This window comes from Flavobacterium flavigenum (assembly GCF_027111255.2).
GTDB lineage: Bacteria > Bacteroidota > Bacteroidia > Flavobacteriales > Flavobacteriaceae > Flavobacterium > Flavobacterium flavigenum.
Map to the genome: position 1 here is coordinate 2133844 of NZ_CP114285.2, position 57671 is coordinate 2191514.

Consider the following 57671-nt stretch of genomic DNA (forward strand, 5'->3'; position numbering starts at 1 on the left):
TTTACCTGTTCCTCCAACACTTAAATTACCAACGGCTATAACCGGGATATCAAATGAAGTTGATTTTAAAATTGCTTTATCAAAAAGGAAATTACGAATTGAATTAATGAATCCGTATAAAATGGCAAACGGGAAAAGTATATATCGGAGTAATTTCATAAAATTATTTATGAGAATAATGACCTTTTGCTGAAACGACAAAAACTGTAACAGTATCATCTTCCAAATAGTATATCATTCTGTCTTTTTGATTTATACGCCTGGACCAAAATCCAGTAAGTTCATATTTTAAAGGTTCAGGATTTCCAATTCCCTCAAAAGGAGTCTGGGAAAGCTCTAAGAGAATTTTTTCAATATTTTTTATACTTTTTTTATCTCCTGATTTATAGTGCTGAATAATCTGCTTTTTTGCTAATTCTTTTATTTCAATCCTAAACTTCCCCATACATCCTTAGGATTAATTTCTGTGCTATTTTTATCTTTAGCAGATTTCAAAACCATATCTACAAACTCAGGATTATATGTACTTCTTTCCTCATTAACCTGCCCATAATCGTCTATTTCAACAACTTCAATACCTTCAACACCTTTAAAAAAAGCCTCGAACATAGCCATAAAAGCTTTGCCGGTTTTGGTTTGTTCATTAATTTTAATTGTAGTCATGATGATTGATTTAGAATTACAAAAGTACGAAAATTAAACTTCGTGATATTCTACGTTATATTAATTATCACTTTTAGTGCTAAAAAGTGGCACTAAATTACAACTTTGGCGTATTTTCGTTTAATTTTAATATCACGTAGTATCAAAAAAACAACAATGAAAATAAAAGAAATAATCACTGTACTAGAAGAAATGGCTCCTTTGGCTTACGCCGAGGATTTTGACAATGTTGGACTTTTAGTGGGCGATACAGAAACAGAAAGTTCCGGAGTTCTGGTTTGTCACGATGCTTTAGAAACTGTAATCGAAGAAGCTATTACCAAAAACTGCAATCTGGTGGTTTGTTTTCATCCGATATTATTCTCCGGAATCAAAAAAATCACAGGTAAAAATTATGTAGAACGTGCCATTTTAAAGGCTATAAAAAACGATATTGCTATTTATGCCGTTCATACCGCTTTAGACAATCATTCGCAAGGGGTAAACAAAATATTTTGTGATTCTTTGGGCTTAGCGAATCCAAAGGTTTTGATTCCGAAGCAGAATTTCATTCAAAAATTAGTTACTTACACCACTCCTGATAATTCAGATAAAGTTAGGAATGCATTGTTTGAAGCCGGTGCAGGGACAATTGGAAATTATGACAACTGCAGTTTCAATTCTGAAGGCTTTTTTACGTTTCAGGGAAACGAAGATAGCAATCCCGTAATTGGAGAAAAAGGAAAATTATATACCGGAACCGAAATAAAAATTGAAGTTATTTTCGAAAAACATTTACAATCCGGAATTTTAAAAGCCCTTTTTTCAAATCACATTTATGAAGAAGTAGCGTATGAAATTTATAATTTACAAAATTCACATCAAAATATAGGCTTAGGTATGATTGGCGAACTGGAATCTGAAATGGATGAAAAGGATTTCCTTCACTTCGTAAAAGATAAAATGACTGCCAATGGAATCCGACACTCAGCCTTCACAGGAAAAAAAATAAAGAAAGTTGCCGTTTTGGGAGGCTCAGGAAGCTTTGCCATAAAAAATGCAATCCAGGCCGGGGCAGATGCTTTTTTGACAGCCGATTTAAAATACCATCAATTTTATGAAGCAGAAAATAAATTACTTTTAGCCGATATTGGTCATTTTGAGAGTGAACGTTATACAAAAAATTATATTGTTGATTATCTTAGAAAAAAAATCCTTAATTTTGCCATCATTTTATCAGAAGAAAATACAAATCCAGTTAAGTACTTATAGAATATGACGAATACGAAAGAATTAAGTGTTGAGGACAAGTTAAGAGCAATATACGATTTACAGCTTATTGACTCGAGAATTGACGAAATCAGAAACGTAAGAGGGGAACTTCCATTAGAAGTTGAAGATTTAGAAGATGAAGTTGCGGGTCTGAGCACTCGTTCAGAGAAACTAAAAGGTGAACTTGAAGTGGTTGAAGAGCAAATCAAAGCAAAGAAAAATGCAATTGAAGAGCACAAAGAAGTTATTAAAAAGTACACTAAACAACAAGAATCAGTTCGTAATAACAGAGAATTTAATTCTTTGACAAAAGAAGTTGAATTTCAGGAATTAGAAATTCAATTGGCTGAGAAACAAATAAAAGAGATGAAAGCTTCTATCGAACATAAGAAAGAAGTTATTTCAAATCTAAAAGAAAAATTAGAAGCTAAAAGTTCACACTTAAAACATAAAAAATCTGAGTTAGATGCTATTATGGCTGAGACTCAAAAAGAAGAAATCTTCTTAACTGAGAAATCTGCTGAGTATGCTGCCCAAATCGAAGAGAGATTATTGGCTGCTTACAACAGAATCAGAAGCAGTGTCCGTAACGGATTAGCTGTAGTTTCTATTGAAAGAGGAGCTTCTGCAGGATCATTTTTCACAATTCCGCCACAAACTCAGGTAGAAATTGCTTCAAGAAAGAAAATCATAACTGATGAGCATTCAGGAAGAATCTTAGTTGACAGCGCACTTGCTGACGAAGAGAGAGAAAAAATGGAACAATTGTTCGCTAAAATCTAAATAAAATTGTCCCGATCAACATCGGGACTTTTTTTTACCATAAAATTTAATGGTCTTGGGACTTAAAAAAGGAATTCGTTTTATTACATTAAAATCGGTTGGACAATACATTAACTTCCTTAGTTACATCCGTCCGCAAAAAGCTGTCGAACTTTCATATGCACTTTTCAGTCAGCCACGAGATGGAAGATTACTAAAAGAAAAATTGCCTAAAATTCTGAAGAATACAGAAACTGAAACCTTTCAGCACGATAAACATCATTTCCAAACCTATATCTGGAAAGGAAACGAAACCAAAATCCTTTTGGTTCATGGATGGGAAAGCAATTCTTCACGCTGGAAAAAAACACTTCCGCACCTTCAAAAGTCAGGAAGCACCATTATCGCGCTTGATGCCCCGGCACACGGACAAAGCAGCGGTAAGGAATTTAATGTTCCGCTCTATGCTGAGTTCATCAATAAAACGGTAGAAAAATACCTGCCGGATATTATCATTGGGCACTCTATTGGTGGTGCTGCCTGCGTTTACCATCAGTATTTATTTCCGAATACCAGCATCAATAAAATGGTAATTCTTGGCGCTCCATCCGATTTAAAAACACTGATTGACAATTATGTATCGATGCTGAGTTTAAATAACAGAATGTTTTCTCTTTTAGAAAATCGTTTTTTAACACACTTCAATTTTAAACTCGAAGATTTCTCCGGACAAAAATTTGCTTCGGAGTTTAACATCCCAGGGTTAATCGCTCATGACAGAGCAGATAAAATTGTAGCGTTTGAAGAGGGACAAAAAATCGCCAGCAACTGGAAAAACAGTCAGTTTATTGAAACCAAAGGTTTAGGGCATGGGATGCACGATGATGAACTATACCAAAAAGTGATTGATTTTTTGTTTGAAGTGAAATAATAGGCTTTTTGCCGGTACCTTTCCCGCTTTACACTATATTCCCGATAAAAAAACTACGGTAAAAAAGCCTTGTTTTTAAAATCGGACGATATCGCTTCAATAGGACTAAGAGCAGCAATTTTAATTTTTGGGTATCATTTGTCTTTATCTAATTTTCAAAATCCGTATTTTTGTAACATGGAAGAAAATCTAAAACGTCTTAATAAATTTATTGGAGAAACCGGTTATTGCTCCCGTCGTGAAGCCGATAAACTCATCGAAGAAGGCCGCGTAACCATAAATGGTACAGTACCTGAAATGGGAACCAAGGTTTCACCGGATGACGAAGTGCGCATAGATGGAAAATTAATCGTTGAAAAACACGAAAAAATGATCTACCTGGCTTTCAATAAACCTGTTGGAATCGAATGTACAACCAATTTAGAAGTCCGAAACAATATTGTTGATTATATCAATTATCCAAAACGTATTTTTCCAATCGGGAGACTTGACAAAGCTAGTGAGGGATTGATTTTCATGACCAATGACGGCGACATCGTAAACAAGATTTTACGTGCCAGAAACAATCATGAAAAAGAATACACCGTAACAGTAAATAAGCCTATAACAGACCGATTCATACAACGTATGGGCAATGGTGTTCCGATTTTAGATACGGTTACCAAAAAATGCAAAGTAGAACAAATTAGTAAATACACTTTCAAAATCATTCTGACGCAAGGTTTAAACCGTCAGATTCGAAGAATGTCCGAATATTTAGGCTATGAAGTTACGGCATTAAAACGCATCCGGATTATCAATATTTCGCTGGATGTTCCAGTTGGCCGTTACAGGGATTTAACAGATGCTGAAATAAAAGAATTAAATCAGCTAATTGAACCATCAAGTAAAACTGAAGAAGCAAGTTTCCCTAAACCGGAAACTCCCAAAAGAAGAACAGAATTTATTTCAAAACACGATCCCCGCTTTAAAAAAAGAGGCGATTATTGATTCTTATAAGCCAAAATTCTTCAGAATCTGAAGGATTTTTACATAGATAATTTCTGCTAAACGAAATGATTACTTCAAAATACGGAAGTTTTTCACAAAGTCTTTATACTTATCGCTAAGGGTTACCTTGTGGTTTCCTTTTAAAATGATCAAATTATCATTTACATTTATTTGTTCAATTTTACTGAGATTCACTATATAATTGCGATGCGTCTGGCAAAATTTAGCCGCATCGAGTAACTGAATAATTTTTGTTAGGGATATTAAAATAACAAATTTCTCTGCATCAGTAATGATATTGCAATAACGATCTTCAACTTCTATGTACAAAATATCCTTGATTTGAACTTTCTTTAAAACCTTGTTTTTTTTGATAAAAAGAGAATCCCTGCTTACCACCGTATTTTGGTCTTCACTATGAAAAACATTGGTTTGCTCATAAAATTTTTCAACAGCCATTTCCAGTGCATACAAAATTTCAAGTTCATTAAAAGGTTTTAATAAGAAGCTAAAAGGTTTAGTCAGTTTAGCCCTCTCAAAAATCTGACGGTCTTTAGAACTGGTTAGAAAAACAAATGGTTTTTGTCCGTCGGGCACTATATTTATCGTTTCTGCAAAGGTAATTCCGTCTGGTTTACCATCTAAAAAAACATCAATTACCACAATGTCGATTGTATTTTGGTAAAAGAGTGTCAGTGCCTCCTGATGCGTTCTGGCAACACCAACAATATTATAATTATTTTCAGTAAGTACTTTTACAAGCGCGTCGCTTTCAGCAGGTGTATCTTCTACAATAAGTACATTTATATTATCCATGGTTTTTAAACTTTGGTAATGCTATGATAATTCTGGTTCCAACATTTTCTTCACTCTCTATATCGAGTTTCCCTTCGTTTTTGCGAATCAGGCTTTTGCATAACTGCATTCCTAATCCTGTTCCTATGATATCATCGTTTTGCTTTTTAGAAAGCAAAATGGTTTCTTTTAGTAATTCATTTCTTGTTGCTTCATTCATTCCTAACCCGGTGTCTTCTATGACCAGATAACAAAATTCTTCTGATGCAGGACGGCTGTAAATAGAAATCGTTCCGTTTTCTTTAGAAAATTTAATCGCATTGTCTAAAAAGTTCCGAATGATGATTTTGAGCGAATCCAGATCAGCGAATACATGGTCTGAAGCCGAAACATTGATTTTAAAATCGATATTCTTGTTTAGCATCAAGGGTTTGTAATTGTACTCTACATGCTCTACAATTCTGGCCAAATGCAAGGATTCTTGATAAAAATACCCTTGCTGAGTCTGCAACAAAGCCCAATTGAGCAGGTTGTCTAATAAATTATATGCCCCACTGGCAATTGAACTGTTTTTGTGCAGTAAAACATCGAGTTCTGAATAATTTTTACTTTCCAGATTTTCTAATAACTTACCATTACTTACTTTTAAGGCATTTACCGAAGAACGCAAATCATGACTTACAATAGAGAACAACTTGTCTTTGGTAGCATTCAATTCATCCAGCTCGTTTTTCTGGGCTAAGATGATTTTATTGTTCCTGATTTTTTGCCTGTAAAAATAAACCCCGGTACCCAACAGCACGAATAATAAAACCGAAGAAATGAGAAACCCATTTCTTTCGGCTATTTTAACTTTATTCTCTGCAGCGAGAACATTGACTTCTTTTTGTTTTTGCTTGACTGCAAATTTCTTTTCGAGATCAGCAATTTCCCAGACTTTATTTTGGTCGTTTAGGGAATCTTTCCAGGCTTCATATTCTTTTCTGTAAGTTATGGCTAAAGGAAAGTTTTTTCTGTTCTCCTCAACCACCGCCATATTTAATGTCGCTGTACGTCTAAGTTCAAATGATTTTACTTTTTTAGAAAGATCATAAGCCTTTTTAAAATAAGGTATTGCCTGATTGTCTTTATATTGGTTATAATACAAACTAGCAATATCCATGTACGAGCCAACTAGTAATAAAGTGTCTTTTTCAATCTCTTGTAATTTGGCGCCTTTAAAAAGATTAACTTCTGCTTTATCAAATTGATTAAGATGTAAATAACATAATCCTATATTGTGTATAACATTACTTGTGTTAAAGCCATAAGTATCTGATTTTTTAAGACTTTCTATTTCCTGAAAATATTGCAAAGCCTTTTTAAACTCCTTTTGCTTTAATGCTATATCTCCTAAAGTCAATCTAACATTATAATAAAATTTAAATCCAACTGAAATTAGTTTAAACTCCTTTTTTGCTTCATTAAAAAGTTTTTTTTTGTTAAAACTTACACCTCTAAAATAGTGGCAATAATCATTTAATTCTTTATTTTCAGAACGACTTAAATGTTTCATTGAATATATTAAAGTAGAATCCCAATTATTCTCTGAAAAAAATAATTGGGCCTTACTAAAATTGATTTCCTTATTAAATTCTTTAGCTTTATTATTAGCCTCAATAGTTAGTACATCTTTATTCTTTTTTAATTGAGAAAAAAGAATAAAGGGAAAATTCATAAGAAATATAAAAACAAAAGCTTTTATTTTAAGTATCATTTTGGATGTTATATCTAAAACAATTAATTATTTAACACTATCCTGAACATTCGTCTCAGTTCCTCTCGAAGTTACAGGATCTATATCCCAAAGAAAAGTTTGGATTGTTTTAATACTCTTAAATGCGTCATCTCCATAAGGATCTTTTTCAGCTTTAAAACTTATCTCATAAACATCAAAGTCTGTACTTATTGTATCGTCTATATCGTAAGTGATAAAAAATTGTAACTGACGATTTCCATCAAGATCTACATACCAATTTTGATAAATCATAAATTCTAATTTATCACCATTTAATTGCGTATTGGTTGACACCAAAAAAACTGCTCTAACCTGAAGTGTTTCAGGATCTGTAAAAGTTGCCTGAACTATGGGAGAAAAAGGAATTTGTGACTTGTTTTCAGGAAATGTTATAGGTTTTTGCGTTAGCTTACTCTTAGTTGCTTTTTTAATGCATTTACCCGGTGGGAAAATTTTTGAAGTTGGGGAAGAAAGGGTAGTTTTTTCCATAATAAATAATTTTAGGGGGTTAGGTTAATAATATTTAATTTTCACCGAAACATTGCTAAATAAGACTTTTTGTCTTACAAAATCAGTAAATTTCAGAAACCAAATATAACAAAGTATTTCTTAATAAGTTTTATTTACCTGTACATTCAACGTTATTATTTGCCTTTTATCAATAAAAAATTACTTGAAAAAATAATTTACAAAAAAAATCCTACCTTTTATTAGATAGGAGTTTTGTAGTTTTATTATTTTTTCAAAAAAGTATAATACAGTGGTTTAGATAAAAAAGATTTTTCCTGATAATAATCAATCTCGTATTCTCTTGATGCTTCTTTTACCTTACCATTTAAATTATTCTTTAAAAAATATTCTCTTCTAACTTCATCATTAAAATTCAAATCGCTTAAAAATACCGGCTCTATACCTCTGTTGACTGAGATATTGTAATTGGTAATCAGATTTCCCCAATTGACAAAACTGCACAACAACAATAGTCCGTAGCAATACCAAACCATTTGGTTAAAAAGGTATGCATTGGTTTTTTGTCTGGCAATCTTTAAAAACGCATACACCAAACCAATTGTCACTAAAATCAGAAACGCATATACTCCTAAACGCTTATATGTTAATCCGAAAAATGACACGTATTCTGAATTTTTGATTATGGCACTTACAATTAAAACGCCATTTAATAAAATCCATATTTTAGCTAATTTTTTAAGGATTGTGGCTTTTGCATCAAAATTAAAACCTCCCTTAAAATAAAATAAGATTACACCAACAGCCATAAGAATTGAGAAAATGACAGCATTTACCCTCTCATGTGTATCTGAGCTCAGATTTGTTTTTTCGACAGCTTCAAAAAACTGCTCATAATTATAAGTTGCAATAAAAATAAGCAGCAATACATTCAAAAGGACCAAAGTAATTTCGCCGCTTTTTCTTTCAAAATCAATATCAAGAAACGAAAAAGAACTTTGGTTTTGATTTCTGACCTCATCTTTAAAGTCATTATCTAAAAGCTGATTTTTTTCGTAACAAACTTCAGGAATCCAGTAATTCCAAAAATTGAATGAGATATAAAATCCTAGACCGCTAATCACGATAAGCTGCCAGAGGTCAATATCTAATTCATAATCAGTGAAGAGAGATGAAAAGTGGTTGCTTCCAAATGAATATACGATAAGAAACAGTCCCAAAAACACGGCAGGAATAATGAAATAGGCAATCAGTTTTTTTGCAAAACCGTTGTTTACCTTTCTTTTCGGAAGATATTGACTAAACATAAATATTCGTCCAAAAGAAGCTATTCCGTTTACGAATATCAACGGAAATACCTGCAACATTTTGAGTTTAGATTCCTGTGTTTTGAATTGCAAAAAAATAATCGATAAAACCAAAGCCCAAAATGAAGCAAAATCACCATACCAGGCAAAAGCATAACAAGAGAGGATCGTAGTTATTACCAAAACTAAATGTGATCTGTGAGTAAACCGATCCTGAAAGAAATAACAAATCAATGCTGTTAATCCTAAGCCAAAAAGTCCGAGGTTAACACCTAACTCCTGTTTGTAAAAAAGCAGCGTAAACAGTAAGCTGCTGACTAAAATAAAATGTAGTTTTTTCATATTTGTAGAATTTATTATTAGTGGTCAAATATGTTATCGCCATTATCAATTGTTTTTTATGCACATTTATAAAGCCATTTCATATTCTCTTAATTAAAAAGTACTTTGTTTTTCAAAGTTTTTAGGTAAAAAAATTTAGTTCTTAAGATTTCATTAATTTTTCAAGATAAGATAAGTGCTCTTTAAAGGCAGCACGCCCCAAAGGTGTAACCTGATAGGATGTTTTTGGCTTTTTCCCAACGAATTCTTTTTTGACTTCAATATATTCTGCTTTTTCTAATGCTGAGGAATGACTCGCTAAATTTCCGTCTGTGATATTCAGTATCGTTTTCATCTCGGTAAAGTCAACCCAATCATTCACCATCAGAACGGACATTATACCCAGTCTGACACGGCTTTCAAAATCTTTATTTAGTTTATCAATGATTCCCATTGGTTTATTTATATTTTTTGAACATTACTAATCCGTACAAGATATGTAAAATACCAAAACCAAACATCCAAAAAAGCAATCCGTAACCTATATAAAAAAGAGAAATGCATCCCAAAATCAGTTCTGAAAAACCTAAATATTTTATATCTGAAAACGTATATTTCTCGGCATTTATAACTGCAAGTCCGTAAAAAATTAAAGTTGATGGCGCCACAAGACCAAAATATCCGTGGTATAGTAAAGCCAGACAAAATATTCCACCGGCTAGAAGCGGAACCGAAAGATTAAACAGCATCTTTTTTGTCGCAGATGTCCAGATAGGTAAATTATATTTTCGGCTTTTTCTTATGGTAAAAAAGGCTCCGAATGTAAATGCGCAAATTAAAATTATAATTGCGATCCAAAATAGTTCTGAAACCAGATTGGTCGAATATAACCTGTGATCGTCATTTAAATAATCCATGCCGTTGGATTTGAATAACTGATACACGTACAACCCTCCTATCAAAGCTGATAAACCGGCAAAGACTCCTGAGAGTCCGCTTAAGGATATAAATCTTGAAGAACGTTCCATCATAGAACGAATGTGTGCTAAATCTTCCTGGTGCTTCTGATTCATAAGTAAAGTACTTTGTATTGCAAAGTTATTATTTATTTTGAATTGTCAAATAAAAAATTGATTTATTTTATCCTTTAAATTTTACATCTGAAAGATTTTGAAACACTTAAATAAAGAGAATTTCTTATTACCACGGAGCTGCGTGAGGGATAGAAGCCAGCTACCAAAGTAGCGCGGATAGCCCGACCCTATTTGCAAAAGGCGCACAATATGCGGTTTGTGAGGTAGCGCCTTTTGCAAATGGGGTCACGCCCAAAGAATAAAAAAACAAAACCCACTCGTTTGAATGGGTTTTAGTTAGGTACTGTATGAATTATTATTTTCTGCTTCTAATTTTTCTGGCCAAAAGTGTATTTTGAAGTAACATTGCAATAGTCATTGGTCCTACTCCACCAGGAACCGGAGTAATAAATGACGCTTTTTTACTTACTTCATCAAAATCAACATCTCCTTTAATCACATATCCTTTTGAATTTGAAGCATCGTCAACTCTGGTAATTCCAACGTCAATAATTACGACGCCGTCTTTTACCATGTCTCCTTTTAAAAATTCAGGAACTCCTAAAGCGGTGATGATGATATCTGCATTTTTAGTGAACTCAGCTAAGTTTTTGGTACGGCTGTGCGTTAAAGTTACTGTTGAATCCCCAGGATTTCCTTTGCGGCTCATCAAAATACTCATTGGACGGCCTACGATATGGCTTCTTCCAATAACAACAGTATGTTTTCCAGCAGTTTCAACTTTATAACGCTCCAATAACTGCATAATTCCGAAAGGAGTAGCGGGAATAAAGGTTTCCATTTCTAAAGCCATTCTTCCAAAGTTTGTTGGGTGAAAACCATCAACATCTTTATCCGGATCAATTGCTAAAAGAATCTTTTCCTCATCAATATGCTTTGGCAAAGGCAACTGAACAATATAGCCGTCCAGGTTTTCATCTTCATTTAATTCTTTAATTTTGGCTAATAAATCTGCTTCGGTAATATCTTCCGGCAAGGCAACTAAAGTAGAATCAAAACCAATTTGCTGGCAGGATTTTACTTTACTCCCTACGTAAGTCAAACTTGCTCCGTTATTTCCAACTAATACTGCTGCTAAATGAGGTACTTTTCCTCCTGCTGCTTTTATAGATTGAACTTCGGCTGCAATTTCGTTTTTAATGTCTTCAGATGTTTTTTTACCGTCTAGTATTTGCATTGTTTTCTTAAAGTTAAATGTTCTATGTTAGAAGTGAGACGTTTCTAAAATGAAAATCCCAATATATTATATCAAAAAAGTTTCAAATTTCAGCCTCAATAACTTGAAACCTGAAACTTGAAACTTTTTAATTTTATTATCTCGGCATTCCGCCCGGCATACCTTTCATACCACCCATCATTTTCATTAGGTTTTTTCCACCTGGTCCCTGCATCATTTTCATCATTTTGCTCATTTGGTCAAACTGCTTCATTAGCTGATTTACCTGCTCAACTTTGGTTCCCGAACCTTTTGCGATTCTGGCTTTTCTTTTCACATCGATGATAGCCGGCTTACTTCTTTCTCCCGGAGTCATCGAATGAATGATTGCTTCAATGTGTTTGAATGCATCATCTTCGATTTCTACATCTTTCATGGCTTTTGAAGCTCCTGGTATCATTCCGACAAGGTCTTTCATATTACCCATTTTCTTCACCTGCTGAATCTGAGTTAAGAAATCGTCAAAACCAAATTCGTTTTTAGCGATTTTCTTTTGAAGCTTTCTTGCTTCTTCTTCATCAAATTGTTCCTGAGCTCTTTCAACAAGCGACACAACGTCACCCATACCTAAGATACGCTCAGCCATACGATCCGGGTAGAAAATGTCAATTGCTTCCATTTTCTCTCCTGTACCCACAAATTTGATTGGTTTGTTCACAACCGATTTAATCGAAAGGGCCGCTCCACCACGAGTATCACCATCCAATTTCGTTAAGATAACTCCATCAAAGTTTAAGATATCGTTGAAAGCTTTTGCTGTGTTTACTGCATCTTGTCCTGTCATAGAATCGACAACGAACAAGGTTTCCTGAGGCTGAATTGCTTTGTGGACACGTGCAATTTCGTCCATCATTTCCTGATCGACTGCCAAACGACCTGCTGTATCCACGATAACAACATTGAATCCGTTTGCTTTTGCGTGTTTAATTGCATTTTGGGCAATTTCTACAGGATTTTTATTTTCAGGCTCTGAATAAACCTCAACACCTATCTGATCCCCCACAACATGAAGCTGATTGATCGCCGCTGGACGGTAGATATCACACGCTACTAAAAGTGGTTTCTTGTTTTTCTTTGTTTTTAAGAAATTAGCTAATTTCCCTGAGAAAGTGGTCTTACCTGAACCCTGCAAACCAGACATCAGGATCACTGTTGGATTTCCGGAAAGATTTACACCTGCAACATCGCCTCCCATTAATTCGGTAAGTTCGTCTTTTACTAACTTAACCAACAATTGTCCTGGCTGTAATGTAGTCAATACATCCTGACCAATTGCTTTTTCTTTTACCCTTGCAGTAAAATCTTTAGCAATTTTAAAGTTAACATCGGCATCAAGCAATGCACGACGAACTTCTTTTAAGGTATCGGCAACGTTTACTTCTGTAATTTTACCGTGTCCTTTTAGTATATGAAACGCTTTATCTAATTTATCGCTTAAATTATCAAACATAATTTTGTTTTTTTTGAAGTTGCAAATATAGAACAAAGTTAGAAAGTTTCAAAGATTCAGAGGTGCAAAGGTTTAAAGTTTTAATCTGTCATTTTTGCTTATCGTATTTCTGAAAATGAATTATAAATTCATAAAAAAGAGGTTAGAAAAAATTCTAACCTCTATCAAAAAAAAATAAAAAAAACCAAGTTATTAACTAATTGAAAAGTTAAATATATTTTACCTGAAAATAAATTTTCCGGATTTTACTTCATTATTGTCGGATAAGATCTTGTAGAAATAAATTCCTTTTGAATAATTGGATGGAATATTCCAATTTACGATCTGATTTGGTATAACACGTCCCTTAAAAACCGATTTTGTATTTGGTAAACTTTCCGAATAGACAATAATTTCTATATCTTTCTCTGTAGAAAAAGTAGTTGAGAAATTTATTGATTCTGATGTTGGATTTGGAGATACTGTTGTTAGTTCCTCTAAAATTAAATCACTTTGAATGTTTGCCACATTTGAGGCAATTTTATTCTCGTTTGGAGCAAAAGGAATTTTCAATATATTACTTGATACTGGTAAATTCTTTGATTTTACAACTCTGGTAACATACATACCGTAATAGGCACTCCCTACTACATTAGGATCATATACCCAAGAAGGAAGTTCTAAATCTTGTCCTTTCTCATCATGAAAATCATATATTCCCCCTATTTCATCACTTGTAAACTGCCAGGAATATTCATACGTCCCACTACCTCCTGTTGGCAAACTCCCTAAAATTGTAGATCCATTTAAACTAATTGTATTATTTTCTGTAACTGGAAAAGGTGGGATCCATAATTTGTTACTCGAAATAGCTCTATTTCCAGATTTTACAACTCTGATAACATAGAGACCTGAATAAACACCTCCTACAGCATTTGTATATACCCAAGAAGGAAGTTCTAAATTTTGTCCTTTCTCATCATGAAAATCATATATTCCCCCTATTTCATCACTTGTAAACTGCCAGGAATATTCATACGTCCCACTACCTTCTGTTGGTAAACTCCCTAAAATTGTAGATCCATTTAAACTAATTGTATTATTTTGTATAGGTGGAACAGGTGGCAATATTATAACTGTTATTTCATTACTTGCATCAGTAAGTGTCCCGAATAATGATGTAACAATTCTTCTATATGATATTGTCGAAACTGAAAGATTTGTAGGTTGAAAAGTAACACCTGTTGCTCCTGGTATATTAGTCCATGCACCCGCACTTCCAATCCTTTGCTGCCACCTATAGGTATATAATCCATCGCCACCGTTTGGAGCTGGTCCATTTATAGAGCCTACAGAATCCCCTACATAAACTGTTTGATTTCCTATAATATAGTTACTAGTTATTAATGGAACTGTTTTTACATTTACACTTGTTCCCAAAATGGGACTGTTATTTACCGGTGAAAATTGCGCATAAATAGATCCACTACCTGAAGGGAAATGTATAGGTTTTAACTCTATTGTACATTGTCTACTCACAGTTCCTGATATAGCATTTTGACCAAAGAAAATTGACACATGCTGTATATTTGTACTACTATTAAACTTACTATAAACAGATAATGTTCCGCCTTGTATTAATGCAAAGCCAGGATTATTGATTCCCAAATCAAAAGTTACAGAAACACTGCCACCCTCAGCAATTTTAATTGGTGTTCCAATTGGTATTGCACTACCATTTGTATATTTTAAATTGCTTATTGAAATCATTTGTGGGGTTTGAGAATAGCCAGAAATAGCAAATAGCCTCATTAGTAATACAAAAATTGATAATCGTAATTTTATTTTCATAATTATGATTGATTAAACAAGAAAATTATTCTTATCTGTTTCAAAAATTTATTTTAGACTTCTATTTATGAAACGAAAGCTTAAAATAAAATTCAGCATACAGCAAAAGTAACCTTCTTCATATTAAATTAATATTGATTAAAAAACACCTCGAATAAATAAATTATCCGAGGTCTAAATTATTTTTATTAGAATGTAGTTGTACTATTCGCCTGATATGCAAAATTAAAAGTATAAAACCCGGTATCCTCCGTTTTTGAAGGGTCTGGAGTTACGGGAGCTCCTTTATAGTAGCTCAAAATTTCGAATTTTGCATATTTACCATCATGAGTTTTTATAACAAAAACTTTTCCTGCAATTGGGGAAATAATATGAGAATTCATATCATAGTTATACCAGCCTTTTCCACTTCCTTTAGGAATTGCATAAACAGTAGCTGCATCCTGAACAAAAGCAGAAGCCTCTGGATATAAAATTAAACTGGCAAATGTTCCCGAAACTATACTGGCTGCACCAGATCCAGTTCTGTTTGGTTCTGCATCAGTCATTTTGACTCCTCCGTTTACAATAATAGTTGTAGTACTGAAAGCTACATCCCAATTATCTGTGGTAACGACTTTATTTTCTGAAAAACTGAACTTTGTATATCCTGCTTTTGAAGCATCAAGATCAGAAACTTTTTTAGTTTCAACTGCCGGAATCGTATCGTTATTATCATCATCACTACTGCAAGATGCTGCAAAAATAAATAATGCTAAAAATGAAAGTTTTAAGAATTGTGTTTTCATGGTAAAAGTGTTTAAATAAATATTGATTAAAAATTATATTGGATTCTTGCAAAAAGTTGTCTTCCGGCGATATTAGGAATCTGTCCCGGATTTGTGTAATCAAATAAATTATTAGCTCCTGCCTGAAGCATTATTGTATCGATTATATATTTTGAAACTGATAAATTGGTTACTAAATAACCGTTTACAAATGTGTCGTATTTGTCAAGAATCTGATTTCCATTACTATCAAACAACCCATATTTACTACGGTAGAAAACACGAAGATTGACATCTGTTTTAATTTTTGGAAAAGTATAAGCAAACTTCATATTTGCTGTATGTTTGGACCTGTTGAATAATCCGAAATAATCTGATTTATTAATTTGAACCGTTTGCAATTCTGAATTACGGATATATTGGTAGTCTTCAAAATTGTCAATAACGTCTTTATTTTTAGCAATTAAATATTGGTATCCTAATGACAAAGAGAATTCTTTTGTAAAACTGTACGTTGAATTGTACTCAATACCGTATGTGAAAATTGTATTGAAATTGGAATAGCTAAAAATATTCTGACTGTTTGTTTTTGTAGCTATAATCTGTGTATCAATCAAATTACTAATAGTATTGTAGAAAGCATTAATTTCCATTCTGAGTTTATTTCTTTTATAATAAGTTCCAAAATTGAAATTAATGGAGCTCTCTGCTTCTAGTGGTTTATCAAAATTAATTCCCGCCACTCTTGATAAAAGCTGACCTTCCTCCTCAAATTGATTCAAACGTGACTCTGCAACATTATAACCCAAAACCGTATACCCAACTGATGGATTGGTAAAGTCGAAAAACAGCTGACGGAAATCTGGTGCTTTATAACCATATCCTACCGAAGATTTTAAAGAAAATTTATTATTGATTTTATAATTAACGGCCAGTTTTGGGCTAAACTGCGAAGCATATTCACTATGATTATCGTATCTGAATCCGGCAAGGATATTCCACTTTTCTGTTGGATTCCAGTCATATTGTAAAAAAACATATTGAGAATTAAACTTTACACTCTGATCAAAATACGTTCTGTCTAAAGTTTCATAATTTACCCCTATCCCTCCTGTAATTTTATCATTTTTCAGAGAAAATGTTGTCCTGATTTCAGGGCGAAAAAGCCATTGATTGTAATATGAATCCTCATAACGAACATCATTCTGATCATTTAAAAAAGAGTCATTTTTATAATTTGTAACATATAATTCGTATTCAGAATAGAATTTATCATTCCATTTATGCTCCAATTTTACTTGCGAGTTCCATTCTTTTTCTGTCGCATCACCTTGGTAATTTTCAGAATCTATCACAGCCTTATTATCCATTTTCATGTCATAAAAACGGTTGCTGACAATTAATTTTAAATGCCCTGAAAAGTCATAGTATATTTTCGGCTGAAGGGTAAAATTGTAAAACGGTTCTACATTTTTCAGAAGCGTACTTTTATCTAAATCATAACCATCCGTAGCATAAAAATTGGCAAAAAGATTAGCAGAGAATTTCTTCTTTTTCCAAAGAAGGTTTGCATTAGCATCATTAGTATTAAATGTAGCGTACCTGTATGAAAGGCTTCCTGAAAACATATCTTTTTTAGGCTTTTTTGTAATTACATTAATTACACCTCCCATGGCTTCAGAACCATACAAGGCAGACGAAGCCCCTTTTACAATTTCAATCCTTTCTATATTTCCAACCGAAACCCTGGACAAATCCAAAACACCTGAACTTCTCCCTACAAGCGGAACCCCATCAATTAAAATCATGGTGTAAGCAGCGTCCAGTCCCTGTATTTGAATGCCTTCAAAACCACTTTCATCAGGAATTAGGATAATACCGGTTTGTTCATTTAAAATCTCATTCAATCTCGTAACACCAGTCTTTGTAATTGTTTCAGCCGTAATAATTGTCATTGGCAAAGGCAATGATGAAATTACCCTCTCTGTTCTGGTTGCTGTTGTTACTTTAACTTCCGATAATTCATTTGTTTCAATACTATCTTTTTGCATTTGCTGAGCAATTGTAATTTGACAAAAAACAAACAGTGTAGAAAGGGTAAATTTTAATTTCATTATTTTTATTCAGTCTTAATAACAAGTGCAAATATATAATTATTTTTATTTGTTCTAAATAAACTTTATATATTTGTAAAAATTTTTAAACTAAATAATTCAGTTATGATTACAAAAAGCCTCTACTTATTAGCCGTTACGGCTGTAACCTGCAGTCTTGGATTCAGTCAGGATAAAAAACAACAGGATATTAAATCGATAAAATCCATGTGTGGATGCTATGAAGTGAAATTTAATTTTGCAGAAACTTTTCAGTATGCAAAGGATTCAGCTTCTTATAAACCATCACAGACAAAGCATGAGTCTGCTTTAGAATGGGTGGAATTGGTTGAGGACACACCAAATAAAATTGTCATGCAGCATTTATTAATTGTAAGTGACAATATGATCATCAAGCACTGGAGACAAGACTGGCTGTATGAAAACACGGATTTATATCTGTTCGATAAAAACACATCCTGGAAATATAAAAAACTGGATAAAAAAGCTGTAAAAGGACAATGGACTCAAAAAGTATATCAGGTAGATGACAGTCCACGATATGAAGGAACTGCAACCTGGGTACATGTGGATGGACAGGATTATTGGGCAAACGTAACGGATGCTCCGCTGCCAAGAAGAGAACATACAAAACGTAATGATTATAACGTTTTAAAAAGAAGAAACATTCATGAAATTACTGCAACGGGTTGGAACCATGAACAGGACAATGACAAATTGATCCGTGATGACAGTGGAAAAGATGTTTTGCTGGCGCAGGAAAAAGGAATGGACATTTATACTAAAGTTCCGGATAGTAAATGTATTGCCGGACAAAAATGGTGGAAGGAAAATAATGTCCTTTGGAAAAATGTGCGTGACAAATGGCAAACTCTTTTTGACAGGCATCAGGATTTAAACTTAGAAGCCAAAGTAGAGAAAAAAACACTTTATTCCCTTTTATTTGATTTGAAACCAGATGCTGCAAAATCAGAGACTGATGCTATTATCCAAAAGTTTGTAAAATAAAAATGTTTTGTTAGTTGTAAAAGAGCCGATAGTTTTAGGACTATCGGCTCTTTTTATTTTGTAAACAGAAAATTACTGTACACACTCAGAGTATGTAATTACATGCTTTGTTAAATCAGTCCATTTTGGATCTGCTGCTGATTCTGTGATTAATTTTTCACAACTTTTCCATAATGGTAAAAACTCTTTTTTATAATCTTTTTTCTTTAATAGAAATGCTGGCTCATCTTTTTTTGCCACATAGAAAGATTTAATATCCCCACCAACAAATTTTACTCCGCCTACTCCTAATGAAGCTGTTTTTTTGGCATACGGATCACAATAAATTCTGAATTCCTTACTGAATGAAGGATTAAGAAGCTGCATCAATAATTTAGTGTTTTTCTTTTTAATCTTCACATCAGTAGTTTCAAAATAGGCATAACCATCATTTAAATAAGTCTGGTTTAGTTTTTCATTATTCCATTTTTTGAAGTCTGAAGCAAAATTTAATTTCTTCCCTAAATTATCAAGTCCACTTGGTGGCAAATACATGAATTTTATATCTTCAGGTTTTAATTTATGTTTTTTTCCTGCTCCATCCTGCAGTTTTATAAATTCTATTAATCCCTCGTCTCTGTCAATATCTTTAATTGTTCCATTAATTTCAGTTCCATCTGCCAAAGTGATATAGGCAGTTTCACTGTGAGAAAATCCATAAGACGGCGCCACCAATTCCTGCGCATTTATGGCGCAGCATGTTAGAAAAAACATTAATAAAATAGTTTGTTTTTTAATCATTTGATATTAGGTTTAAATTATTGCTTACTCTTACGATTTTCAGCGTCCTCGACATTCAGTTATTGAATTATTAAACAGTGAATTTATTTATTTTAATAAATTTATAAATGATTTCTTACCGCAAACATAGGCATAAAATCAACACTTGCAAACCTTAATTTATGTTTTTATAAACGATAATTGTTCACAACATTTTAAGATTACCAATATCATTATTAGAAAAACATTGCATAAAAAAAGAGCCGATAATATTAACTATCGGCTCTTTTTAATATAATTTAATCTACATTCTCTCCGGAACTTCAATTCCTAATAAAGTAAAAGCAGATCTGATGACCTCACCCACTTTTTGCGAAAGCTGTACTCTGAAAATCTTTTTAATCAGGTCAACTTCTCCTAAAATGTGTACTGATTGATAAAATGAATTGTATTCTTTTACTAAGTCATACGTATAATTCGCAATTAAAGCCGGGCTATGATTTTGTGCAGCATTTTGAATTATTTCCGGGAAAAGCTGGATTAGTTTTACCAGCTCTTTTTCTTTTTCGTGCAACTCTTCAATGGTCGTTACAGCAGAAAAATCAAAATCGGCTTTACGGATAATAGATTGAATTCTGGCATACGTATATTGAATAAACGGACCTGTATTACCCGCAAAATCCACAGATTCTTCCGGGTTGAACAAAATACGCTTTTTTGGATCTACTTTTAAAATGTAATATTTTAATGCGCCAAGTCCAATTGTTTTGTACAATTTGGCCTTTTCTTCAGCAGAATAACCGTCGAGTTTTCCTAAATCTTCAGAGATTTGTTTGGCTGTTGCCGTCATATCATGAATCAGGTCATCGGCATCTACCACGGTTCCTTCACGGCTTTTCATTTTTCCGGATGGTAAATCAACCATTCCGTATGACAAATGATATAAACTTGAAGCCCAGTCAAAACCTAACTTTTTCAGGATTAAGAACAATACTTTAAAATGATAATCCTGCTCATTTCCAACGGTATAAACCATTCCGCCAACATCCGGCATATCTTTTACACGCTGAATTGCAGTTCCGATATCTTGTGTCATATAAACAGCAGTTCCGTCAGAACGTAATACAATTTTACGATCCAAACCTTCATCTGTCAAATCAATCCAGACTGAACCATCAGGATCTTTTTCAAAAACACCTTTATCAAGTCCAACCTGAACCACATCTTTTCCTAATAAATACGTATTGCTTTCGTAGTAATATTTATCAAAATCGACTCCAAGATTGGTATAAGTTGTAGCAAAACCGTCATACACCCATTGGTTCATTTTTTTCCAAAGTGCAATTACTTTTTCGTCCCCGGCTTCCCATTTCTTTAGCATATACTGCGCTTCAACTATAATGGGTGCCTGTTTTTTTGCTTCTTCTTCCGTTTTACCGGTTTCCATTAATTGATTGATTTCACCTTTATAAGCTTTATCAAACTCAACATAATATTTTCCTACTAACTTATCCCCTTTTGAACCTGAAGTTTCCGGAGTTTCTCCGTTTCCGAATTTCTCCCAGGCCAGCATCGATTTGCAGATATGAATTCCACGGTCGTTGATAATTTGTGTTTTGTATACTTTTTTACCAGAAGCTTTCAAAATTTCAGCAACAGAATAACCTAATAAGTTATTACGTACATGCCCTAAGTGCAAAGGTTTATTGGTGTTTGGAGAAGAATACTCCACCATAATCGCTTTCTCATCAGGATTTGGAGCTACATAACCAAACTTGGTATTGTCCCGTATCTCATTGAAGAAATTCAGATAATAACGATCTGCAATCACGATATTAAGGAAACCAGAAACAACATTGAATCTTGCCACTTCGGTCACATTTTCAACAAGGTAATCTCCAATTTTATTTCCTAATTCGACAGGATTGCTTTTCGTCAATTTCAATAAAGGGAAAATCACCATCGTAATATCGCCCTCAAACTCTTTTCGCGTAGCCTGAAATTCGATTTTATCGACAGTAACATCAAATAATGCCTGAATGGCGTTTTGTATAGAAGGAGTAAGAATTTGTGATAATGACATGTAAACTTTTTTTAAGGTGAGCAAATATACTGCTTATTCATCAATTTGAGAAAACGAAAAACATATTAAATAGCAAAAAAGAGTTAGAAATTCTTAAAAAAACGAGAGTACAAATTGTTGAAATTATCAAAAAACCAAAACACTAATGTATTATAAAACAGGTACTATAAATAAATTTTAGCTTTTTTCTGTAAAATGTTGTAACAAATCATTAGTAAAATGGTCTTATTATCAAATTTCAAAACAATCATCAATCAAATCAAAATAATCAACTAACTAATTATGAAATTAAAACTCTTATTGTTCGCATTACTGGGAGTAATTGCAACAACTCATGCCCAGAATACGGGAACGGTATCCGGGAAAGTTATTGAAAAATCGAATAAGGCTCCTATTTCTTATGCTACGGTTTCGATTAAAGACAACGGAAAAGTCGTTTCCGGAGTAAATACAGATGACAATGGGGATTTTACGATGAAAAACCTTGCCCTAAAAAGTTACACAATCGAAATTCAGTATATTGGTTTTAGAAAATATATAGGATCTGTAATTTTAAGTGACAACAAAAAATCAGCTATGGTTAATGTATCTCTTGAAGAAGAAGCAACGCAGCTAAAAGGAGTAAATATTGTTGCTGAACGTTCTACAATTGAGCAGAAAATCGACCGTAAAGTAATCAATGTTGGGAAAGATTTAACCACAGCAGGGGCTTCGGCATCTGACATCATGAATAATATTCCGTCTGTGAATGTAGATCAGGACGGAAAGCTTTCGCTTCGCGGAAATGACAATGTACGTGTATTAATTGACGGACGTCCTTCTAATATTGATCCAGCGCAATTATTAAAACAAATTCCATCGACTTCTATCAAAAAAATTGAGTTGATTACCAACCCAAGTGCGAAATATAACCCTGAGGGAATGTCGGGAATCATCAATATTGTTTTGCACAAAAATGCCAATAACGGTTTTAACGGAAGTTATAGCGGTGGAATAACCTTTGGGGAAACTGCGAAATACAATCAGTCATTAGATTTGAATTATAAAACCGGTAAAGTAAATTTCTTTGGAAACGGCGGAACTAACTTCGGTACTTATTTTAATGATGGCTTCATCAAAAAAACAGATAAAAGCACTATCCAAAACTTAGACATTTCTAATAAAAATGATTCATACTTATATAAAATCGGAATGGATTATTTAATTGATGATCATAATACATTATCTTTTTATAGTACACAAAATAAAGCAACAGGACTTGGATTTGTAAATACTGATATTGATTACTTTAATTCACCGGAAGAAATTAGTAATGTATATCAAAAAGGAAGATATGAAGGCCCGAACAAAACCGGAACTTATAATCTGGCTTATAAACACATCTTTAAAAAAGAAGGCCACACATTAGATTTTGAAGGAAATTATAGTACTACAGAGGAAACTCAGAATGCTTCTTTTGATACAGAAACCATAAAAACAGATAATACATCCAACAGAAATGTTTATAATGATTTCATAAATGACAAACGTAAATTAAGTACTTTGAATGTGGATTATATAAATCCTTTAAATGAAAAAACGACATTAGAGGCTGGAGCTGAAGCCAGAATAACGAAAACAGAGAATAATTATGCAACTGAAAATCCGTTTGCTGAATTCCCTGTATCTAATTATATCTATGATACTGATATTTATTCAGCTTATGTAACTTTTGGTCAGAAATTTAAAAAATTCAGTTATCAACTGGGGGCGCGTTTTGAAAGTTATAATCTTAAATCCAATTTAAACTACGGTTATAAAATATTTAATGATGATTATATTACTTTATATCCTTCTGCTTATTTAACGTATAATCTGAACGAAAAAAACACTTTTCAGTTGAGTTACAGCCGTCGTGTTGATCGCCCAAGTTTAGAACAGACAAAACCGATTCGTGAGTTTTCAACTCCATTGGTTACCTCATTTGGAAATCAGGACTTGAGACCACAGTTTACCAATTCTGTAGAATTAAATTATACCAAGACTTTAGAAAAAGGAAGCTTTACTACAGGTGTGTTTTACAGAAGTATTAACGATCCGATTAGCAGAACTTTAAGACCAGATGAATTAAATCCAAATAAACAAATTATGAGTTTTACTAATTATGATCATAATACTTCGTATGGATTTGAAGTTTCTTTAAATTACAAAATTATAAAATGGTGGGATATTCAGCCTTCTATCGACTTTTCAAGCATTAATCAGCAAGGAGTTGTGTTTAAATATGATGAAACACAAACCACAAAAAGCACTGCAGAGGAGAGAACAGTTACAATGGCAGCATTCAACGCCCGTATGAATTCTAACTTCAAGGCCACAAAACGTTTAAGCTTTTTATTATTCGGATTTTACAGAGGACCGGTTGAAGATGTACAGCAGAAAAGAAAAGAAATGTATAAAATTGATATTGGTTCACGTTATACATTATTAGACAACAAAATGAATATAAGCTTACGTTTTAATGACGTTTTCAACACTATGAAATATGCTTTTGATACCCAATATCCTTATCCTCAATCAGGACAGTTTACATGGGAAAGTCAAACGGTTTACCTGGGTTTAACTTACAACTTTGGTGGTGCAAAAATCAAAAAATTACAACGTAAACAAAGAGATGACAATACCAGTAAAGATGCTGGCGGAATGTTTTAAAAGCTTTAACTTTTTTACTATTTTAATTAGCACTTGTAGAGAAAAAGGCCTGAAGTTTGCCAGCTTCAGGCCTTTTTTATTGAATTAACTTTTATAAAAAATTCCGGATTTCTTTTACTTCTTCGGGATTTGCTGTTTCTGTATCATCAGTAATAGCTGATGAATGATAAAAAGTAGGTTCTAATCTATCCTGTAATAATTTAACATTTGAAGATCGTAACCCGCCTCCAGGCATAATTTCAATCCTGTCACCGGCTAATTTTTGAATCTTTTCAAGATTAAAAATTCCCTCTTCAACGTTTATTTCGTGTCCGGAGGTTAAAATCGTTTTAAAACCACAATCTATAATATCTTCTAAAGACTGCTCAACATTTTTAACAACATCAAAAGCCCGATGAAAAGTACACGGAAGCGGTCTGGCCAAATTGACTAGTTCCAGATTTTTCTTTTTATTGATAGTACAATCTGTATTTAAAATCCCAAAAACAAAACCATCAACTCCTAGCTTTTTAAACTGTTTTATATCTTGTTTCATTTCGGCAATTTCCTCATCTGCATAAAAAAAATCTCCACCTCGGGGCCTTATGATCACATGCATTTTTATGGAAAGTTTTTCACGCACCCTGATCGTTAAAACATAATTTGGAGTTGTACCTCCAAGCTTCATATTCTCGCACAATTCGATTCGGTCAGCACCGTTATCCTGTGCAATCAAAGCTGATTCATAATTAAAGCAGGCTATTTCGAGTTGATTTTTTTTCATCATATAAAGGAATTCAATTGAACCAAATATAAAAAAACCTGCTTCAAAGCGAAACAGGTTTTATATAATTTACGCAAATTAACTTACCATTTGATAATGGCACTTGCCCAGGTAAATCCACTTCCAAAAGCTGCTAAAACAACAGTATCCCCGGATTTGATTTTTCCCTGCTCCCATGCTTCTGTTAAAGCAATCGGGATAGACGCTGCAGTTGTATTACCGTATTTCTGGATATTATTATGAACCTGATCGTCTGATAATTTGAACTTATTCTGAATGAATTGCGAGATTCTTAAATTTGCCTGATGCGGAATCAGCATATCAATATCCGACACTTGCAAACCATTTGATTCTAAGCCTTCATTTATAACTTCTGCAAAACGCACAACTGCATTTTTAAACACAAATTGTCCATTCATATACGGATAATAACTTTCATCATTAGGGTCATTATCTGTAATAATATCAGTTACCCAGCGTGCCCCCATTCCCGGAGCCTGCAAAGCAAGTTCTTCAGCATGCTGCCCTTCAGAATGTAAATGAGTTGATAAAATTCCTTTTGACAAATCTTCTTCACGGCTTAAAACTGCCGCTCCTGCCCCATCTCCAAAAATTACCGAAACCCCGCGTCCGCGTGTGGTCATGTCTAACCCGGTTGAATGTACTTCGGAACCAATTACCAGAATGTTTTTATACATTCCGGTCTTAATATATTGATCCGCAACAGAAATTGCATACACAAAACCTGAACATTGATTTCTAACGTCTAATGCCCCTACAGTCCGTAATCCCAAATCACGCTGTACTAAAACTCCGGGTCCTGGAAAATAGTAATCAGGGCTCAATGTTGCAAAAACTACAAAATCTATATCTTCTTTGGCTACGCCGGAACGTTCAATTGCTATCTTAGCAGCTTTGACCCCCATCGAAGTTGTAGTGTCTTCACCACGAATAATATGTCTTCTTTCCTGAATTCCGGTGCGTTCCTGAATCCACTCATCATTGGTATCCATAATCTTAGACAAATCATCGTTTGTCACCACATTTGAAGGAACATAATATCCTAAGCCCGCAATTTTTGAATGATACATACTCTCTTTTTTATTAGTTAAAAACTGGAATGCAAATTTAAGTATACTTTAAAACATTAGTATACAAATTACCATTTTTTTCGCAATTGACAATTTTCTGCATCTTAAAAAACATTTTATTTCAAATTAGTCCTTTTTCAAAAAACAGTTTATTAAAGTTAAACAAAACAAAACCCCTAAAAAGTACATTTTAGGGGCTTCGCTTAATTTATTTTACTATCCTTTTAGCCAGGCGTTTTTAAGTTTTTCTTTTGAAGCATCTGTAGCTTTAAACGTTTCACTTTCTTCGTAAGGTAATTTTACTGTACCTTTTATTGTTTTATCAGCACCGGCTCTTTTTATCTGAACAGTAATGGGATCATTTTCTTTCCAGTTTTCACTCTCACCAATTAAATCATATATATTGTCTAAAGTATATGGTTTAGCATTTATTGATAAAATTACATCTCCTGGTTTTAGATCCAGATTAGTAAAAAACGGATTTAACTCAACATCTGGACGAACACTTATTTGTTTCGTTTTTGGATCAACTCCTATGTATGGCACCTGCCCTTTTATGAAAACTGAACCCGCTTTTTTCTCAGATGACTTTGTAACGCCCACTTTAGCTAAATATTGATCATAAGGAATAGGAGTCGTTCCGGCAACATGGGTTTTCAGGAATTCCCCAACTTCAGGATAAGTCAATTTTGTGATTTTATCAAAAAGTTCATTGTCATTAAATGGTTTTTCAACTCCGTATTCTTCAGATAGTTTATGCATCAGGTCAAGAATACCTCGCTCACCATTACTTTTTTCCCTGATGATAATATCAATACACATTCCGATTAATGCCCCTTTTTGATATACATTTAAATATTGATCTTTGTAAGGCTGCTCCAGTACATTTTTACTCATCACTGTAAATGACATCGTATCGTTTAAGCTTTTTGCCTGTTCGATTTTATCCGCAATACGGGTATAAAATTCAGCTTCATCTATTAAGCCCTGATTAATCTGAAAAAGATTCGCGAAATATTCTGTTACACCTTCGTACATCCACAAATGTTCAGACATTTTTGGAGCATTATAATCAAAATACTGAATTTCTTTAGAGTGAATAGTCAATGGCGTTACAATATGAAAAAATTCGTGTGAAACTACATCTTTCATCGACTCAACTAACTTCTCTTTCGGCATCGATTCAGGTAAAACAACTGTAGTAACTGTTGGATGTTCTAAAGCACCAAAGCCATGCGCATCATCCTTTGCCATACTTGACAAATACAATAAAACGGTATATTTTTTAGTAGCATTTACTTTGCCTAAAAAGTTTTTTTGTGCCGTCATCATTGTTTTCATTTCCGGCGTAATACTTTCTGCAGTGAATTTTCCGGTTGGAGAATAAACCGCAATCAGAATATCCATCCCGTTAACATTGAATGTAGTATAATCAGGCTTAGAATACATAATTGGATTCTCTACCAAAACAGCGTAACGAGGTGTTGTAAAAACATCACTTGTTTTGCTTGCATCTTCATCTGTCATTGAAGTTGCTCCCCAAAGTGCTTCCGGATGTGTGATGGTAACTTTATACGGAACATCTAATTTATCCTGAAAATATCCAACAAACCCATGCGTATTTACCATAAAATTGATTCCGGCATTTATGTTTGTTCCGGCTGGAGAAAACACATCATCATTACCAAAACCCGTTCCTTTTTCTGTATCAAAAGTATCACCAACCAAATAGGTAATTGTTTTCAATTTTTTTGCATCCGAAATTGACCATGAATTATCATCGATCCTTTTTACATTTAGCGCATTCCCTTTTACATCAAAAGCTTTAAAATCATCTGAATATTTCCCGTAATTATCTGTAGAATAAGTCCCGGGAACAGTTTTAGGTATACTGTAAATCACTTCATCAGTTTTTATCTGAGGTGCGGTTACTGTAACCAAAACTTTATCATCTTTTACATCAGTAAGATTAATATTTACAGCAACGTTTTCCTTCGCTGCACTTGACGTCCCTGTTTTACAGCTCCATAAGGTAACTGCAAGCGCTAATGTGCAAATTATTTTTTTCATTTATTAAAAGTTTAATTTTTATATGAGTCTTACAAATTATAAAACTGTTACAGTAAAGATATAAATAAAAAAACTCCTGCAATTCAGGAGTTTTCATTTAGTCTAATTTATTTTTTATATAGTATTTCCCGTCCAGATCTTCATCAAAATCGTCTATTTTAACTGGTTTTGGCTTTGGTTTATTTGCAATTGCCTTCTTTTTCCACATCTCGAATTTCTCAAGAGGCATTTTCTTTTTCATTATTTCCAGAACTTCTTTTTCTGACAATCCAAATTCTTTTTTTATAATTTCGAATGGATTTCTCTCTTCTAATGCCAACGAAACAAGCTTTTCAGTTTGTTCCCAATTCAATTCTTTGCGGTTACTCTTTTTCATCACGTGAAAATTAATTCAAAATAGAGGTTAATGATTAATAGATTGATTTTCAAATTAAGTATCAATATTAATAAAAAAAATAATTAGTTGATCAGATTGGATATATTTTTTTTATTGATTTTAGATTTTTTTTAGAGTATGTGTATTTTGAGATATTTCTGTTCAATTTTTTTTTATTTTAAATCTCTTTGAATACATTTTTATTCCTGCTACTATAATTTACAGAATTCTATATTCTTCCAAAAAAGAAAGCAATGCAAATCTGATTTTATACAACTACTTAAGTATATTGATAAGCCCATAAAATCAACAAAAGCTGTAATGGCAAGCGTAACAATAAGATCCATTTTGGCAAACCAAAACCTGCTTTTTTGTTTTGATACATAAAAAGATTAGCAGGAAACACAGCAAGAAGCAACGCTATAATCCCCCATGCAGCAAAGTGACTCAAAAATGGAAGCGTAAGGAGAAAACCTAAAATTATTTCGGCAGCTCCACTTAAAATATTTAATAATTTGGGATTAGAAAAATAAGGAGGAATGATTTTTAGATACAGCTTCGGAGATCTGAAATGATTAATCCCCGCAGCAATATAAAGAAAAGCCATTAAATACAAATGCCAGGGTAAATCCATACTAATCTGATTTTAGCACTAATTTAATAATTTTCAGGGACTTTTTCTTAAGTATGATTTTTTACAAACAATTAAAGTCAATTATTTTTTCTGAAATTAATATTCATTATGATAATGGCCAGAATAATCAAAATAATTCCAATCCATTGTAAAAAAACCACTTTTTCATTCAATAAAACAAATGCCATCATTACAGAAACAGGAAGCTCAAGTGCCGAAACAATACTCCCTAAACCAATTCCGGTCAATGGAAATCCAGCATTCATAAGCATTGGCGGAATTATAGTTCCGAAAAGAGAAAGCACAATGCCCCATTTTAGAAAAATCGAAAAATTGAAGGGTGTGATTTGTGTAGCAAAAGCAAACGAAAAAACAATAACAGCGCCACCCAAAAGCATGTATAAACTTCTTTGCGCCGAAGAAATTTCAAGAGCAACACGGTTCGCAGTAAACATTGTTGTGGTAAATGATGCAGCCGCAAGAATACCCCAGCCAATACCTCGCCAGTCTAACTCAATAGTACTGTTAAGGATATTCGTTGCGAGTACAGTTCCGGTTAAAACAATAAAAACAGCAATTATTTTTTGAAGTGACGGAAGTTTCTTCTCTAAAATCATTTCGAGTAAAACACCCATCCAGACCGTTTGCATCAATAAAACAATACCAATAGAAACCGGAATATATTTTACAGCCAGATAATAAAACAAACTCGTCATTCCGAGTGAAGTTCCAGCCAGCATTAACTTAAAAATATTTTTCGATGTGGCTCTTACTACTTTTGTTTTATATTTTACCTTTTGAAAAACATTAATCAGCAAAATACCTATAAGACCTAATATAAATTGAGATGTAGTGACTTCTGCAGTTGTAAAACCTTCTTCATAAGCCATTTTTACAAAGGTAGCCAGCATACCATAACTTGTAGCGCCTAAAGCAACCAGAAAAACTCCTTTGAGAACATTTTTTTGTGACATTATTGTTTTATTTAAAAAATTTAGCCTGCAAAGATAGTACTTAGTTTTTAGCTCAATGTTAAAATTAAAAAGGCAGAATTTAACAGTAAGGATCAATTGGATTATTTCTGAAAAATTAAACCTTCAATCTCCTCCATTTAAAAAATTTCTTTATTTTGCACCCAAATCGAAAAAACAATGAAAAAATCAATTATTGCAATTATTGCAATTGGCTTATTAGCTGTCTCATGTGACAAAAAAGAATCAAAAGACGGCCTGCATCTTACAGGAAATATAAAAGGATTAAAAGAGGGGAAATTATACATCCAAAGATATAATGACACAGCTTTAGTAGCTATTGACAGTATTAAAATTGATGGAAATTCAGCCTTCGAAACCAATATAAAATTAGAATCACCAGAGATGCTTTATCTATTTCTGGATCGTGGTGTTACCAATTCATTAGACAATAATATTATATTTTTTGCAGAACCGGGCAATATAAATATCGATGCGAATCTGGATAATTTTATCAATGGTGCTAAAATTACCGGATCAAAAAACCATGAATTATATGAAGAGTATCAAAAAGTAAACTCTCGTTTTAAAGATGAAAGCCTTTCATTAATTGAAGCTAAATTCAAAGCCTTAAAAAGACAAGATCAAAAAGCGATTGACAGTATTGTAGAAAGAGGTGATTCGAACATTAAACGAAAATATTTATTTGCTACTAACTTTGCCATTAACCACAAAGATCACGAAATAGCACCTTATATTGCTTTAGCAGAAATTTACGATATCAATCTTAAGTTTTTGGATACTATTCAAAAATCTATGACACCTAAAGTTGCAAATTCCTTATATGGTAAAAAACTTACCAAGTATGTAAATGAAATTAAAAAAGAGGAAAAGAAATAATTTTACTCTAAAAACCCAAAAAGGCCTGGAAATATTTCAGGCCTTTTGTATTTTTAGAATATTCGGATATACAACATTTGATTATAAAAAATAAAATCCTGTAAGCATTAAACTTACAGGATTTATTTCACTTGTTGGTCTACTAGGACTCGAACCTAGAAAGACGGCACCAAAAACCGTAGTGTTACCATTACACCATAGACCAATAAAGTAGTGCGGTTAAGCGAGTGCAAATTTAAAGCTTTTTTTAGTTTGCGCAAACTTTTTGATAAAAAAAATCACTTTTTTTATCATTTTTTTTCTTTTAAACCCGCCAAATCGCTACAAATATTTCAAAAACAACGGGTTACCAGAATCAAATACTTTTATAGAATTTTTTGTTAATGGTCGTTTCTTTACACAAAAAAACATTTTCTTTGTAAAATAGAAAACATACAAAATTTTAACACCTGAATATGGCACAATTCAATTTCAATAAATGGAATACAATTATTGGTTGGTTTGCATTTGCAATCGCTTTAATTACCTACACACTAACTGTTGAACCTACTATGAGCTTCTGGGATTGCGGCGAATATATTGCAACAGCTGCCAAACTTGAAGTTGGCCATCCCCCGGGTGCACCTTTATTTCAAATGATTGGTGCCTTTTTTGCCATGTTTGCAATCGACAACCAACACGTTGCACTAATGGTAAATATGATGTCTGTTTTTTCAAGCGCTTTTACCATTTTATTCCTGTTTTGGTCATCCTCTATGATTTTAAAAAAAATTGTAGCACGTTTTGCTGAAATTGACCAAAATAATTCAATTGTAATTTTAGGAAGCTCTTTTGTTGGAGCTTTAGCTTATACATTTTCAGACAGTTTTTGGTTTAATGCTGTTGAAGCTGAAGTTTATGCGATGGCATCATTATTAATAGCTTTGCTTTTTTGGCTTGGATTACGCTGGGAGCAAGATATGGACAAACCAAAGGGAAACAAATGGCTGCTTATTATTTCTCTTGTTATTGGTCTTTCGTTTGGAGTTCACTTTATGGCTCTGTTAACTATCCCTGCTATTGGTTTTCTTTATTTCTTTAAACATTATGAGAAAGTAACCATAAAAAATTTCATTATAGGAAATATTGTAGTGATTGCTATTTTGTTGTTTATTTTTAAATTACTTCTTCCCTTAACCATGGCATTCTTTGGTAAAACCGAAGTATTCATGGTAAACAGCATGGGGTTACCTTTTAATTCAGGAACTATTTTCGTTGCCCTGCTTTTTATTGCTTTCTTTTATTTTGGATTAAAATATACTAAACAAAAAGGATTGGTTTTCTACAATACTATTATTTTGTGTATTTTATTTATCTTAATTGGTTTCTCTACATGGATGATGCTGCCAGTACGTGCCAACGCTAATACAGTGATCAACGAAAACAAACCATCTGATGCTACAGAAGTTTTAGCTTATTATAATCGTGAACAATATGGTGTAAACCCATTGTTTTATGGCCCTCAGTACACCGAAGTTTTTGCCGGATTAGATGAAAAAACACCGTATCTGGATAAAAAGCCAAACTATGAGAGAGATTATAAAACGGGTAAATATATCATTACCAACAATTATAAAAATGCAGAACAAAATAGTGATGATAATCAAAAAACAATTCTGCCTAGAATGTGGAGCACCGAAAATGGACACATTCAGAATTACATTAATTTCACGAATCCTCCTCTGTTCAAAATAAATCCAAATTACCCTTATGAAGATGATTTGGGAAAATACGGAATTGATCCGAGTCAGTTAAGCGAAGAAGAATACAATAAAGCCATTGCGCAATTGCGTAATGAAGTAGAAAAAACAGTGCATGAATTCAGACAGGCTTATGCTCAAAAGCAAATTGACAATGAAGGTTACGTAAAATTTTTAAGAAGTTACAGCGACTATTTAATCATCGAAAAACCATCAACCGTTGATAATTTTAGTTTTATGTTTGAATACCAGTTTGGATATATGTACTGGAGATATCTGATGTGGAATTTCGTGGGACGCCAAAGTGATGTACAGGGCAAATACGATAATCTGGACGGAAACTGGATCAGCGGAATTAAACCGTTAGACTCATTACATTTAGGATCTCAGGATAATTTACCTTCAGATGTTTTAAACAATAAGGGACGAAACGTTTACTATTTCTTACCTTTCATTTTAGGACTTATTGGTCTTATGTACCATGCAAACAAGGATTTAAAAAGCTTTTATGTTCTTTTGGTGCTATTTTTATTTACCGGAATTGCGCTTAAAATCTACCTAAACGAAAGACCATTTGAACCTCGTGAAAGAGATTATGCCTTAGTTGGTTCTTTTTATGTTTTTGCAATCTGGATAGGTTTCGGAGTTTATTCTTTATACGAAACTATTCAAAAATACCTCACACCTAAAATTGCAGGACCCTTTATAATAGCCGGAAGCTTATTAGCAGCACCAGTTTTAATGGCTTCTCAAAACTGGGACGACCATGACAGATCAAATAAATACACAGCTGTTGCTATGGCAAAAGCGTATCTGACATCATGCGATAAAGATGCTATTTTGTTTACCATTGGAGACAACGATACATTTCCCTTATGGTATGCTCAGGAAATCGAAGGCATTCGTACAGATGTAAAAATTGTAAACACCAGCCTTTTCATGACTGACTGGTATATTGACCAGATGAAAGCTAAAGCATACGAATCTGACCCGTTGCCAATATCATTCACGCATGACCAATATGTTGGGGATAAATTAGATTATGTAGCTCACATTCCAAAAGTAGAAACCCGTTGGGATATTAATGATTTTATTAGCTTCATTAAACATCCGAAATCAACTGTTGGTTTACAAAATGGTCAAACAATTCATTTTTATCCTACGAATAAAATTAGGCTCAACATTGATAAAAGCACCATTATCAAAAATAAAGTGGTCAACCCTAAGTACAATGATTCTATCGTACCATACATGGACATTGACATCAAAGGAAGCGCATTATATAAAAATCGCTTGATGATGTTGGATATCTTAGCCAATAATAACTGGAAAAGACCTATTTATTTTAGCGGAGGAGCTTTTGACGATGAAGACTATTTATGGCTAAAAGATTATCTTCAGTTAGACGGAATGGTTTACAGATTAGTCCCAATTAAAAACACACCTTCAAAAGACGGAGGCCCAATGGATATGGGACAAATTGATGCAGATAAAATGTATAATATTGTAACAAAATGGGACTGGGGCAATAGCAACGGCAACATTTATCATGATCCTGAAACCAGAAGAAACAGTATCACTTATCGCACAAACCTTTCCCGTTTAATGAATCAGCTTATCGCTGAAGGAAAAACAGATAAGGCAAAAAACATCATCAATTTGGCAATGACAAAAATGCCATTGGATAAATACGGATATTATTCTTTAGTTGAACCTTTTGCAGACGGCTATTATAAAGTTGGAGAAAAAGAAAAAGCCCAGGAATTGCTAAATAAATTAGTTCTGAAATACAAAGAGAACCTTAATTATTATGCCACTTTGAGCGGAGGCGACCAGTCTGATCTGGCTATTGATATCATAACAGATATTGAACGTTACAGAAGCCTTCTTCAGGTTATGAAAACAAATAAAGATTTAGCTTTTTATAACAACCACAAAAAGACTTTCAACACTTATGTAAATGTCTTCGAGCGTTTTGGAAGAGAAAAAGAATAATATACAAAAAATATACTAATTAAAAAAATGCGGTGCTATTAGCTAAATAGTACCGCATTTTTTAATTTTACATATCTCTAAATTGTGTCAAAATGAGCTTTTACTGGGTCAAAACAAATTCATTCATTAAAAGGGTATTTTCTAAATACTGTTGGGATATTCCAAATACAGAAAAGAAAATATACCTCACGTTTGATGATGGGCCAACTCCTGAGGTCACAGACTGGGTTTTATCAGAATTGAAAAAATTTGATGCAAAAGCAACCTTTTTCTGTATAGGAAAAAACATAAATGCACATACTTCTTTATTTGAAAAATTAATCGCAGAAGGACATTCAATAGGAAACCACACCATGAACCATGCAAATGGCTGGAAAAGCAAAACAAATGATTATATTGAAAATGTAAAAAATTGTGCCGCAGTATTAGCAGGTAAGAAACTCAGCAGTTTATTATTTCGACCGCCTTATGGAAAAATCAAAAAAACACAATCTAAAATATTAAGAAACCTGGGCTATAAAATAGTGATGTGGGATGTCTTAAGTGCTGATTTTGATCAGAGCATTACCCCACAAAAGTGTTTAGAAAATGTAACTAAAAATGTAAAATCAGGAAGTGTAATTGTTTTTCATGACAGTGTAAAAGCATCGCAGAATTTAAAATTTGCGCTGCCCAAGACTTTGAGCTTTCTGAAAGAAAATGGATTTGTATTTGATGTAGTCAGCTAAACTTTCTGATGATAAATCTATGAACCGAACTGATCCTGAACAATTCCAATAATGGTATTAGCATCCAATTCTCCTGACTGTCTCCAGATCATCTGTCCTTCTTTATAAATCATTAAAGTAGGAAGACCTTTAATACGTAAAGCTTCTGCCAGTTCCTGATTTTTATCTACATCAATCTTGATTACCTTAGCCTTATCACCAAGTGCAGCTGCAACATCCTTTATAACAGGATGCATAGAAACCGATGATTCATTCCAGTCTGTATAGAAATCGATCAACACAGGAACCTGTGCATTTATTAGTTCTCCAAATTTTGACATAAAACCAAAAATTTAAATTTTTTAAATCTACTAAAGAGATTACCATTATACAAATGTAGCATTTTTACCGAATTAAGCCACATTGTTACCTTTTTTTAGTTCAATTACCGTGATTTCAGGCATAATTCCGACCCTTCCAGGATAGGCATGAAAGCCAAATCCCCTGTTGACATAAATATACCTGCCTAAACTCTCATATAGTCCTGCCCATTGCTTATAAATATACTGCGCTAAACTCCATTTAAAATAACCCGGAATCTCAATACCAAACTGCATTCCATGAGTATGTCCTGACAATGTTAAATGAAAATTCTTAGGGTGGTCTTTTATTTCTGCATCCCAATGACTTGGATCATGACTCATTAAAATTTTAAAATCATGCTGATCAACATGCTGAGATGCTTTATTCAAATCTCCTGCTTTCTTAAAATTCACTCCCCAGTTCTCTACTCCAATTAAAGCTATTTTATCTTTTCCCTTTTGAATATAAGTGTGCTCGTTGAGCATCAATTTAAACCCAATTTGCCCGTAAAGATTCTTAATTGCCTTAAAATTTTCATCTTTTTCCTTTTGAGACGGCCAGGTAACATATTCTCCATAATCATGATTACCTAAGATAGAAAATTTTCCGTATTTATACTCTTTAATTCTGTTAAAAGTACTTAACCATGCATCCATTTCTTTAGCATGCGTATTGACAATATCTCCTGTAAACAAAATCATATCTGAATCTTGCTCATTAATAAGATCAATTGCATAATTTATTTTCTCGGCGTTATCGAAACTACCGCTGTGTACATCTGAAATCTGGGTAATTTTAAAACCATCAAAGGCATCCGGAAGATCAGGAAAAAATATGGTTTGCTTAAATACCTTGAAGTTATATTTTCCTTCAAAAATCCCATAAATTAAAGATAAAAAAGGAACAGCTGCTAATCCTAAGGCCAATTGACTCACAAATTTTCGGCGTTCAGGCATCATTTCCTTCCTTGGCGCATTGTACATAAAATAGTTCAAAATGCTGGCTCCAATCCTAAAAATATCTTCTCCAAACAAAATAAGCGTAATTACAATTTTAGGAACATAAACCATCAACATGAGTCCCATTGTAAACATGGTATATTTAGTTTGTCCAACAGAACGATCAAACTGCGTAAAGGAATAAACGATGAAAACTAAAAGCAATACACTAATAACCTGGTAAGCTATTAAAACCCATCTTAATTTAATCAAAGTACGAAAGGCCTGGTAAGAATAGAACTCAATAAGTAAAAAAAGAGCACACAGAATTATAAAACGAAGAATCATTATTTACAGTTTTAAACAAAGTAACAAAGAATGAAAATTTTAATGCTTTCTATTATCAAAAATTTAACTCAACAAACAACAAAAAGCTGATGAATTACTCCATCAGCTTTCGCTACAAAATTTTTTAAAACCTTTTTATAATCCACAACAAAGTTCGTTGAACAAACTTTTGAAGTTTATTTTTGAGATTTTGCAGCTTCCGGCTTAGCTGCATCTGTCTCTGCTTTTTTGTCTGCTTTTGCTTTTTTATGCCCTTTTTTGTCGTGTTTAACAGCTTTAACTTCTTTTGAAGCTGTTCCCTGAGCGGGAGTTGTCTGAGCATTTACCATTGCAGCTGTTCCTAAAAGGAATACTGCTAACATTACTAATTTTTTCATGATCGTAGTTTTTTAATTTGTATTGTTTCATTTATTTGATTCAAAGATAGAATCGCTAAATGAAGACAAAATGAAGTTTAACCTCCATAAAAAAAAATTAACTTTAAATTATATTTTCAGACTTTATTAAAACAACAAAGTAAACACTGTTCCTTCATTTACAACAGAAGAAACTTTTATTTCAATGTGATGAAAAACCGCTATACTTTTTGCAATAGCCAGTCCTAAACCCTGCCCTTCCTGTTCAGAATTTACTCTTGTAAAACGGTTAAAAATATTTTCAATCTGAGATTCATTCAATCCAAGACCGGAATCAGCAATTGAAATAAAATATCGATCCTGTAAAAAACCGTCCGAAACTACAATTTCACCATTAGGTTTATTATATTTTATCGCATTAGTAACCAGATTATAAATCAGTATATGAATTAATGTTTTGTTTCCTGTAAAGACAAAATCATGTTTTGTTTCATTACTAAACCAAATTCCCTTATCCTCAATCCGATCCTGAAGATCTTCCTGCAATTCATTTATTATGTGCTGAAAATTAATCCTTTCATTTGATTCGTACTGATGATTTTCAATTCTTGAAATCAGTAACAAATTGTTTATAATTTTCTTCAGCATATCCAAAGTTTTCAAAGAACCTGCAATTTTATCAACTGCATTATCATCCAATGAGTCATTTTGCAAAAGGTTTTCCAGCTTATTTTTTAATAAAGCAATCGGAGTTAAAAGCTCGTGCGAAACATTTGAAATAAATTGTTTCTCTTTTTTAAATACATCTGCAATCCGGTCCATCATTTGATTCAGGACGAGATCTAGTTCTTTAAAATCTCTTGATTTGGCTTTTATTGGAGTATGATCAAAAGCCTCAGGTTCATTAACCCTCCTTATCTTTGTGTCAATAATTTTATAAAAAGGCTTAAGCAGATATTCGATATAAACGGTATCAGCCAAAAAAGTCACCAAAAGAATAACAACCAAAACAATTATAATAAAAAACCTGATAATGAATGTTAGATCGTTTACTTCACTAAGGCTGCTTCCTATTTCCAGTTGATAACTCTGATTTCCATATACAAAATGATATTTCAGTATTCTATATTCATTTTCTTCTCCTTCAATAATCCTGTACTCATTTTTAAACATAGTTCGTTTTTGATGATATCTGGCAGGCATTTTTGAAAGAACTAAAAATTCGCTGTGAAGCGTTGAAAATTGCGAATATGTTTCTGTTGAATCTCCTTCATTTTCGATAAAATCATTTATCTCCTGTTGATTTAAATGTTCGATAAATTTTTTCTTTTTTTCTATCAGACCATTATTAATATGCCGATACAGAACATTTTCAACCAAAATAGGCAGCATCAGCCACAAAATCAAAATTACCAACAATCTTGTCAGGGCATTAAAAATGGCTAATTGATGTTTTATTTTCACAATAAACTATTTACTCATTTATACGATAACCAACATTGCGGACTGTTTCAAACCAATCTATAGCAGTATGTTTATCGAGTTTTTTACGGAGATTTCGAACATGAACATCTATAAAATTCGAATCTGAATTTATTTCTAATATATCTCCCCAAATATGTTCAGTCAATTGGAGACGGGTAATCACCCTGTTTTTATTCAAAACCAAATACTGAAAAATATCAAATTCTTTTTTAGTCAGATTAATCGAAACTTCGTTAAAAGTAACCTTGTAATCCTGAAGCTGCAATAAAAATCCGTGAATACCTAAATTGTTTAATGTAAAACCGTGAATTCTTCGAATTACAGCAAATATTCTCGCAGCCAATTCTGTCAGGGCAAAAGGCTTTGTCAAATAATCATCTGCCCCGAGATGAAGTCCGTTAATTCGATCGTCTAGTTCCCCGCGCGCTGTCAACACAATAACTGCCATTTTAGACTTCGTTTTCCTGACTTCTTTCAAAACCTCAAAACCGTCTCCGTCCGGAAGTCCCAAATCTAAAAGCATCGCATCATAATCACTAGAGCCAAATTCCTCCAGTGCATCGGCGCAATTATTTGCAATTTTACAGATATAGCCTGACTTGCATAGAAAATCATACACTTCTGCTGCAAGTTCCTTATTATCCTCAACAATCAAAATATTCATAAGCCTGCTATTTAAGCGCAATTAAAATTAGTGAATTATCAAAAGGAAGCTGCGCTTTATTAAATATTTTACGAATGAAAAAAGCTGACAAATTTCTTCATCAGCTTCTTCAATCGCATTCTCATAATCATTATTCCTGTTTTGCCTCCAATACAATTGTCTGAAAGCAAAACGAAAACAATTATTATTTTTTCATTTTTGCGGTTTCAGTTTTTGGAGCTTCTGCTTTAGTTTCCGCTTTTTCTGTTTTTGCTTTTTTAGAAGTTTTGTGTTTAGGATTTTTTGTTGCTTTTACTTCTTTAGCCGGAATTTCTTTTCCATTTTTTGCAGGAAATGCATGAACCATTGCGCTTGTTCCTAAAACTGCTACTAATAACATTACTAAATTTCTCATGATTTCTAAGATTTAAGAATTAATAACCTTTTAATTTATATGTCAAAATTAGGTTCGCAAAATGAAGCCAAAATGAAGAAATCACCTGATATGAGAATTTAACTCGATATTAACTTTTTGCAGAATTTGAAAACATATAGGTTTTAACAGCATCATATCACGGCACAAAACTACTCACATTGATTAAATGAATCTCTGTAACTTAAATGGTGAAAAAAAATCTTGTTAGTCTAATTTTTGAAACCCAATTGTTTATTTTTACAGACTAATATTTTTTATATGTCAACTCAAAAACGTCTTTTTCTTCTAGATGCTTATGCACTAATTTTTCGTGGATATTATGCCTTTATAAAAAACCCGAGAATCAACTCAAAAGGAATGGATACATCTGCAATTATGGGTTTTATGAACTCCTTATTGGATGTTATTAAAAGAGAAAAACCAGATCATTTGGCCGTTGCTTTCGACAAAGAAGGAAGTCACGCCAGAACAGAAATGTTTTCAGAATATAAAGCTAACCGCGACGAAACTCCCGAAGCAATTAAGATTGCTGTTCCCTATATCCAGGAATTATTAAGAGCGATGCATATTCCGATTATTGAACTTGCGGGCTGTGAAGCTGATGACCTAATTGGAACAATTGCCAAACAAGCTGAAAAACAAAATTATAAGGTGTACATGGTAACGCCTGATAAAGATTTTGCTCAATTGGTTTCTGAAAATATTTTTATGTACAAACCTGCCCGTATGGGTAATGGAATAGAAATTTGGGGCATTCCGGAAGTTTTGGCAAAATTTGAAGTTGAAAGACCAGAACAGGTAATTGATTTTCTTGGAATGATGGGTGATGCTGTCGATAATATTCCCGGATTGCCTGGAGTTGGTGAAGTTACGGCTAAAAAGTTCCTGAAAGAATTTGGTTCAATGGAAAATCTTCTGGCTAACACAGATAAGCTGAAGGGCAAAATGAAAGAAAACATCGAAGCCAACAAAGAAAAAGGTATTTTATCTAAAAAACTGGCAGCGATTATGTGTGATTGTGATGTTACTTTTAATGAAGAAGATTACGAACTTTCAAGACCAGACATTGAAAAAACAGATGCTATTTTTCAGGAATTAGAATTCAGAAGAATGGCAGAACAGTTTGATAATTTGTTTAAAGTTGGAGGAGGAAACGAATTAGCAAATAATAATCCTGCTTCTGATGCCAAATTATACAAAAAACCACAGCCAAAAAACGAAGATCAATTTGATCTTTTTGGAGGCGGGGGTACTACACTTGATGAAAGCGCTGAAGCTGCAAGAAATTCATTTTACAGTACTTTAGAAAACACTGAACATTCGTATCAGACTATCCAAGGTGATTTAGGGATTAAATTGCTTTTGCAGAATTTAGAAAAACAGACTTCTGTTTGCTTCGACACAGAGACTACAGGAATCGATGCTTTGCATGCAGAATTGGTGGGAATGTCTTTCTCTTACGAAAAAGGAAAAGCTTTTTATGTACCATTTCCGGAAAACCAGGAAGAAGCTCAGGCATTAGTTAATAAATTTGTTCCGTTTTTTGAAAATGAAAACATTGAGAAAATCGGGCAAAATTTAAAATACGATTTAAAAATCCTTTCTAACTATGACGTTACCGTAAAAGGAAAACTTTTTGATACCATGATTGCGCATTATCTGATTAATCCGGATATGCGTCACAATATGGATATTTTAGCTGAAACGTATTTGAAATATTCCCCTAAGTCAATTGAAACTTTAATTGGGAAAAAAGGAAAAAATCAGCTTTCCATGCGTGATGTTCCTTTAGAAGATATTAAAGAATATGCTGCCGAAGATGCAGATATTACTTTACAATTAAAAGAAATCTTCACCGCCGAATTAGACAAAACAGAAACTAAAAAGTTATTTGATGAAATCGAAATTCCGTTAGTAAGTGTTTTGGCTGATATGGAAACTGAAGGAATTCGTCTGGATGTGGAGTTTCTTAAAGCGATGTCTTCTGAAATGGACATTGAAATCAAATCTTTAGAAGAAAAAATCTATGAAACTGCCGGGGAGAAATTCAACCTGGCTTCCCCAAAACAGTTAGGCGATATTTTATTTGACAAACTTAAAATTGGCGGAGCAAAACAAAAGAAAACCAAAACAGGTCAATATGCAACTGGCGAAGAAGTTTTAACGTATTTAGCAAATGACAACCCGATTGTAAAAGAAATTCTGGATTGGCGACAAATGGTAAAACTTCAAAGTACTTATATTTTAGCTTTACCGGAACAAGTAGATAAAAAAACATTACGCGTCCATACAGATTATATGCAGACAGTTGCGGCAACTGGTCGATTGAGTTCTAATAATCCGAACTTGCAAAATATTCCGATTCGTACCGAAAGAGGACGTCAAATTCGTAAAGCCTTTGTGGCCCGCGATGAAAATCATACTTTAATCTCTGCCGATTACTCGCAGATTGAACTTAGAATTATTGCGGCTTTAAGTGGCGAAGAAAATATGATTAAAGCTTTTCGGGATGGAGAAGATATTCACAAAGCAACTGCATCAAAAGTTTTTAACGTTCCTTTAGACGAAGTTTCACGTGAACAGAGAAGCAACGCCAAAACTGTAAATTTCGGAATTATCTATGGAGTTTCAGCTTTCGGATTAAGCAACCAGACTTCGTTATCAAGAAGCGAAAGCGCTGCTTTGATTGAAGCCTATTACAATACTTATCCTAAGTTAAAATCATATATTTCGGATCAGGTTGAGTTCGCGCGTGAAAATGGATACGTACAAACGATTTTAGGACGTCGACGTTATTTAAAAGATATCAACTCTGCAAATGCAGTTGTTAGGAGTGCTGCCGAACGAAATGCTGTAAATGCTCCAATTCAGGGAAGTGCTGCTGATGTTATTAAAATTGCGATGATCAACATCCATAAAAAACTTAAGGAAGAAAACTGGAAATCAAAAATGCTGCTTCAGGTACATGATGAGCTTGTATTCGACGTATATAACGACGAATTAGAAAAAATCCAGCCTATGATTAAACATGAAATGGAAAATGCTTTTAAAATGGCTGTCCCATTAGAAGTTGAATTAGGTTTAGGTAAAGATTGGTTAGAAGCGCATTAAAAGATATCATCTTTAAAAAGAAAAGCGTCCCGAAATTAAATAGTTGGGACGCTTTTTTTTATTTGATTTTTCGCTATACTAAGATAATAACCCGCCAATAACAGCAAATACTAATATCAATCCATACAAAATCATAATAGACAAAGTAAAGATTCCAATAAATTTATAATGTGATTTCAAATATTCGAAAGAATTAGTCAATGCTTCTGAATCATTTTCTCTAAAAGCTCTTTTTGCATTTGTGGCGAACTTATTTAGGTAATATACCGGAAAAAAATAAATCGCTGCCAAAGCAAAATAAAAAACACCAATCATTACCCCAAAAGAGCCTCCCATCATAGCCATTCCTGGAACTGTACTTCCCAGTGTTGAAAAAAGAGTTCCGGCAAACAAAGCTATAACAGCCATGATTGCAACGCCTATAAACCCAAGGATGGATAAGAAGTAAGCCCATTTTGCGGTTTCTTTTAAAAAGTCTTTTGCAGATTCATCGAGATGCAGCTCAAATTTTTCAAAAACTGAAGTTTCTTCCATTGTAATATTTTTTCTGGTTAAGCAACAAACATAAGAAAAATATTGTTTAAAAAAACTGGATCAAAAATTCTAAAAATAAAAATTGAGCAAAAAAAAAAAAAAAAAACCACCACATTTCTGTGATGGTTTTTTGAGCCGATAGAGGGACTCGAACCCACGACCTGCTGATTACAAATCAGCTGCTCTAGCCAGCTGAGCTACATCGGCCTATTTAACGGGTGCAAAGATAAAATTGTTTTTTACATTTCCAAAATAAATTTGACACCTCTCTCTATAATTAAAAAAACCATCACATTTCTGTGATGGTTTCCGTTGAGCCGATAGAGGGACTCGAACCCACGACCTGCTGATTACAAATCAGCTGCTCTAGCCAGCTGAGCTACATCGGCCTCATTACGGGTGCAAATATAAAGCGGTTTTTGGTTTTGCCAAAATAAATCTGCACTTTTTTATACTTTTTTTCGCTTATAATGCGTTGATTTTTTCAATCAATTGATTAGCAGTTTGTTCTAATTCAACATTGATTTGTTTAAAGTGTGCTTTTTTATTTTCAACGTTTTTTGCGTTCACTTTTGTAATCAAAGTATCAAATGCAGCAATAGCTTCATCAATTAAAGCATTCGTTTCCGGAGTTGGATTTCCTGTTGTAGACATCTCAAACAAGTAAACTGCTTCAATAATATCTCCTAATACGAAGTTGATGTCTTTTTTTAAATTCTTAACGTTTGCCATTTTTTATTTTAATTTAAATTTGCGTCTGCAAAAGTACATATTATCTTTAGAATATATGTTAAGAAATGTAAATTTCTAAAATTGAAGCATTTCCATTCAGAACAAAGCCTTTTATCTCAGCAGGAACCAAAACTGTATCCCCTTTTTTATAGGAATGCTGAAAACCATCGTATTCAATTGTAAAACTTCCTTCAATGCACATATAAACTGTAAAGGTTTCCCCGGATTTAGCAACTTCTATTTTATTTTCTAACGGAATGAAATTGGTTGTAAAATAAGGACAATCAACTACTAGATTTGATAGATTGGTCTTTTTCTCGTAATTTTTCTGCGTATTAACTTTACTATAATTAATTGCATCAAGTGCAAGATCTACATGCAATTCCCTTGTATTTCCCTGTGCATCTTTACGGTCAAAATCATATAAGCGATATGTTATATCTGAGGTCTGCTGAATTTCAGCTACAACTAGTCCTGCCCCTATTGCATGTACAGTTCCGGTTTCTAAAAAGAAAACATCTCCTGATTTTGCTTTAACATCGTCTAAGATAGAGACTAAATTTTTATCATTTAAATGTTTCAAATATTCTTCTTTACTTGAATCTTCTTTAAAGCCCACAATAATCCTGGCATCTGTATCAGCCTGCATTACATACCACATTTCGGTTTTTCCAAAAGAATTATGGCGTTCTTTTGCCAGCTTATCATTTGGATGAACCTGAATAGAAAGGTCTTCCCTCGCATCTAAATATTTAAAAAGCAGAGGAAATTGCTTGCCGAAACGCTTATAAACTGACGTTCCCAAAATTTCTTCCGGCATATCATTAATAAGATCCATTAGGGATTTTCCTTTCAACTCTCCTTCAGCCACAATACTGACATCTCCTTCTACAGTTGAAAGTTCCCAGCTCTCACCAGTAATTTTTGAAGTAATTGATTTATTTAATATAGTTTTAAGTTTTTCTCCCCCCCAGATTCTTTCTTTTAGAATGGGTTGGAATTGTAAAGGGTATAAATTCGATTTCATACTTTAATTTTAAGGCTAATATTTATAATTAAATAAAAAGGTAATACTATTTTTGCTAACCTACAACACCAATTCTTTAATTGTATCCAGAGCTTTCGGAATGTGACTGGCGGCATTTATACTGTCAAAAATCAAAATCACCACGCCATTTCTGTCAATAACATATGTTACCCTTCCTGGCAAAAGTCCGAATAAGTTGTTTTTAACTCCAAAAAGATGCCTTAATTTCTTGTCCTGATCAGACAATAATATAAAAGGCAATTCATGTTTTTTAGCAAACTTCTGGTGCGATTTTACACTGTCACTGCTTATCCCGATTACCTCAGCGCCTAAATCCTTAAAATCTTCATATTGATCCCTAAAACTACATGCCTCGGTAGTACATCCGGGCGTATTGTCTTTGGGATAAAAATAAATCACCAGTGGCTTTCGGCCCAAAACACTTCGGCTTTCAAAAACTTCTCCGTGACTATCTTCTGCAGTAAAATTCGGAACTATATCTCCTATTTTCAATGACATTCTTTATTCTCCTTTATAAGTTACAAAATTGCGGTCCGTTTCATTCAATACGATTTCTAAATCAAAATCGGACTGAATCCTTTTTCTAATTTTATTCCATATCACAACAGCAATATTTTCTGCAGTTGGATTCAAATCCTGAAACTCCGGAACATCCAGATTCAGGTTTTTGTGATCAAACGGAACTTCTACTTCTTCACGTATAATATCCGCTAATATTTTCACATCTAAAACAAAACCGGTTTCCGGGTCAATTTTTCCTGTAACACTTACTGTTAAACCATAATTATGACCATGAAAACTCGGATTGTTACATTTTCCAAAAACTTCATCGTTTTTTTCAAATGTCCAGTCTTTTCTATATAATCGATGTGCAGCATTAAAATGCGCTTTTCTTGATATGGTTACTTTCATTAGGTTATGGTTAGCAGGTTTTAAATCTTGTGGTCTTCCAAATAATGATAAAATTCATCAAAAATTATTTTAAACCAGACAGTATATATTTCGGGGTGCTTTTCAATATCTTCTTTTATATCCTCAATTTTCATCCATTTCCAATCCTCTACTTCTTCTAAATTAATTTCCGGATTTTCATTATAATACCCAATCATGACGTGATCAAGCTCATGTTCGGTCAGACCGTTATCAAAAGGCGCTTTGTATATAAAATGAAACAATTCCTTTAATTCGGTTTTAAAACCCATTTCTTCAAACAGTCGTCTGCTACCCGCTTCGATATTTGACTCTCCTTCACGCTGATGACTGCAGCATGTATTGGTCCACAGCAAAGGAGAATGATATTTTTGATGTGCACGCTGCTGCAGCATGATTTCATTTTTACTGTTTAAAATAAAAACTGAGAAAGCGCGGTGTAAAACGGCTTTTTCATGTGCTTCTAATTTTGGCATCAAGCCAATCTGCTCATCATTTTGGTTGACTAGTATTACGTTTTCTTCTATCATAGGGCATGTTGATATACAAAAATACGAAAAAAGAATTGGCTGGAAAATCTCAGAAAAGATTGTGAAAAGTTTAACTGAGAAGAAATTACACATTTATTTAATTATCAACAAACTACAATAAATAAATTCAAAAAAGACCTTAAAAATAAGACCCTAAAACTATAGAGCGAATTTCTTCGTAAATAATATAAAGTTAAAACATACTTAAAAAAAACTCAATTGTATACTTAGTAATCATTTGATTCAAAACCTAATTGTACATTTGAATAAAACTTAAAGCACTCAAACAATGAAAACAAGAACACAATTTTTCAGGCTTTGCTTTTTAATTCTGGTATTTATTTTTCAGGCTTGTGGACAATCATCAAAAAAGAACAATACACAAACTTCTACCATGGGAAACAAAATAAATAAACCCGGAAATCCATATTATTCTAATACAGACACAACCAAACTAAATGTTAGCGACGCCCAATGGAAAAAAGTACTTCCTGAAGATGTTTATGCTGTAATGCGTCAGGCGGATACTGAAAGACCTTTTACAGGAAAATACTGGAACACTGACGAAAAAGGAACTTATTATTGCGCGTCATGTGGAAACAAACTCTTCAGATCGGGAGCCAAGTTTGCAAGCAGCTGCGGGTGGCCAAGTTTTTTTGAACAAGACAATAAAAAAAGTGTGGTTTATAAAAATGATAATTCTCTCGGAATGGAAAGAATTGAAGCGCTTTGTGGCAGATGCGGCGGACATTTAGGCCATTTATTTGATGATGGCCCGCCACCAACAGGAAAACGCTACTGTATGAATTCGATTGCAATGGATTTCATTCCAGATAACAAATAATAAATATTTATTCATGAAAAAAATACTTTTAATCTGTTCTTTTGTTTTCTCATTAAACGGATTCTCTCAGAAAAAAACAGTCGATATTGAAACTATTACACTTGGTGGAGGATGTTATTGGTGTGTCGAAGCTGTTTATGAAAATCTAAATGGAGTAAAATCTGTTGTTTCCGGTTATGCCGGAGGTAAAACAGTCAATCCAACCTATGAAGAAGTCTGCACGGGTAAAACCGGTCACGCCGAAGTGGTACAAATTACTTATGATAAAAATATAACAAACATTAACGAAATCTTCAAGGTTTTCTTTACTGTTCACGATCCTACTACATTGAACAGACAAGGTGCTGATGTGGGAACCCAATACCGTTCTGTAATTTTTTATACAAATGAAGAACAAAAAAAGGCTGCTCAAAACATTATTGCAGAACTTAATAAGGCAAAAGTTTACGACAGCACGATTGTAACCAAAATAGAACCGCTTACAAAATTTTATAAGGCCGAAAATTACCATCAGAATTATTTTGCCAACAACAAAAATCAACCCTATTGTAAAATGGTGATTCAGCCTAAAATCGAAAAGTTTGAAAAAGTTTTTAAGGACAAACTAAAAAAGAAACCTTAAGAAACGGTTACATATATTACCAACAAAAAAGTCTGTGCCAAATGACACAGACTTTTTTTCATATTTATTGTTTTAGATTTTATTAGTGAGTAACATCTAATGAGTAAAATTTCACATTTGCAAATGCTCCTGTTTGATCTCCCTGAAGATTACATCCAACAGTAAAATAATTATCGAATGAATTCCATAGTTTGTAATCACCTCCAGAATATACTTTTTTCTCACCGTTTACACTAACTTCCATCTTTCCATCACTAATTTCAATCTGAAAATTGAACTTATCAAAATCGACTTTATTTTTAAAAGTATAACCATCATCATCAATCCAGGAATCTTCTTTTAAAATATCAATGCCTGTAATAGAAGGATCTGCTAACCTTTTTGATCTCAATTTTACATATCCATTATCCCAAAAAACTTTTAAGATTGATGGAGCAGATTTGTCTTTGGCACCAATTTGATTAACCTGATCTTCTTTTAACCTTCCTCCAATCTGAGCAAATATAACACGAGGGTATTCATCATTCTTTTTAGAAATCTCTCCCATTTTAATCGAAGCCTTTAATTTTGCTCCTTGTTTAAAAGACCAGCTTGCATCTCCCCCAAATGAGTTTTGTTCTTTTAAATCTGTCTTGTTAAAAGATCTTTTAGATTTGATAGAAGGATAAACATAAAAAACCAAAGACCTGTCAGTCAGATCATTGAACATAAATTTAGTGATTTCAACATTTTCAGAATAATCCAAAAGTTTTGGTGCTTTGTAAGTGGTTACCGAACCTTCAGGAATAGTTAACTTCCATAAAGTCAAATCTATTTTTGGTGCTTTTTGGGCATGAATTATAAAAGTAGTACTTGCGAATAATAATAAAAGATAAGTTCTAATTTTTTTCATTTTTTTGGTGTTTTTGGATTAAATAATTTTGTAAAATCAATTTAAAATACTCGCGAGCAAAAAATGTTCCAAAAAGAAAAATTTAAAATCTTTTCATTGAAGAATTTTATCTCAAGAATACTATTGTAATCGATTGCATAAAAATAGATTTTTTTTTCAATTTCCTCATATTTTTTTGCATTATATTTTCTATTTCTCAAAAAAAAATACTAAAAAATTGAATTAGTATAAATTTAACCAAAATTAAACAACGATTATTAAGAAATAAAAAACCATCATCTATAATTATTGAATATTCTATAAAAATAAATTCAATAATTTATGATAAATTATATAAGTATTTTTTTATAAAAGTAAAGATTACCAAGTATTTAGATACAAAAAAACGAATAACAAAACTGTATTCATCCCGAAGAAAAGATATTAAGAAAATTAAAAATGTAATAAATGTTAATTTTACGATGAAAAACTTGACATTTATTACATTCTAAAAAACGTTTTACACAAGAAAACCCAGCGTCCATTTATTCCGATAATTAGCTCTAATATTGATTAATTATATAAAGAGCTATTATTGAATTTTATAGGGAAATAAACAAGAGTAGATTTCTATCTGATTAAAAAACTAATATCAATACAGAAAAATCAATCCGAAAATCATTTCAAAGATGCAGCAATCATCAAAGCGCATTTTTCTCCATCAATTGCAGCTGAAATAATTCCTCCTGCATAACCTGCACCTTCCCCACAAGGATACAATCCTTTAATCTGTAAATGTTCATAAGTATCCTGATTTCTTGGAATTCTAACCGGAGATGAAGTTCTGCTTTCAGGAGCATGCAGAATAGCTTCGTTTGTTAAATAACCCCGCATCGATTTTCCGAATTCCAAAAAACCCTGACGCATAATCTGGGCTAGAAACCCAGGAAAAACCTTCCCCATTTCTATCGAAGTAGTACCAGGAACATAAGATGTTTTTGGAATATCTGTTGAAACCTTACTTTGTGTAAAATCAATCATTCTTTGAGCAGGAACTTTTTGAGTTTCCCCGGCAAGATGCCATGCCTTTTGTTCGATACTTTTTTGAAATTCCATCCCGGCCAGTGCACCAAATTTAGCAAAAGGCTTAAAATCTTCTAATTTTAATTCGACTACAATTCCGGAATTCGCAGTTGACTGATCACGTTTAGAGGGCGACCAGCCGTTTGTGACTACTTCACCGGGACTCGTTGCGCATGGTGCGATTACACCACCCGGGCACATACAAAATGAATACATACCACGACCGTTTACCTGTTTCACTATAGAATACGGAGCCGGAGGCAAATGCTCTCCACGATAATCACAGCTGTATTGAATGCTATCTATTAATTGCTGAGAATGTTCAGCACGCACTCCTAAAGCAAAAGGTTTAGCTTCTATAAAAATCTTCTTTTTATCTAATAGTTCAAAAACATCACGAGCCGAATGCCCCGTTGCTAAGATTAATTTATTTGCAATAATCCTGTCTCCATTTTGAGTAACGACTCCTTCTACTTCATTGTCTTTTACTAAAATATCTGTTACCCTGGTGTCAAACAAAACCTGACCACCAAATTCGATTATTTTATTGCGGATATCTTCGATTATTTTAGGTAATTTATTAGTTCCGATATGAGGATGCGCTTCTACCAAAATATCTTCAGAGGCTCCAAAAGCGACTAAAAGTTCTAAAATACGGGTTACATCACCACGTTTTTTAGAACGTGTATATAACTTTCCATCAGAATAGGTTCCTGCCCCTCCTTCTCCAAAACAGTAATTAGAATCTTCGTTTACTATATGCTCCCGATTGATTGCTTTTAGGTCGCGGCGGCGTCCGCGCACGTCTTTTCCACGTTCGAGTACAATTGGCTTCAAGCCCAATTCAACTAATTGCAAAGCCGCAAAAAGACCTGCCGGTCCAGCACCAACAACAATCACTTCCTGTGCTTTTGAAACATCCTTATATATAGGAAGCTCAATTTTAGATTCCTGAAAAGATTCTCCTTTTAAATAAACAACTATTTTTAAATTGATTTTTATTGCTTTCTGTCGCGCATCAATTGAACGTTTCAGAATCGAAACATGCTGAATTTCCTGAGAAGAAATTTTTATTTGTTTAGACAAATAGTCTTTCAGTAATAATTCATTTACTGCTATTTCGGGAGTTACCTGAAGTAAAAGTTCTCTTGGCATTGTGTTTATTTATTGGATTAGCTTTTCTATTTATGAAAAGAACATGCAAAAATAACATTTTGAACTGAGACTTCGTACCTTTGCCTCATTGAAACTTTGCACCTGTAATAATGTCAAGAAAAATAAAACTAATTTGGGATTTTCGTGGTCCGTCTTCTGCTAAAACAGCAGAACATCACGAAATCCATTTGAAAGAATATATTACAATTGAAAAACTCCCATTGAATATTACGGGATTTAAAATCATAAGCGATATGCATTCGATTGCTTTTATGGTGGTAACTGACGAAAACATGATTCAGGTAAGAGATGCTTTAAAACCGCATCGGGGAGAGGTTTATACGGAATAAAATCCCAAAAAAGCAGGATACTAAAAACAAAAAAACCAAATCCCATACTTTCAACAGACTGGAATTTGGTTTTTGAAAATTTCGAATTATTTATTTTTAATTCGCTACTTCACTAATAAACTTAATCCTCATTAATCGCAATTCGTCAATATCGTAATCACCATCAAATTCTTTTAAGGCATCTTCAATTTTATCAGATTCTGATTCCATGAAATAATCGTGGATTTCTTCCTGCTGATCATCATCAAGCATATCATCAACCCAATATTTGATATTTAATTTAGTTCCGGAATAAACAATTTGTTCCATTTCTTTAATCAGAGCATCCATTGTTAATCCTTTTGCGGAAGCAATATCACTTAATGGCAGCTTTCTGTCGATATTCTGAATAATGTATAATTTATTAGCAGAATTAACTCCTGTAGATTTTACAACCAAATCATCCGGACGGATAATATCATTATCTTCAACATATCTGCTTATTAAAGCAACAAATTCACCACCATATTTTTTTGCTTTTCCTTCGCCCACCCCATGAATATTATACAATTCCTGTAATGTAATGGGATATTTCAAAGCCATATCTTCCAGAGAAGGATCCTGAAAAACCACAAAAGGAGGCACACCGAGTTTTTTTGCTACCTTTTTTCGAAGTTCTTTTAACATTGCGGTCAAAACCTCATCAGAAGTCCCTGATGATTTAGATGATGCTACGATTGATTCATCATCGGCTTCGCTATATTCATGATCTTCAGACATCATAAATGAAACGGGATTTTTGATAAAATCCAAACCTTGCTGCGTTATTTTAACAACCCCATATGTTTCAATATCTTTTGACAAATATCCAGATACTAAAACCTGACGCAACAATGCCATCCAGTATTTTTCATCATGATCTGAACCGGAACCAAAAAAGGATTGTGTGTCTGTTTTATGAGCCTTAATAACTGCATTAATACGACCTATTAAAGTAAATACAATTTCTTTTGATTTATAAATATGTTTGGTATCGCGAACAATCTCCAACAATTTAACAACCTGATCTTTTGCTTCAATTTTGTTTTTAGGATTTCGTACGTTATCATCCATATCCGCACCATCTCCATCATCAGGAAATTCTTCACCAAAATAATGCAAAAGGAATTTTCTTCTTGACATTGATGTCTCAGCGTAAGCCACCACTTCCTGCAATAAAGCAAAACCTATTTCCTGTTCTGCCACAGGCTTGCCGGACATAAATTTTTCCAGCTTTTCTACATCTTTAAAAGAATAATAAGCCAGGCAATGCCCTTCACCTCCGTCGCGTCCTGCACGACCAGTTTCCTGATAATAACTTTCAAGTGATTTTGGAATGTCATGGTGAATTACAAAACGAACGTCCGGCTTGTCAATTCCCATTCCGAAGGCAATTGTAGCTACAACTACTTCAACATCCTCCATCAAAAACATATCCTGATGCTTGGCACGGGTTTTCGCATCCAGACCCGCGTGATACGGAACAGCACTAATTCCATTAACCTGCAAAACTTCAGCAATAGTTTCTACTTTTTTGCGGCTCAGACAATAAATAATTCCGGATTTTCCTTTATGCTGTTTGATAAAACGAATAATATCCGATTCAATATTTTTAGTTTTAGTACGAACTTCGTAATATAGATTTGGTCTGTTAAATGATGCTTTAAAAGTATTGGCATCAACCATATCCAGATTTTTCAGAATATCTTCCTGAACTTTTGGTGTGGCAGTAGCTGTAAGTCCAATAATTGGTACTTTACCCAATTGTTTAATAATATTTCTAAGATTCCTGTATTCTGGCCTGAAATCATGCCCCCACTCTGAAATACAATGCGCTTCATCAATTGCTACAAATGAAATCGGTACACTCTGCAAAAAAGCTACGTATTCTTCTTTTGTCAGCGATTCCGGTGCAACATATAAAAGTTTAGTTAAACCAGACGTTATATCCGTTTTAACCTGGGCAATTTCTGTTTTTGTTAAAGATGAATTTAGTACATGAGCGATTCCATTTTCAGAAGAAAGACTCCTGATGGCATCCACCTGATTCTTCATTAAAGCAATTAAAGGAGAAACAACAATTGCAGTCCCATCCTTAATCAGAGCGGGCAATTGATAACAAAGAGACTTTCCACCACCCGTAGGCATAATTACAAAAGTATTCTTCTCATCTAAAATACTTCTAATGACCTGCTCCTGCAAGCCTTTAAATTGGCTAAAGCCGAAATACTTCTTTAATTCTTTATGTATTTCAATTTCGTTTGAACTCATTCTTTATATTAATGGATATTTTGTATAAATTTGCAACACATAAAGATACGAATTTCTTTCACACTCACAAATTTTAACTTTCCTGATTTGATTACAAAAGAAAACATTTTAGCTATCGCAAAAAAAACAATTCTCTCTGAAAGTGAAGCAATTACTAAGCTAATTGATTTTCTTGACGAAAATTTTTACGAAGCTGTTCAACGCATATACGAAACAAAGGGCAGATTAATTGTTACCGGAATCGGAAAAAGTGCCATCATTGCGCAAAAAATGGTTGCTACTTTTAATTCAACGGGAACACCTTCAATGTTTCTCCACGCATCTGAAGCTATTCATGGCGACTTAGGAATGGTTCAAAATAACGACATCATTATTTGTATTTCAAAAAGCGGAAACAGTCCGGAAATAAAAGCTTTAGTTCCTTTATTAAAACGTTTTGGAAATACTTTGATCGGAATGACAGGCAATATAACTTCTTTTTTGGCTAAAGGTTCTGATTATGTTTTAAATACCACTGTTGAAATGGAAGCGTGCCCTATCAATCTGGCTCCTACAAACAGTACAACAGCACAGCTTGTAATGGGCGATGCCCTTGCAGTCTGCCTGATGGAAATGCGTGACTTTAAACCAGAAGATTTTGCTGTTTATCATCCAGGCGGGGCTTTAGGGAAAAAATTATTACTTCGTGTAAAAGACATGATCGAATATTCATTAAAACCTACAGTTCATCCTGAAACATCCGTTAAAAAAGTAATTTTTGAAATTTCTGAAAAAAGACTGGGTGTAACAGCAGTAGTTGAAAATGAAAAAATAGTTGGAATCATTACTGATGGTGATATTCGAAGAATGCTGAATGACCGCGACAGTATTGCAGATTTAACCGCAAAAGATATCATGAGCAAAAACCCAAAATTAGTTTCATCTGAAACCATGGCAGTGGATGCACTAAATATTTTAGAAGATTTCTCTATAACCCAGCTCATTGTTGCTGATAATGGAGAATACAAAGGAGTTTTACATTTACATGACATTTTAAAAGAAGGAATTATATAATGGCAAAGAAAAACCTTGGCGAAATGTCATTTTTAGACCATCTCGAAGAATTAAGATGGCTTTTAGTCAGAAGCACAATTGCTATTCTTGTAATGGCTTTTGTTACATATTTTTTTAGTGATTATTTATTTGATGAAATAATCCTGGGACCAACAAAACCTACCTTTTTTACTTATGTATGGTTTTGTGATTTATCACACCAATTAGGTTTTGCAGACAGCATTTGTATTACTGAACTCAATTTCATTATTCAAAACACTGAAATGGAAGGACAAGTCAATATTTTTGTATGGATGTGTATTTTGGTAGGCTTCATTTTAGGTTTCCCCTATATTTTATGGGAGCTTTGGAAATTCATCAGCCCTGCTTTATATGAGAAAGAAAGAAAAAATGCTAAAGTGTTTATTTTTACTTCTTCTCTCCTGTTTTTTTTAGGAGTAATTTTCGGATATTTTGTTGTGATTCCGATGTCCGTGAATTTCGTTGCCACTTTCTCAGTGAGTGATGTAGTAAAAAATCAATTTACCCTTGATTCTTATATGGGAATGGTAAAAACAAGTGTTCTGGCAGGTGGTTTGTTTTTTGAGTTGCCTATTATCATTTATTTCTTAACAAAATTAGGCTTAGTAACTCCGGTTTTTTTAAGAAAATATTGGAAATATGCCGTAGTTCTGATCCTGGTTATAGCAGCAATTGTAACACCTCCTGATGTGGTAAGTCAGACAATTGTAGCAATACCAATGTTGATTATCTATGAAGTGAGCATCCTAATTTCAAAGATTGTTTATAAAAATAAAGAGAAAGAAAATGTCTGATATTATACAAGAGTTTAATGACTATCGTTCTAAAATGAACGAAAAATTACTTGCTGACAACAACAAGATCGTAAAGCGAATTTTTAACCTTGACACTAATGCTTATGCACCAGGCGCTCTGGATGTAAAAACAAAAGAGCTTTTGGGCTTAGTAGCTTCAGCAGTTTTACGCTGTGATGATTGTGTAAAATATCATTTAGAAACCAGCCATAAAGAAGGTGTTACGAAAGAAGAAATGATGGAAGCAATGGGAATCGCAACTTTGGTTGGAGGAACAATTGTAATTCCGCATTTGAGAAGAGCTTACGAATTCTGGGAAGCACTTGAAGAGTCAGAAAATTAGATAATTTGATAATTAGTCAGTTAGATAATTTAACACGATATGTTAATTCATTTATTTGATTAATTAATTTTTATTTATTTTGCCGATCTGAGATTGAAATTATCTCATTTTTCAAATTACCTAATTATCTAATTAAACAATGAAATTAAGAGCCGATAATTTAATCAAAACTTATAAAGGTCGCAGTGTTGTAAAAGGAATTTCTGTTGAAGTAAACCAAGGAGAAATCGTTGGGCTTTTGGGACCAAATGGTGCCGGAAAAACAACTTCTTTTTACATGATTGTAGGATTGGTAAAACCAAATCAGGGAAATATTTACCTGGATGATTTGAACATTACTGATTATCCGATGTACAAACGTGCACAGCAAGGAATTGGCTATCTGGCGCAAGAAGCATCTGTTTTTAGAAAATTAAGTATTGAAGACAACATATTGAGTGTTTTACAATTAACAAAACTTTCAAAAGAAGCTCAGATTGCCAAGATGGAAAGTTTAATTGAAGAATTCAGTTTAGAACATATTCGCACTAACCGGGGCGATTTACTTTCCGGAGGAGAGCGTCGTCGTACCGAAATTGCGCGTGCACTTGCCACAGATCCAAAGTTTATTTTACTAGATGAACCTTTTGCCGGAGTTGATCCGGTTGCTGTAGAAGACATTCAGCGAATCGTAGCGCAGTTAAAAAACAAAAATATCGGAATTCTGATTACAGATCATAACGTTCAGGAAACTTTGGCAATTACTGACAAAACGTACTTAATGTTCGAAGGAGGAATCCTGAAAGCAGGAATTCCTGAAGAATTAGTTGAAGACGAAATGGTACGCCGTGTTTATCTTGGACAAAACTTCGAATTAAGAAAAAAGAAATTAGAATTCTAAAAATTCTTAAGCTATATCAAATGGTAGGAACTAAAATAGTTATTTAATTCTTACCATTTTTCTTTTTAAAACTCACTTTTTTAAAAAAATTAATCAACTGTAATAAACTGCAATTGCTGTAAATCTCCGTTATAAATATTTATATCCACAGTACGATCAATCCCAGGTACGCTCGCTTTTTCTGTGAACTGCCAAAACAGCCAGTCATCTTCAATTTTTTCTCTGTAAAAATTATAATTGGCAATCCAAAATAGATATCCATCAAATTCATCTTTCAAAAAATCTGAATAGTATCGTTCTCCTGTATAAATTATTGGACGCACTTTATAATGATTTTCTACTTTTAAAAGCCAGCGTTTTAATCCTTTTTTCAAACTATCCAAAGATTG

55 protein-coding genes and 3 tRNA genes (2 of these 58 only partly in view) are annotated in these 57671 nt (G+C 33.3%); 17 read left to right on the forward strand and 41 right to left on the reverse strand.

Annotated elements, in window-relative coordinates; translation table 11 throughout:
• The 3 genes in view from lpxK to OZP09_RS08535 are tightly spaced (at most 4 nt apart) and all read right to left on the reverse strand, a layout consistent with a single transcriptional unit that may run on beyond the window.
• A protein-coding gene (lpxK, locus tag OZP09_RS08525; protein WP_281310610.1) for a tetraacyldisaccharide 4'-kinase crosses the window boundary here: on the reverse strand, positions 1-159 show its 5' end (the start). It extends 852 nt beyond the left edge of the window; only the first 159 of its 1011 coding nucleotides appear in the window; its start codon is at positions 157-159; its stop codon lies off the left edge, out of view.
• A gap of 4 nt (positions 160-163) precedes the next feature.
• Positions 164-445: a Txe/YoeB family addiction module toxin gene (locus OZP09_RS08530; RefSeq protein WP_269237411.1), complete on the reverse strand. Its 282-nt coding sequence runs from the start codon at positions 443-445 to the stop codon at positions 164-166.
• Positions 421-663, reverse strand: coding sequence for a DUF2683 family protein (locus OZP09_RS08535; protein WP_269237413.1), 243 nt, complete (start codon positions 661-663; stop codon positions 421-423). The genes OZP09_RS08530 and OZP09_RS08535 overlap by 25 nt, the downstream gene beginning before the upstream one ends.
• Positions 664-819: 156 nt before the next feature.
• On the opposite strand from OZP09_RS08535, the gene OZP09_RS08540 reads away from it, so the two are divergent.
• The 4 genes from OZP09_RS08540 to rluF all read left to right on the forward strand — a co-directional run bounded on the left by OZP09_RS08540 (position 820) and on the right by rluF (position 4597).
• Positions 820-1914 carry a Nif3-like dinuclear metal center hexameric protein gene (locus OZP09_RS08540; RefSeq protein ID WP_281310611.1) on the forward strand — a complete coding sequence of 365 codons (1095 nt, stop codon included), beginning with the start codon at positions 820-822 and terminating at the stop codon, positions 1912-1914.
• Between the two features lie 3 nt (positions 1915-1917).
• Positions 1918-2697, forward strand: coding sequence for a zinc ribbon domain-containing protein (locus OZP09_RS08545; RefSeq protein WP_223679829.1), 780 nt, complete (start codon positions 1918-1920; stop codon positions 2695-2697).
• A gap of 55 nt (positions 2698-2752) precedes the next feature.
• Positions 2753-3607, forward strand: a complete 855-nt coding sequence (locus OZP09_RS08550; protein ID WP_281310612.1) for an alpha/beta fold hydrolase — start codon at positions 2753-2755, stop codon at positions 3605-3607.
• Positions 3608-3784: 177 nt separating this feature from the next.
• Positions 3785-4597, forward strand: a complete 813-nt coding sequence (gene rluF / locus OZP09_RS08555; RefSeq protein ID WP_269237846.1) for a 23S rRNA pseudouridine(2604) synthase RluF — start codon at positions 3785-3787, stop codon at positions 4595-4597.
• A gap of 69 nt (positions 4598-4666) precedes the next feature.
• Here the strand turns inward: rluF and OZP09_RS08560 are convergent, their stop codons facing one another.
• The 11 genes from OZP09_RS08560 to OZP09_RS08610 form a co-directional block, all read right to left on the reverse strand.
• The gene (locus OZP09_RS08560; RefSeq protein ID WP_269237418.1) at positions 4667-5413 is read right to left on the reverse strand and encodes a LytR/AlgR family response regulator transcription factor; all 747 of its coding nucleotides are present in this window, start codon (positions 5411-5413) and stop codon (positions 4667-4669) included.
• A complete protein-coding gene (locus OZP09_RS08565; RefSeq protein WP_281310613.1) occupies positions 5406-6947 on the reverse strand; it encodes a tetratricopeptide repeat-containing sensor histidine kinase in 1542 nt (513 codons plus the stop codon). Before OZP09_RS08565 ends, OZP09_RS08560 begins: the two co-directional genes overlap by 8 nt.
• 228 nt (positions 6948-7175) lie before the next feature.
• On the reverse strand, positions 7176-7658 hold the full coding sequence (locus OZP09_RS08570; protein ID WP_269237423.1) for a hypothetical protein: 483 nt from the start codon (positions 7656-7658) through the stop codon (positions 7176-7178).
• Between the two features lie 245 nt (positions 7659-7903).
• On the reverse strand, positions 7904-9286 hold the full coding sequence (locus OZP09_RS08575) for a DUF4153 domain-containing protein (RefSeq protein ID WP_269237425.1): 1383 nt from the start codon (positions 9284-9286) through the stop codon (positions 7904-7906).
• Between the two features lie 142 nt (positions 9287-9428).
• The gene (locus OZP09_RS08580; protein ID WP_223679845.1) at positions 9429-9719 is read right to left on the reverse strand and encodes a winged helix-turn-helix domain-containing protein; all 291 of its coding nucleotides are present in this window, start codon (positions 9717-9719) and stop codon (positions 9429-9431) included.
• 4 nt (positions 9720-9723) lie between these two features.
• Positions 9724-10338, reverse strand: coding sequence for a hypothetical protein (locus OZP09_RS08585; RefSeq protein ID WP_269237427.1), 615 nt, complete (start codon positions 10336-10338; stop codon positions 9724-9726).
• Between the two features lie 316 nt (positions 10339-10654).
• Positions 10655-11536: a bifunctional 5,10-methylenetetrahydrofolate dehydrogenase/5,10-methenyltetrahydrofolate cyclohydrolase gene (locus tag OZP09_RS08590; protein WP_269237428.1), complete on the reverse strand. Its 882-nt coding sequence runs from the start codon at positions 11534-11536 to the stop codon at positions 10655-10657.
• Between the two features lie 136 nt (positions 11537-11672).
• On the reverse strand, positions 11673-13025 hold the full coding sequence (ffh, locus tag OZP09_RS08595) for a signal recognition particle protein (RefSeq protein ID WP_269237430.1): 1353 nt from the start codon (positions 13023-13025) through the stop codon (positions 11673-11675).
• A gap of 219 nt (positions 13026-13244) precedes the next feature.
• Positions 13245-14774 carry a DUF8696 domain-containing protein gene (locus OZP09_RS08600; protein ID WP_269237432.1) on the reverse strand — a complete coding sequence of 510 codons (1530 nt, stop codon included), beginning with the start codon at positions 14772-14774 and terminating at the stop codon, positions 13245-13247.
• A gap of 269 nt (positions 14775-15043) precedes the next feature.
• Positions 15044-15643, reverse strand: a complete 600-nt coding sequence (locus OZP09_RS08605) for an HmuY family protein (RefSeq protein WP_269237433.1) — start codon at positions 15641-15643, stop codon at positions 15044-15046.
• 26 nt (positions 15644-15669) lie between these two features.
• Positions 15670-17736: a TonB-dependent receptor plug domain-containing protein gene (locus tag OZP09_RS08610; RefSeq protein ID WP_269237434.1), complete on the reverse strand. Its 2067-nt coding sequence runs from the start codon at positions 17734-17736 to the stop codon at positions 15670-15672.
• 105 nt (positions 17737-17841) lie between these two features.
• Here OZP09_RS08610 and OZP09_RS08615 point away from each other — a divergent pair, with 105 nt between their 5' ends.
• A complete protein-coding gene (locus OZP09_RS08615; RefSeq protein WP_269237435.1) occupies positions 17842-18744 on the forward strand; it encodes a DUF6607 family protein in 903 nt (300 codons plus the stop codon).
• 72 nt (positions 18745-18816) lie between these two features.
• Here OZP09_RS08615 and OZP09_RS08620 read toward each other — a convergent pair whose 3' ends face one another.
• Both OZP09_RS08620 and argS read right to left on the reverse strand, forming a co-directional pair.
• The gene (locus OZP09_RS08620) at positions 18817-19524 is read right to left on the reverse strand and encodes a hypothetical protein (protein ID WP_269237436.1); all 708 of its coding nucleotides are present in this window, start codon (positions 19522-19524) and stop codon (positions 18817-18819) included.
• A gap of 283 nt (positions 19525-19807) precedes the next feature.
• Complete coding sequence (gene argS, locus OZP09_RS08625) at positions 19808-21586, reverse strand: arginine--tRNA ligase (protein ID WP_269237437.1); 1779 nt, start codon at positions 21584-21586, stop codon at positions 19808-19810.
• A gap of 282 nt (positions 21587-21868) precedes the next feature.
• Here argS and OZP09_RS08630 point away from each other — a divergent pair, with 282 nt between their 5' ends.
• Positions 21869-24277 (forward strand): TonB-dependent receptor, encoded by a 2409-nt coding sequence (locus OZP09_RS08630; protein ID WP_269237438.1) that lies wholly within the window; start codon positions 21869-21871, stop codon positions 24275-24277.
• Positions 24278-24368: 91 nt separating this feature from the next.
• On the opposite strand, the gene OZP09_RS08635 is transcribed toward OZP09_RS08630, so the two are convergent.
• The 6 genes from OZP09_RS08635 to OZP09_RS08660 all read right to left on the reverse strand — a co-directional run bounded on the left by OZP09_RS08635 (position 24369) and on the right by OZP09_RS08660 (position 30185).
• Positions 24369-25040, reverse strand: coding sequence for a copper homeostasis protein CutC (locus OZP09_RS08635; protein ID WP_281310757.1), 672 nt, complete (start codon positions 25038-25040; stop codon positions 24369-24371).
• A gap of 83 nt (positions 25041-25123) precedes the next feature.
• Complete coding sequence (locus OZP09_RS08640) at positions 25124-26131, reverse strand: 3-oxoacyl-ACP synthase III family protein (RefSeq protein ID WP_269237439.1); 1008 nt, start codon at positions 26129-26131, stop codon at positions 25124-25126.
• 216 nt (positions 26132-26347) lie between these two features.
• Entirely contained in the window at positions 26348-28201 is a 1854-nt protein-coding gene (locus tag OZP09_RS08645; protein WP_281310614.1) for a M61 family metallopeptidase, read from the reverse strand.
• A 97-nt stretch (positions 28202-28298) separates the two neighbouring features.
• Positions 28299-28577 (reverse strand): DUF2805 domain-containing protein, encoded by a 279-nt coding sequence (locus OZP09_RS08650; protein WP_007803893.1) that lies wholly within the window; start codon positions 28575-28577, stop codon positions 28299-28301.
• Positions 28578-28857: 280 nt separating this feature from the next.
• Positions 28858-29211, reverse strand: a complete 354-nt coding sequence (locus OZP09_RS08655; RefSeq protein WP_269237440.1) for a DoxX family protein — start codon at positions 29209-29211, stop codon at positions 28858-28860.
• A gap of 77 nt (positions 29212-29288) precedes the next feature.
• Positions 29289-30185 (reverse strand): EamA family transporter, encoded by an 897-nt coding sequence (locus OZP09_RS08660; protein WP_269237441.1) that lies wholly within the window; start codon positions 30183-30185, stop codon positions 29289-29291.
• Between the two features lie 177 nt (positions 30186-30362).
• On the opposite strand from OZP09_RS08660, the gene OZP09_RS08665 reads away from it, so the two are divergent.
• On the forward strand, positions 30363-31082 hold the full coding sequence (locus tag OZP09_RS08665) for a DUF4369 domain-containing protein (RefSeq protein WP_269237442.1): 720 nt from the start codon (positions 30363-30365) through the stop codon (positions 31080-31082).
• Positions 31083-31216: 134 nt separating this feature from the next.
• Here OZP09_RS08665 and OZP09_RS08670 read toward each other — a convergent pair.
• Positions 31217-31287, reverse strand: a tRNA-Gln gene (locus OZP09_RS08670).
• Between the two features lie 250 nt (positions 31288-31537).
• On the opposite strand from OZP09_RS08670, the gene OZP09_RS08675 reads away from it, so the two are divergent.
• Positions 31538-34816 carry a glycosyltransferase family 117 protein gene (locus tag OZP09_RS08675; protein ID WP_281310615.1) on the forward strand — a complete coding sequence of 1093 codons (3279 nt, stop codon included), beginning with the start codon at positions 31538-31540 and terminating at the stop codon, positions 34814-34816.
• A 92-nt stretch (positions 34817-34908) separates the two neighbouring features.
• Entirely contained in the window at positions 34909-35544 is a 636-nt protein-coding gene (locus OZP09_RS08680; RefSeq protein WP_223679914.1) for a polysaccharide deacetylase family protein, read from the forward strand.
• 17 nt (positions 35545-35561) lie between these two features.
• On the opposite strand, the gene OZP09_RS08685 is transcribed toward OZP09_RS08680, so the two are convergent.
• The 6 genes from OZP09_RS08685 to OZP09_RS08710 form a co-directional block, all read right to left on the reverse strand.
• Positions 35562-35864 (reverse strand): thioredoxin family protein, encoded by a 303-nt coding sequence (locus tag OZP09_RS08685; protein ID WP_223679916.1) that lies wholly within the window; start codon positions 35862-35864, stop codon positions 35562-35564.
• A 72-nt stretch (positions 35865-35936) separates the two neighbouring features.
• Positions 35937-37172 (reverse strand): metallophosphoesterase, encoded by a 1236-nt coding sequence (locus OZP09_RS08690; protein ID WP_281310616.1) that lies wholly within the window; start codon positions 37170-37172, stop codon positions 35937-35939.
• 176 nt (positions 37173-37348) lie between these two features.
• Positions 37349-37549, reverse strand: a complete 201-nt coding sequence (locus OZP09_RS08695; protein WP_269237444.1) for a hypothetical protein — start codon at positions 37547-37549, stop codon at positions 37349-37351.
• 126 nt (positions 37550-37675) lie between these two features.
• The gene (locus OZP09_RS08700; RefSeq protein ID WP_269237445.1) at positions 37676-38992 is read right to left on the reverse strand and encodes a sensor histidine kinase; all 1317 of its coding nucleotides are present in this window, start codon (positions 38990-38992) and stop codon (positions 37676-37678) included.
• A gap of 10 nt (positions 38993-39002) precedes the next feature.
• A complete protein-coding gene (locus OZP09_RS08705) occupies positions 39003-39677 on the reverse strand; it encodes a response regulator transcription factor (RefSeq protein ID WP_269237446.1) in 675 nt (224 codons plus the stop codon).
• A gap of 184 nt (positions 39678-39861) precedes the next feature.
• The gene (locus OZP09_RS08710; RefSeq protein WP_269237447.1) at positions 39862-40071 is read right to left on the reverse strand and encodes a hypothetical protein; all 210 of its coding nucleotides are present in this window, start codon (positions 40069-40071) and stop codon (positions 39862-39864) included.
• A gap of 279 nt (positions 40072-40350) precedes the next feature.
• On the opposite strand from OZP09_RS08710, the gene polA reads away from it, so the two are divergent.
• Positions 40351-43203, forward strand: a complete 2853-nt coding sequence (gene polA, locus OZP09_RS08715; RefSeq protein ID WP_281310617.1) for a DNA polymerase I — start codon at positions 40351-40353, stop codon at positions 43201-43203.
• A gap of 78 nt (positions 43204-43281) precedes the next feature.
• Here the strand turns inward: polA and OZP09_RS08720 are convergent, their stop codons facing one another.
• The 8 genes from OZP09_RS08720 to idi form a co-directional block, all read right to left on the reverse strand.
• Positions 43282-43737: a hypothetical protein gene (locus OZP09_RS08720; protein ID WP_269237448.1), complete on the reverse strand. Its 456-nt coding sequence runs from the start codon at positions 43735-43737 to the stop codon at positions 43282-43284.
• Between the two features lie 133 nt (positions 43738-43870).
• Positions 43871-43944, reverse strand: a tRNA-Thr gene (locus tag OZP09_RS08725).
• 108 nt (positions 43945-44052) lie between these two features.
• Positions 44053-44126 (reverse strand) — tRNA-Thr (locus OZP09_RS08730).
• Between the two features lie 76 nt (positions 44127-44202).
• Positions 44203-44469 carry a hypothetical protein gene (locus OZP09_RS08735; RefSeq protein ID WP_012022371.1) on the reverse strand — a complete coding sequence of 89 codons (267 nt, stop codon included), beginning with the start codon at positions 44467-44469 and terminating at the stop codon, positions 44203-44205.
• Between the two features lie 58 nt (positions 44470-44527).
• Positions 44528-45496, reverse strand: a complete 969-nt coding sequence (locus tag OZP09_RS08740; protein WP_281310618.1) for a type I phosphomannose isomerase catalytic subunit — start codon at positions 45494-45496, stop codon at positions 44528-44530.
• A 60-nt stretch (positions 45497-45556) separates the two neighbouring features.
• A complete protein-coding gene (locus OZP09_RS08745; protein ID WP_269237449.1) occupies positions 45557-46015 on the reverse strand; it encodes a peroxiredoxin in 459 nt (152 codons plus the stop codon).
• 3 nt (positions 46016-46018) lie between these two features.
• Entirely contained in the window at positions 46019-46429 is a 411-nt protein-coding gene (locus OZP09_RS08750; RefSeq protein ID WP_223679938.1) for a 6-pyruvoyl trahydropterin synthase family protein, read from the reverse strand.
• Between the two features lie 20 nt (positions 46430-46449).
• Positions 46450-46977 (reverse strand): isopentenyl-diphosphate Delta-isomerase, encoded by a 528-nt coding sequence (idi, locus tag OZP09_RS08755; RefSeq protein WP_269237450.1) that lies wholly within the window; start codon positions 46975-46977, stop codon positions 46450-46452.
• 289 nt (positions 46978-47266) lie between these two features.
• On the opposite strand from idi, the gene msrB reads away from it, so the two are divergent.
• A complete protein-coding gene (gene msrB / locus OZP09_RS08760; RefSeq protein WP_269237451.1) occupies positions 47267-47821 on the forward strand; it encodes a peptide-methionine (R)-S-oxide reductase MsrB in 555 nt (184 codons plus the stop codon).
• Positions 47822-47834: 13 nt separating this feature from the next.
• Positions 47835-48443, forward strand: a complete 609-nt coding sequence (gene msrA / locus OZP09_RS08765; RefSeq protein ID WP_269237452.1) for a peptide-methionine (S)-S-oxide reductase MsrA — start codon at positions 47835-47837, stop codon at positions 48441-48443.
• Positions 48444-48525: 82 nt separating this feature from the next.
• Here msrA and OZP09_RS08770 read toward each other — a convergent pair whose 3' ends face one another.
• A complete protein-coding gene (locus OZP09_RS08770; RefSeq protein ID WP_269237453.1) occupies positions 48526-49335 on the reverse strand; it encodes a polysaccharide lyase family 7 protein in 810 nt (269 codons plus the stop codon).
• 657 nt (positions 49336-49992) lie between these two features.
• Entirely contained in the window at positions 49993-51552 is a 1560-nt protein-coding gene (locus OZP09_RS08775; protein WP_281310619.1) for an NAD(P)/FAD-dependent oxidoreductase, read from the reverse strand.
• 110 nt (positions 51553-51662) lie between these two features.
• Between OZP09_RS08775 and OZP09_RS08780 the strand changes: the two genes are divergently transcribed.
• Entirely contained in the window at positions 51663-51902 is a 240-nt protein-coding gene (locus OZP09_RS08780) for a hypothetical protein (RefSeq protein WP_269237454.1), read from the forward strand.
• A gap of 96 nt (positions 51903-51998) precedes the next feature.
• Here OZP09_RS08780 and recQ read toward each other — a convergent pair whose 3' ends face one another.
• Positions 51999-54191, reverse strand: a complete 2193-nt coding sequence (recQ, locus tag OZP09_RS08785; RefSeq protein WP_223679975.1) for a DNA helicase RecQ — start codon at positions 54189-54191, stop codon at positions 51999-52001.
• 87 nt (positions 54192-54278) lie between these two features.
• Here recQ and OZP09_RS08790 point away from each other — a divergent pair, with 87 nt between their 5' ends.
• From OZP09_RS08790 to lptB, 4 genes are all read left to right on the forward strand, one after another.
• Positions 54279-55244 carry a KpsF/GutQ family sugar-phosphate isomerase gene (locus OZP09_RS08790; protein WP_269237455.1) on the forward strand — a complete coding sequence of 322 codons (966 nt, stop codon included), beginning with the start codon at positions 54279-54281 and terminating at the stop codon, positions 55242-55244.
• Complete coding sequence (gene tatC / locus OZP09_RS08795) at positions 55244-56059, forward strand: twin-arginine translocase subunit TatC (protein WP_269237456.1); 816 nt, start codon at positions 55244-55246, stop codon at positions 56057-56059. Before OZP09_RS08790 ends, tatC begins: the two co-directional genes overlap by 1 nt.
• Positions 56052-56402 (forward strand): carboxymuconolactone decarboxylase family protein, encoded by a 351-nt coding sequence (locus OZP09_RS08800; RefSeq protein WP_110347804.1) that lies wholly within the window; start codon positions 56052-56054, stop codon positions 56400-56402. The genes tatC and OZP09_RS08800 overlap by 8 nt, the downstream gene beginning before the upstream one ends.
• Before the next feature lie 139 nt (positions 56403-56541).
• Positions 56542-57282: an LPS export ABC transporter ATP-binding protein gene (gene lptB / locus OZP09_RS08805; RefSeq protein ID WP_031455966.1), complete on the forward strand. Its 741-nt coding sequence runs from the start codon at positions 56542-56544 to the stop codon at positions 57280-57282.
• Positions 57283-57371: 89 nt separating this feature from the next.
• On the opposite strand, the gene OZP09_RS08810 is transcribed toward lptB, so the two are convergent.
• Positions 57372-57671 carry the end of a GH25 family lysozyme gene (locus OZP09_RS08810; protein ID WP_269237457.1) on the reverse strand. The gene runs 552 nt beyond the window's last position, so only the last 300 of its 852 coding nucleotides appear in the window; its start codon lies beyond the right edge, outside the window; its stop codon occupies positions 57372-57374.

Coding starts and splice junctions, on each gene's coding strand:
- OZP09_RS08530 (WP_269237411.1), bottom strand. CDS start 445: ATGGGGAAGTTTAGGATTGAAATAAAAGAATTAGCAAAAAAGCAGATT.
- OZP09_RS08535 (WP_269237413.1), bottom strand. CDS start 663: ATGACTACAATTAAAATTAATGAACAAACCAAAACCGGCAAAGCTTTT.
- OZP09_RS08540 (WP_281310611.1), top strand. CDS start 820: ATGAAAATAAAAGAAATAATCACTGTACTAGAAGAAATGGCTCCTTTG.
- OZP09_RS08545 (WP_223679829.1), top strand. CDS start 1,918: ATGACGAATACGAAAGAATTAAGTGTTGAGGACAAGTTAAGAGCAATA.
- rluF (WP_269237846.1), top strand. CDS start 3,785: ATGGAAGAAAATCTAAAACGTCTTAATAAATTTATTGGAGAAACCGGT.
- OZP09_RS08560 (WP_269237418.1), bottom strand. CDS start 5,413: ATGGATAATATAAATGTACTTATTGTAGAAGATACACCTGCTGAAAGC.
- OZP09_RS08565 (WP_281310613.1), bottom strand. CDS start 6,947: ATGAAACATTTAAGTCGTTCTGAAAATAAAGAATTAAATGATTATTGC.
- OZP09_RS08570 (WP_269237423.1), bottom strand. CDS start 7,658: ATGGAAAAAACTACCCTTTCTTCCCCAACTTCAAAAATTTTCCCACCG.
- OZP09_RS08575 (WP_269237425.1), bottom strand. CDS start 9,286: ATGAAAAAACTACATTTTATTTTAGTCAGCAGCTTACTGTTTACGCTG.
- OZP09_RS08580 (WP_223679845.1), bottom strand. CDS start 9,719: ATGGGAATCATTGATAAACTAAATAAAGATTTTGAAAGCCGTGTCAGA.
- OZP09_RS08585 (WP_269237427.1), bottom strand. CDS start 10,338: ATGAATCAGAAGCACCAGGAAGATTTAGCACACATTCGTTCTATGATG.
- OZP09_RS08590 (WP_269237428.1), bottom strand. CDS start 11,536: ATGCAAATACTAGACGGTAAAAAAACATCTGAAGACATTAAAAACGAA.
- ffh (WP_269237430.1), bottom strand. CDS start 13,025: ATGTTTGATAATTTAAGCGATAAATTAGATAAAGCGTTTCATATACTA.
- OZP09_RS08600 (WP_269237432.1), bottom strand. CDS start 14,774: ATGATTTCAATAAGCAATTTAAAATATACAAATGGTAGTGCAATACCA.
- OZP09_RS08605 (WP_269237433.1), bottom strand. CDS start 15,643: ATGAAAACACAATTCTTAAAACTTTCATTTTTAGCATTATTTATTTTT.
- OZP09_RS08610 (WP_269237434.1), bottom strand. CDS start 17,736: ATGAAATTAAAATTTACCCTTTCTACACTGTTTGTTTTTTGTCAAATT.
- OZP09_RS08615 (WP_269237435.1), top strand. CDS start 17,842: ATGATTACAAAAAGCCTCTACTTATTAGCCGTTACGGCTGTAACCTGC.
- OZP09_RS08620 (WP_269237436.1), bottom strand. CDS start 19,524: ATGATTAAAAAACAAACTATTTTATTAATGTTTTTTCTAACATGCTGC.
- argS (WP_269237437.1), bottom strand. CDS start 21,586: ATGTCATTATCACAAATTCTTACTCCTTCTATACAAAACGCCATTCAG.
- OZP09_RS08630 (WP_269237438.1), top strand. CDS start 21,869: ATGAAATTAAAACTCTTATTGTTCGCATTACTGGGAGTAATTGCAACA.
- OZP09_RS08635 (WP_281310757.1), bottom strand. CDS start 25,040: ATGAAAAAAAATCAACTCGAAATAGCCTGCTTTAATTATGAATCAGCT.
- OZP09_RS08640 (WP_269237439.1), bottom strand. CDS start 26,131: ATGTATCATTCAAAAATTGCGGGCTTAGGATATTATGTTCCTTCAAAT.
- OZP09_RS08645 (WP_281310614.1), bottom strand. CDS start 28,201: ATGAAAAAAATAATTTGCACATTAGCGCTTGCAGTTACCTTATGGAGC.
- OZP09_RS08650 (WP_007803893.1), bottom strand. CDS start 28,577: ATGAAAAAGAGTAACCGCAAAGAATTGAATTGGGAACAAACTGAAAAG.
- OZP09_RS08655 (WP_269237440.1), bottom strand. CDS start 29,211: ATGGATTTACCCTGGCATTTGTATTTAATGGCTTTTCTTTATATTGCT.
- OZP09_RS08660 (WP_269237441.1), bottom strand. CDS start 30,185: ATGTCACAAAAAAATGTTCTCAAAGGAGTTTTTCTGGTTGCTTTAGGC.
- OZP09_RS08665 (WP_269237442.1), top strand. CDS start 30,363: ATGAAAAAATCAATTATTGCAATTATTGCAATTGGCTTATTAGCTGTC.
- OZP09_RS08675 (WP_281310615.1), top strand. CDS start 31,538: ATGGCACAATTCAATTTCAATAAATGGAATACAATTATTGGTTGGTTT.
- OZP09_RS08680 (WP_223679914.1), top strand. CDS start 34,909: ATGAGCTTTTACTGGGTCAAAACAAATTCATTCATTAAAAGGGTATTT.
- OZP09_RS08685 (WP_223679916.1), bottom strand. CDS start 35,864: ATGTCAAAATTTGGAGAACTAATAAATGCACAGGTTCCTGTGTTGATC.
- OZP09_RS08690 (WP_281310616.1), bottom strand. CDS start 37,172: ATGATTCTTCGTTTTATAATTCTGTGTGCTCTTTTTTTACTTATTGAG.
- OZP09_RS08695 (WP_269237444.1), bottom strand. CDS start 37,549: ATGAAAAAATTAGTAATGTTAGCAGTATTCCTTTTAGGAACAGCTGCA.
- OZP09_RS08705 (WP_269237446.1), bottom strand. CDS start 39,677: ATGAATATTTTGATTGTTGAGGATAATAAGGAACTTGCAGCAGAAGTG.
- OZP09_RS08710 (WP_269237447.1), bottom strand. CDS start 40,071: ATGAGAAATTTAGTAATGTTATTAGTAGCAGTTTTAGGAACAAGCGCA.
- polA (WP_281310617.1), top strand. CDS start 40,351: ATGTCAACTCAAAAACGTCTTTTTCTTCTAGATGCTTATGCACTAATT.
- OZP09_RS08720 (WP_269237448.1), bottom strand. CDS start 43,737: ATGGAAGAAACTTCAGTTTTTGAAAAATTTGAGCTGCATCTCGATGAA.
- OZP09_RS08735 (WP_012022371.1), bottom strand. CDS start 44,469: ATGGCAAACGTTAAGAATTTAAAAAAAGACATCAACTTCGTATTAGGA.
- OZP09_RS08740 (WP_281310618.1), bottom strand. CDS start 45,496: ATGAAATCGAATTTATACCCTTTACAATTCCAACCCATTCTAAAAGAA.
- OZP09_RS08745 (WP_269237449.1), bottom strand. CDS start 46,015: ATGTCATTGAAAATAGGAGATATAGTTCCGAATTTTACTGCAGAAGAT.
- OZP09_RS08750 (WP_223679938.1), bottom strand. CDS start 46,429: ATGAAAGTAACCATATCAAGAAAAGCGCATTTTAATGCTGCACATCGA.
- idi (WP_269237450.1), bottom strand. CDS start 46,977: ATGATAGAAGAAAACGTAATACTAGTCAACCAAAATGATGAGCAGATT.
- msrB (WP_269237451.1), top strand. CDS start 47,267: ATGAAAACAAGAACACAATTTTTCAGGCTTTGCTTTTTAATTCTGGTA.
- msrA (WP_269237452.1), top strand. CDS start 47,835: ATGAAAAAAATACTTTTAATCTGTTCTTTTGTTTTCTCATTAAACGGA.
- OZP09_RS08770 (WP_269237453.1), bottom strand. CDS start 49,335: ATGAAAAAAATTAGAACTTATCTTTTATTATTATTCGCAAGTACTACT.
- OZP09_RS08775 (WP_281310619.1), bottom strand. CDS start 51,552: ATGCCAAGAGAACTTTTACTTCAGGTAACTCCCGAAATAGCAGTAAAT.
- OZP09_RS08780 (WP_269237454.1), top strand. CDS start 51,663: ATGTCAAGAAAAATAAAACTAATTTGGGATTTTCGTGGTCCGTCTTCT.
- recQ (WP_223679975.1), bottom strand. CDS start 54,191: ATGAGTTCAAACGAAATTGAAATACATAAAGAATTAAAGAAGTATTTC.
- tatC (WP_269237456.1), top strand. CDS start 55,244: ATGGCAAAGAAAAACCTTGGCGAAATGTCATTTTTAGACCATCTCGAA.
- OZP09_RS08800 (WP_110347804.1), top strand. CDS start 56,052: ATGTCTGATATTATACAAGAGTTTAATGACTATCGTTCTAAAATGAAC.
- lptB (WP_031455966.1), top strand. CDS start 56,542: ATGAAATTAAGAGCCGATAATTTAATCAAAACTTATAAAGGTCGCAGT.